Source organism: Paenibacillus sp. P3E (assembly GCF_001909045.1).
Classification (GTDB): domain Bacteria; phylum Bacillota; class Bacilli; order Paenibacillales; family Paenibacillaceae; genus Paenibacillus_AQ; species Paenibacillus_AQ helianthi.
Map to the genome: position 1 here is coordinate 1 of NZ_LVWH01000092.1, position 57,671 is coordinate 57,671.

At 51.2% G+C, this 57,671-nt stretch carries 55 protein-coding genes and 1 pseudogene (1 of these 56 running past the window's edge); 27 read left to right on the forward strand and 29 right to left on the reverse strand.

All coding sequences use genetic code 11. From position 1 onward, the window contains the following. A partial coding sequence (locus A3842_RS08915; RefSeq protein WP_218618668.1) for an S-layer homology domain-containing protein occupies positions 1–1,709 on the forward strand: 1,709 nt, incomplete at its 5' end. A 90-nt stretch (positions 1,710–1,799) separates the two neighbouring features. Here A3842_RS08915 and A3842_RS08920 read toward each other — a convergent pair. The 4 genes from A3842_RS08920 to A3842_RS08935 form a co-directional block, all read right to left on the reverse strand. Then, the gene (locus A3842_RS08920) at positions 1,800–2,708 is read right to left on the reverse strand and encodes an aldo/keto reductase (protein ID WP_074101122.1); all 909 of its coding nucleotides are present in this window, start codon (positions 2,706–2,708) and stop codon (positions 1,800–1,802) included. A 131-nt stretch (positions 2,709–2,839) separates the two neighbouring features. After that, positions 2,840–3,829, reverse strand: coding sequence for an aldo/keto reductase (locus A3842_RS08925; protein ID WP_074101123.1), 990 nt, complete (start codon positions 3,827–3,829; stop codon positions 2,840–2,842). Positions 3,830–4,153: 324 nt separating this feature from the next. Beyond that, positions 4,154–5,002 carry an AraC family transcriptional regulator gene (locus A3842_RS08930; RefSeq protein WP_074101124.1) on the reverse strand — a complete coding sequence of 283 codons (849 nt, stop codon included), beginning with the start codon at positions 5,000–5,002 and terminating at the stop codon, positions 4,154–4,156. Between the two features lie 205 nt (positions 5,003–5,207). Further along, positions 5,208–5,519 carry a (2Fe-2S) ferredoxin domain-containing protein gene (locus A3842_RS08935; RefSeq protein WP_074083158.1) on the reverse strand — a complete coding sequence of 104 codons (312 nt, stop codon included), beginning with the start codon at positions 5,517–5,519 and terminating at the stop codon, positions 5,208–5,210. 349 nt (positions 5,520–5,868) lie between these two features. Between A3842_RS08935 and A3842_RS08940 the strand changes: the two genes are divergently transcribed. Beyond that, positions 5,869–6,585 (forward strand): general stress protein, encoded by a 717-nt coding sequence (locus A3842_RS08940; RefSeq protein WP_074101125.1) that lies wholly within the window; start codon positions 5,869–5,871, stop codon positions 6,583–6,585. Between the two features lie 213 nt (positions 6,586–6,798). Here the strand turns inward: A3842_RS08940 and A3842_RS31960 are convergent, their stop codons facing one another. Next, complete coding sequence (locus tag A3842_RS31960; RefSeq protein WP_143186219.1) at positions 6,799–7,032, reverse strand: hypothetical protein; 234 nt, start codon at positions 7,030–7,032, stop codon at positions 6,799–6,801. Positions 7,033–7,207: 175 nt separating this feature from the next. On the opposite strand from A3842_RS31960, the gene A3842_RS08950 reads away from it, so the two are divergent. The 6 genes and pseudogenes from A3842_RS08950 to A3842_RS33875 form a co-directional block, all read left to right on the forward strand. Then, complete coding sequence (locus A3842_RS08950; protein WP_074101126.1) at positions 7,208–7,729, forward strand: MarR family transcriptional regulator; 522 nt, start codon at positions 7,208–7,210, stop codon at positions 7,727–7,729. After that, complete coding sequence (gene sufC, locus A3842_RS08955; RefSeq protein ID WP_074101127.1) at positions 7,710–8,489, forward strand: Fe-S cluster assembly ATPase SufC; 780 nt, start codon at positions 7,710–7,712, stop codon at positions 8,487–8,489. The genes A3842_RS08950 and sufC overlap by 20 nt, the downstream gene beginning before the upstream one ends. A gap of 23 nt (positions 8,490–8,512) precedes the next feature. Further along, a complete protein-coding gene (gene sufD, locus A3842_RS08960; protein ID WP_371915993.1) occupies positions 8,513–9,859 on the forward strand; it encodes a Fe-S cluster assembly protein SufD in 1,347 nt (448 codons plus the stop codon). 14 nt (positions 9,860–9,873) lie between these two features. Continuing rightward, positions 9,874–11,271, forward strand: a complete 1,398-nt coding sequence (gene sufB, locus A3842_RS08965; protein WP_074101128.1) for a Fe-S cluster assembly protein SufB — start codon at positions 9,874–9,876, stop codon at positions 11,269–11,271. Between the two features lie 292 nt (positions 11,272–11,563). Continuing rightward, positions 11,564–11,803, forward strand: coding sequence for a NifU family protein (locus A3842_RS08975; protein WP_074083165.1), 240 nt, complete (start codon positions 11,564–11,566; stop codon positions 11,801–11,803). A 24-nt stretch (positions 11,804–11,827) separates the two neighbouring features. Continuing rightward, positions 11,828–12,009, forward strand: a pseudogene (locus A3842_RS33875) (transposase); the annotation flags it as partial. A gap of 335 nt (positions 12,010–12,344) precedes the next feature. On the opposite strand, the gene glpX reads toward A3842_RS33875, so the two are convergent. From glpX to A3842_RS09000, 4 genes are all read right to left on the reverse strand, one after another. Next, entirely contained in the window at positions 12,345–13,340 is a 996-nt protein-coding gene (gene glpX / locus A3842_RS08980) for a class II fructose-bisphosphatase (RefSeq protein WP_074101130.1), read from the reverse strand. A gap of 54 nt (positions 13,341–13,394) precedes the next feature. Beyond that, a complete protein-coding gene (locus A3842_RS08985) occupies positions 13,395–14,207 on the reverse strand; it encodes a pyruvate, water dikinase regulatory protein (RefSeq protein WP_074083168.1) in 813 nt (270 codons plus the stop codon). A gap of 17 nt (positions 14,208–14,224) precedes the next feature. Further along, complete coding sequence (locus A3842_RS08990; RefSeq protein WP_074101131.1) at positions 14,225–14,869, reverse strand: helix-turn-helix transcriptional regulator; 645 nt, start codon at positions 14,867–14,869, stop codon at positions 14,225–14,227. Between the two features lie 651 nt (positions 14,870–15,520). Next, positions 15,521–16,480 carry a DMT family transporter gene (locus A3842_RS09000; protein WP_074101132.1) on the reverse strand — a complete coding sequence of 320 codons (960 nt, stop codon included), beginning with the start codon at positions 16,478–16,480 and terminating at the stop codon, positions 15,521–15,523. Positions 16,481–16,681: 201 nt separating this feature from the next. Here A3842_RS09000 and A3842_RS09005 point away from each other — a divergent pair, with 201 nt between their 5' ends. The 3 genes from A3842_RS09005 (at position 16,682) to A3842_RS09015 (ending at position 20,316) form a co-directional block, all read left to right on the forward strand. After that, positions 16,682–18,103 carry an aminotransferase-like domain-containing protein gene (locus A3842_RS09005; RefSeq protein ID WP_074101133.1) on the forward strand — a complete coding sequence of 474 codons (1,422 nt, stop codon included), beginning with the start codon at positions 16,682–16,684 and terminating at the stop codon, positions 18,101–18,103. 164 nt (positions 18,104–18,267) lie between these two features. Next, a complete protein-coding gene (locus A3842_RS09010) occupies positions 18,268–19,536 on the forward strand; it encodes an alkaline phosphatase (protein WP_074101134.1) in 1,269 nt (422 codons plus the stop codon). A gap of 228 nt (positions 19,537–19,764) precedes the next feature. Continuing rightward, positions 19,765–20,316 carry a hypothetical protein gene (locus tag A3842_RS09015; RefSeq protein WP_074083174.1) on the forward strand — a complete coding sequence of 184 codons (552 nt, stop codon included), beginning with the start codon at positions 19,765–19,767 and terminating at the stop codon, positions 20,314–20,316. A gap of 91 nt (positions 20,317–20,407) precedes the next feature. Here A3842_RS09015 and A3842_RS09020 read toward each other — a convergent pair whose 3' ends face one another. From A3842_RS09020 to A3842_RS09070, 10 genes are all read right to left on the reverse strand, one after another. Continuing rightward, positions 20,408–21,817, reverse strand: a complete 1,410-nt coding sequence (locus tag A3842_RS09020; RefSeq protein ID WP_074101135.1) for a nucleoside recognition domain-containing protein — start codon at positions 21,815–21,817, stop codon at positions 20,408–20,410. Then, positions 21,795–22,526, reverse strand: coding sequence for a FeoB small GTPase domain-containing protein (locus A3842_RS09025; RefSeq protein ID WP_074083176.1), 732 nt, complete (start codon positions 22,524–22,526; stop codon positions 21,795–21,797). Before A3842_RS09025 ends, A3842_RS09020 begins: the two co-directional genes overlap by 23 nt. After that, complete coding sequence (locus tag A3842_RS09030) at positions 22,523–22,777, reverse strand: FeoA family protein (protein WP_074083177.1); 255 nt, start codon at positions 22,775–22,777, stop codon at positions 22,523–22,525. Before A3842_RS09030 ends, A3842_RS09025 begins: the two co-directional genes overlap by 4 nt. 274 nt (positions 22,778–23,051) lie before the next feature. Next, entirely contained in the window at positions 23,052–23,507 is a 456-nt protein-coding gene (locus A3842_RS09035; RefSeq protein ID WP_074083178.1) for an SRPBCC domain-containing protein, read from the reverse strand. A 101-nt stretch (positions 23,508–23,608) separates the two neighbouring features. Then, positions 23,609–24,565: a helix-turn-helix transcriptional regulator gene (locus tag A3842_RS09040; RefSeq protein WP_074101136.1), complete on the reverse strand. Its 957-nt coding sequence runs from the start codon at positions 24,563–24,565 to the stop codon at positions 23,609–23,611. 151 nt (positions 24,566–24,716) lie between these two features. After that, entirely contained in the window at positions 24,717–25,814 is a 1,098-nt protein-coding gene (locus A3842_RS09045; protein ID WP_074083180.1) for a GerAB/ArcD/ProY family transporter, read from the reverse strand. A gap of 253 nt (positions 25,815–26,067) precedes the next feature. Then, on the reverse strand, positions 26,068–27,300 hold the full coding sequence (locus A3842_RS09055; RefSeq protein ID WP_074101137.1) for a Ger(x)C family spore germination protein: 1,233 nt from the start codon (positions 27,298–27,300) through the stop codon (positions 26,068–26,070). After that, positions 27,297–28,400, reverse strand: a complete 1,104-nt coding sequence (locus A3842_RS09060) for a GerAB/ArcD/ProY family transporter (RefSeq protein WP_074083183.1) — start codon at positions 28,398–28,400, stop codon at positions 27,297–27,299. Before A3842_RS09060 ends, A3842_RS09055 begins: the two co-directional genes overlap by 4 nt. After that, on the reverse strand, positions 28,397–30,019 hold the full coding sequence (locus A3842_RS09065) for a spore germination protein (protein WP_074083333.1): 1,623 nt from the start codon (positions 30,017–30,019) through the stop codon (positions 28,397–28,399). Before A3842_RS09065 ends, A3842_RS09060 begins: the two co-directional genes overlap by 4 nt. Positions 30,020–30,251: 232 nt before the next feature. Continuing rightward, complete coding sequence (locus A3842_RS09070; protein WP_074083184.1) at positions 30,252–31,406, reverse strand: phosphodiester glycosidase family protein; 1,155 nt, start codon at positions 31,404–31,406, stop codon at positions 30,252–30,254. A gap of 226 nt (positions 31,407–31,632) precedes the next feature. On the opposite strand from A3842_RS09070, the gene A3842_RS09075 reads away from it, so the two are divergent. Beyond that, a complete protein-coding gene (locus A3842_RS09075; protein WP_074101138.1) occupies positions 31,633–32,220 on the forward strand; it encodes a histidine phosphatase family protein in 588 nt (195 codons plus the stop codon). Between the two features lie 261 nt (positions 32,221–32,481). Next, positions 32,482–33,393 carry a GGDEF domain-containing protein gene (locus A3842_RS09080; protein WP_074083186.1) on the forward strand — a complete coding sequence of 304 codons (912 nt, stop codon included), beginning with the start codon at positions 32,482–32,484 and terminating at the stop codon, positions 33,391–33,393. A 31-nt stretch (positions 33,394–33,424) separates the two neighbouring features. Here A3842_RS09080 and A3842_RS09085 read toward each other — a convergent pair whose 3' ends face one another. Together A3842_RS09085 and A3842_RS09090 are read right to left on the reverse strand one after the other, a co-directional pair. Beyond that, positions 33,425–34,681 (reverse strand): SLC45 family MFS transporter, encoded by a 1,257-nt coding sequence (locus A3842_RS09085; protein ID WP_074101139.1) that lies wholly within the window; start codon positions 34,679–34,681, stop codon positions 33,425–33,427. A 2-nt stretch (positions 34,682–34,683) separates the two neighbouring features. Further along, complete coding sequence (locus tag A3842_RS09090; protein WP_074101140.1) at positions 34,684–35,421, reverse strand: glycerophosphodiester phosphodiesterase; 738 nt, start codon at positions 35,419–35,421, stop codon at positions 34,684–34,686. A 680-nt stretch (positions 35,422–36,101) separates the two neighbouring features. On the opposite strand from A3842_RS09090, the gene A3842_RS09095 reads away from it, so the two are divergent. Beyond that, positions 36,102–36,635: an NAD(+) diphosphatase gene (locus A3842_RS09095; RefSeq protein ID WP_256701618.1), complete on the forward strand. Its 534-nt coding sequence runs from the start codon at positions 36,102–36,104 to the stop codon at positions 36,633–36,635. Here the strand turns inward: A3842_RS09095 and A3842_RS09100 are convergent, their stop codons facing one another. Next, positions 36,636–37,235 carry a hypothetical protein gene (locus A3842_RS09100; protein ID WP_074101141.1) on the reverse strand — a complete coding sequence of 200 codons (600 nt, stop codon included), beginning with the start codon at positions 37,233–37,235 and terminating at the stop codon, positions 36,636–36,638. Between the two features lie 266 nt (positions 37,236–37,501). Here A3842_RS09100 and A3842_RS09105 point away from each other — a divergent pair, with 266 nt between their 5' ends. Beyond that, on the forward strand, positions 37,502–37,954 hold the full coding sequence (locus tag A3842_RS09105) for a NanQ anomerase/TabA/YiaL family protein (protein ID WP_074101142.1): 453 nt from the start codon (positions 37,502–37,504) through the stop codon (positions 37,952–37,954). Positions 37,955–38,712: 758 nt separating this feature from the next. Here the strand turns inward: A3842_RS09105 and A3842_RS09110 are convergent. From A3842_RS09110 to A3842_RS09130, 5 genes are all read right to left on the reverse strand, one after another. Then, on the reverse strand, positions 38,713–40,401 hold the full coding sequence (locus A3842_RS09110; RefSeq protein WP_074101143.1) for a glycoside hydrolase family 13 protein: 1,689 nt from the start codon (positions 40,399–40,401) through the stop codon (positions 38,713–38,715). A 42-nt stretch (positions 40,402–40,443) separates the two neighbouring features. Beyond that, positions 40,444–41,265 carry a carbohydrate ABC transporter permease gene (locus A3842_RS09115; RefSeq protein ID WP_178381873.1) on the reverse strand — a complete coding sequence of 274 codons (822 nt, stop codon included), beginning with the start codon at positions 41,263–41,265 and terminating at the stop codon, positions 40,444–40,446. Continuing rightward, entirely contained in the window at positions 41,262–42,128 is an 867-nt protein-coding gene (locus A3842_RS09120; RefSeq protein ID WP_074083193.1) for a carbohydrate ABC transporter permease, read from the reverse strand. Before A3842_RS09120 ends, A3842_RS09115 begins: the two co-directional genes overlap by 4 nt. Before the next feature lie 91 nt (positions 42,129–42,219). Continuing rightward, positions 42,220–43,482 (reverse strand): ABC transporter substrate-binding protein, encoded by a 1,263-nt coding sequence (locus tag A3842_RS09125; protein WP_143186220.1) that lies wholly within the window; start codon positions 43,480–43,482, stop codon positions 42,220–42,222. Between the two features lie 200 nt (positions 43,483–43,682). Further along, on the reverse strand, positions 43,683–44,687 hold the full coding sequence (locus tag A3842_RS09130) for a LacI family DNA-binding transcriptional regulator (protein WP_074101144.1): 1,005 nt from the start codon (positions 44,685–44,687) through the stop codon (positions 43,683–43,685). A gap of 351 nt (positions 44,688–45,038) precedes the next feature. Between A3842_RS09130 and A3842_RS09135 the strand changes: the two genes are divergently transcribed. From A3842_RS09135 to A3842_RS09150, 4 genes are all read left to right on the forward strand, one after another. Then, the gene (locus A3842_RS09135) at positions 45,039–45,986 is read left to right on the forward strand and encodes an AraC family transcriptional regulator (protein WP_074101145.1); all 948 of its coding nucleotides are present in this window, start codon (positions 45,039–45,041) and stop codon (positions 45,984–45,986) included. Between the two features lie 6 nt (positions 45,987–45,992). Next, positions 45,993–47,069 carry a Gfo/Idh/MocA family protein gene (locus tag A3842_RS09140; RefSeq protein ID WP_074083196.1) on the forward strand — a complete coding sequence of 359 codons (1,077 nt, stop codon included), beginning with the start codon at positions 45,993–45,995 and terminating at the stop codon, positions 47,067–47,069. Positions 47,070–47,173: 104 nt separating this feature from the next. Next, the gene (locus A3842_RS09145) at positions 47,174–47,905 is read left to right on the forward strand and encodes a ThuA domain-containing protein (RefSeq protein ID WP_074083197.1); all 732 of its coding nucleotides are present in this window, start codon (positions 47,174–47,176) and stop codon (positions 47,903–47,905) included. After that, entirely contained in the window at positions 47,906–48,874 is a 969-nt protein-coding gene (locus A3842_RS09150) for a sugar phosphate isomerase/epimerase family protein (protein WP_074101146.1), read from the forward strand. Positions 48,875–48,972: 98 nt separating this feature from the next. Here A3842_RS09150 and A3842_RS09155 read toward each other — a convergent pair whose 3' ends face one another. Next, positions 48,973–49,482 carry a GNAT family N-acetyltransferase gene (locus A3842_RS09155; RefSeq protein WP_074101147.1) on the reverse strand — a complete coding sequence of 170 codons (510 nt, stop codon included), beginning with the start codon at positions 49,480–49,482 and terminating at the stop codon, positions 48,973–48,975. Between the two features lie 102 nt (positions 49,483–49,584). Here A3842_RS09155 and A3842_RS09160 point away from each other — a divergent pair, with 102 nt between their 5' ends. The 3 genes from A3842_RS09160 (at position 49,585) to A3842_RS09170 (ending at position 52,467) form a co-directional block, all read left to right on the forward strand. Then, positions 49,585–50,292, forward strand: coding sequence for a copper homeostasis protein CutC (locus tag A3842_RS09160; RefSeq protein WP_074101148.1), 708 nt, complete (start codon positions 49,585–49,587; stop codon positions 50,290–50,292). A gap of 97 nt (positions 50,293–50,389) precedes the next feature. After that, positions 50,390–51,445, forward strand: coding sequence for an SPFH domain-containing protein (locus tag A3842_RS09165; protein WP_074101149.1), 1,056 nt, complete (start codon positions 50,390–50,392; stop codon positions 51,443–51,445). After that, entirely contained in the window at positions 51,442–52,467 is a 1,026-nt protein-coding gene (locus A3842_RS09170) for a diacylglycerol kinase catalytic domain-containing protein (protein ID WP_074101150.1), read from the forward strand. Before A3842_RS09165 ends, A3842_RS09170 begins: the two co-directional genes overlap by 4 nt. A 116-nt stretch (positions 52,468–52,583) precedes the next feature. Here A3842_RS09170 and A3842_RS09175 read toward each other — a convergent pair whose 3' ends face one another. Next, positions 52,584–53,054, reverse strand: coding sequence for a hypothetical protein (locus A3842_RS09175; protein WP_244169888.1), 471 nt, complete (start codon positions 53,052–53,054; stop codon positions 52,584–52,586). Between the two features lie 242 nt (positions 53,055–53,296). On the opposite strand from A3842_RS09175, the gene A3842_RS09180 reads away from it, so the two are divergent. From A3842_RS09180 to A3842_RS09200, 5 genes are all read left to right on the forward strand, one after another. Continuing rightward, positions 53,297–54,259 (forward strand): L,D-transpeptidase family protein, encoded by a 963-nt coding sequence (locus tag A3842_RS09180; protein ID WP_074101151.1) that lies wholly within the window; start codon positions 53,297–53,299, stop codon positions 54,257–54,259. A 145-nt stretch (positions 54,260–54,404) separates the two neighbouring features. Beyond that, positions 54,405–54,587, forward strand: coding sequence for a hypothetical protein (locus A3842_RS09185; protein ID WP_074101152.1), 183 nt, complete (start codon positions 54,405–54,407; stop codon positions 54,585–54,587). Positions 54,588–54,590: 3 nt separating this feature from the next. Next, positions 54,591–54,902 (forward strand): hypothetical protein, encoded by a 312-nt coding sequence (locus A3842_RS09190; RefSeq protein ID WP_083609531.1) that lies wholly within the window; start codon positions 54,591–54,593, stop codon positions 54,900–54,902. 448 nt (positions 54,903–55,350) lie between these two features. Further along, positions 55,351–57,177 carry a ribosomal protection-like ABC-F family protein gene (gene abc-f / locus A3842_RS09195; protein ID WP_074101153.1) on the forward strand — a complete coding sequence of 609 codons (1,827 nt, stop codon included), beginning with the start codon at positions 55,351–55,353 and terminating at the stop codon, positions 57,175–57,177. Between the two features lie 129 nt (positions 57,178–57,306). Next, positions 57,307–57,671, forward strand: the 5' portion of a protein-coding gene (locus A3842_RS09200) for a hypothetical protein (RefSeq protein WP_074101154.1). It continues 64 nt past the right edge of the window; 365 of the gene's 429 nt are visible here — the first part of the coding sequence; its start codon is at positions 57,307–57,309; its stop codon lies off the right edge, out of view.

Here is a 57,671-nt window from a genome sequence, read left to right on the forward strand (position 1 = left end):
ATTTTAAATTTATTTTTCCAGTTCCACTAAAAACAGACGAACAATATATTTTGAAACTGACCTCTTCAGCTTCGGGTCATGAGATCAGCTTACCCAATGTTAACTCTCAATATGGAAGTGCTTATCTTTATACCAATGCCTACAAAAATGGCGAAGCCGATGCTTTTGTCTATGAATACCGTCAGAAGGGCATCGTAACCGGCGATCCATATGCACCTGCTAAGCCTACAGGATTGAAGGCATCTGGCAACGGAAGTCTGTATGTAACCTGGGACAGCAATAAGGAAGATGATCTAGAAGGTTACCTGGTCTGGCTGGATGGCAGTCTGCTGACAGAACCTATTAAGCGAACAAACTTCACTATTAACGGTTTAACCAATGGTAAGATTTATCATATTAATGTAGCAGCTGTAGACAAAGTGGGCAATCGCTCGCTGCAAGCTTACATCTTTCCAGTGCCTCAGGCTTCTGGAGGGGGGACGTCAGGAGGTGGAAGTACACCAGGCGGAGGCGGAGGTAGTGCAGCAGGAGGAGGCGGGGCCTCAGGACCAAGCTCATCTGTCCCTGCGGTGGTAGCGGTTAAATCTCTTATCAGTGTAGTCGACCTGGCTGGAGTCACGAAGGCCTTAGACATAGCACTCAAAAGTGAGAACGGGAAGGTAACTGTACCTGTAGCCAGCGATATTAAGCAGCTCCTGCTGCCTGCAAGCTCTGAAGCAATCAACAAAGACAATGCGCTGGTTGTCTCTAAAGATAATCTGTCTATTGAAATTCCAGGTGGTGATCTGGAGAAGCTTAAGGCTTCTGTGCCAGCAGAGCAGCTAAAGGATGCGAAGATTTCCGTCTCCTTTACTCCGCTTAGCAGTGATGATATTGCCAAGGCAACAAGCGGAACTACCGGTAAATCGGCGAATACTGCAATTACCTCCGCTGGTGCGGCTTTTGATTTTGGCTTATCGCTCATAACGGCAGATGGCAAGGAAACGAAGATGTCTGAGCTCGATTTTCCGGTCACGTTGAAATTGAAGATTAACGAAGGCGTGGATACCCCGCTCTCAGGTGTTTATTATTTGGATGCACAAGGCGGACTGCAGTACACAGCAGGACAACTGGAGAGCGGCTATCTGAGTGTTCAGACCAGTCATTTCAGCAAATACGCTGTGCTGCAATACAGTAAATTGTTCAGTGACGTTTCCGCTACTCATTGGGCATCCGGTGCCATTCAAGCAATGGTGGCTCAGCAGGTGGTGACAGGGACAAGTGATCTGCACTTCTCCCCTAATCAAATGGTGACACGGGCCGAATTTGCTGCGTTTATTGCCCGCAAGCTGAATCTGAAGGCAGGCAATGCAAGCAGCTTCAGTGATGTTGGAGTGGCCAAATGGTATGCGGATGAGGTTGCTGCAGCTTCTGCGGCCGGTATCGTAACGGGAATCTCCGGTTCGGCATTTGCACCGGACAAGCTTATTTCCCGGCAGGAGATGACAGCCATGCTGATCAAATCTTATCTCTATAAAAATAATAAGTCACTGAGTACGGTAAAAGCTTCTAGTGCTTTTGCCGACTACAGCTCCATTTCAAAGTGGGCCCGGCCATATGTGGCTTATGCTCATGAGCTGGGTCTGATTCAGGGCCGGAGCGGCAATAAGTTCCAGCCTCTGCAGAATGCGACCCGGGCCGAAGCGGTTCAATTGATCTCCAAGCTGTAGAACCAGCAAATCATGTATTATGAAAAGAGGCTGTTCCTGAACTGTTATGACCTAACAGTTACAGGGACAGCCTCTTCGTCATACATGTTCTTAGCGGTGCTGCACATACCGGTTGCACTTGCTGGCAGCCTGGACAGCGGCCAGCTCTGCGGGAGAGAGCGGAGCGGCTGTGGCAGCTGCCGCATTCAGCCGCAGCTGCTCCAGGCTGCTCGCGCCCGGAATGATAGCGGCAACTGCCGGATTTGCAAGCGGATAATTCAGCGCTGTCTCGGTAAGGGTACGGGAGCCGCCGCTCTGCTTCAGTAGATGTTCATGCAGCCCTACCAGTTCCTCGCTATCGTAGCCAAGATATTCCCGTTTGGCTTTACTGGCGCCATGTTCGGTTAATATGCCGCTTGCCAGCGGTCCCCGGGCGATCACACTGATGCCCTTCTGTTCCAGCAGGGGCAGAACCTCTTCTTCAGGCCGCCGGTCCAGGATGCTGTACTGGCTCATGACACTGACAATATTGGAACGGGAGACGTATTCCTTGATCACATTCGGGCGGATGGAGGAGATGCCGTAGTAGCGTATCAGTCCCTCCTGCTTCAGCTCCTCGAAGGCTTCAATGGTCTCGTCAATCGGATCTTCGAGCGTACCACCATGCAACTGGTACAGGTCGATATAATCCGTCTGCAGTCTGTGCAGGCTCTCTTTTACTGCCGACTTTATATAAGCTTTGGAAGGGTCCCAGGTCCAGCCTTCCTGACCAGGGACTCTGCGGTTGCCGACTTTGGTAGCGAGGATAACGTCTGCCCGGCGTTGACGCAGCGCCTGCCCGATAATTTCTTCATTCCGCCCGGCATCATAGAGGTCGGCAGTATCCAGAAAGTTAACGCCTAGCTCAAGCGCCTCATGAATAATCGGAATCGCCGTGGCTTCGTCGGTCCCCAGGGACATGCAGCCGAGACCCATGACACTTACGTATAGATCGGACTTTCCTAAACGGTTCTTGTTCATTTGCTTCCCTTTCTGTGTTGTTTTTTGTGTACATTATAGCATTCCCACAGCAAAAGACGGCAATAGAGCGCCGCCGCAGCCTGCCAGCTGTGCGGTCACTATTGCCGTCTTTGTGTGTGTATGCGTTCAGCTTATCCCCGCAAAATAGCCTCGATTTGTTCCAACTCTTCCGCGCTGAGTTCAGGCGCGTTCAAGGAGGCTACGGCATCCTCGATCTGGCTCACCTTGCTTGCGCCGATCAGAGCCGAGGTCACTTTGCCGCCGCGCAGCACCCATGACAGGGCCAACTGCGACATTTTCTGTCCGCGTGCAGCAGCCAGATCGTTCAGCTGGCTGACCTTGCTGATCACCTCTGCAGTGATTTCCTTCTCTGAGAGGAACACGCTCGGTCCGGCTGCGCGGGAATCCGGTGTGATTCCTTTGAGGTAGCGGTCGGTAAGGATACCTTTTTGCAGCGGAGAGAAGGCGATGGTGCCGATGCCTTCCTCAGCCAGCACATCCTGCAGCCCCTCTTCAATCCAGCGCGACATCATGGAGTAATTCGGCTGGTGGATCAGGCAAGGCGTGCCGAGACGGCGGAGAATCTGAGCCGCTTCCCGCGCTTCGTCAGCCTTGTAATTGGAGATACCGACATACAGCGCTTTACCTTGACGCACAAGCAGATCCAGCGCCGCCATTGTTTCTTCCAGTGGTGTATTCGGGTCCGGGCGGTGATGGTAGAAAATATCCACATAATCCAGTCCCATCCGTTTCAAGCTCTGATCGAGACTGGAGACAAGATATTTCTTCGAGCCCCATTCGCCATAAGGGCCTGGCCACATATAATAGCCTGCTTTGCTGGAGATGATCATCTCGTCGCGGTAGACGGCGAAATCTTTGCGCAGAATCTGCCCGAATGTCTCTTCAGCCGATCCGGCAGGCGGACCGTAGTTATTAGCGAGGTCGAAGTGGGTAATGCCTAGATCGAAGGCCCGTCTGATCATGGCCCGGCCGTTCTCGAACACATCGTTGCCGCCAAAATTATGCCACAGCCCGAGTGAGATCGCCGGGAGAAGCAGGCCGCTGCGGCCGGTACGGTTGTACTTCATATTTGCATAACGTTCAGGACTAGCATTGTACATTTTTTTACCTCCTAAAAGTTTTGTAAGCGTTACTTCCTGCATTTACTTCGAACAAACTAGGATCGTAAGCATAAGCTTAAGTTTTGTAAGCCAAAGCATCATCGTGTTACTCCGTACAAAACTAACTTCTTAAGCATTCGCTTAAGACTTGTAAGCGTAATCATCGTGTGATAGAGGAGAGGCGGCTTGCCCTCATTTTTGCCGAAATAAAACCATTGGAATCACCAAGAATAATCACACGTAAGCATTTGTTTCAGCCGATCCCGGTCACGCTCTTATTGTAGCGGATGCACGGAGACAAACGTATGTCAGCAAGGAAGAAGTTTATAGAACAATGTCATTATCGGCATGACGGATGCGGTACTCCTTGGGCGAGCAGCCCTTTACCTTCTTGAACATACGCGAAAAAAGCAGCGGGTCCTGGTAGCCGACAGACCGCGAGATTTCACCAATCGTACAATTTGTATCCGTTAAAAGCTCACACGCTTTGGCAATACGGAAATTGAGCAGGTACTGTTGCGGCGGCAGGCCGACGGTCTTTTTGAATAACGCGGATAAATATTTGCGGTCCAGCTTCAGGGAGGAGGACATCATCTCCACGGTAACATTTTCACAGTAATGGGCATGCAGATAGTGGAGACATTGCTCAACGTAAATACTCTTTTGGCGTGGAACCGGGAAAATGTCCGCCGCCGCAGGAACCGTGCGCAGCAGCAGGCCAAAGAACTCATACATGATCGCCTTGAGCGGCAGATCGAGACTGCCTGTGTGGTCAGCCGCAGCACTAAGCCGGTCATAGAGTACGGGCATCAGTGATTCATCCATCGGAAAGATGGGGTGTTCGGGCGTGAGAGAGGTTTTGGATAGCAGATATCCAATCTCTTCTCCCGTAAAAGCAACCCATGAATACATCCAGGGATGATCCGTGTCCGCCGCATAACGGGTGACAATATGAGGATAAGTCAGGAAGGCTTGTCCAGGCTGCAAAATGTGGGTTTCTTCTCCTACAGTGACTTTGCCGGTTCCTTTGTGAATGAAATGGATTTTGTACAGGTCGCGCACGCCGGGGCCAACGCTATGTCCGGGAGCACACTGCTCACGTCCCCAATAATGAAGATGCAGATCGGAATTGCCCCGGAAGGGGCGCTCTGAATTATATTTGAATATGGCCATGCTTCAGCCTCTTTTCGGTATGGGATGGCTCCGGGATGGATATACACTTCATTATACAATAGATCGTTCGTGGCAGATCAACCGCAAAAAGTCCCAGACCCCAGGCTGAGGGCGGGACTTCCAGGATTTAGAATGGGGAGGCATAGCGGGGCACAGCTTGCTGTACCGGATGACGGAAAAACAGCCAGCCCGGTGTCAACCGGAATCAGGCTTCCATTTTGAGCATTACCAGTTCTTCGACCGGCTCGCCGTTCACGAGATGCTCCTCTACAATACGCGCCACATCATCCGTAGTCACATTGTAATACCAGATGCCGTCGGGATAGACGATAACAAAAGGCCCGTTGCCGCAAAGGCCGAGACAGCTGGTTTTGTTGATTTTGACGGTTTTGTTAATCCCTTTTTCCACGAGCTGTTCCTTGAATTCCTGCATGACCTCTTCCACATCCTGATTATTACAGTGCTCGCTGCAGCAGAAGAGCAGGTGCTTCTTCAGCACCTTGAGTCGCATATTCATCCTACGCCTCCTTGGTTGTGTGAAAATAGTTGACCCTATCTTACGAGGAGTATAGACCCTTTTGCATCATCTGTAATCGGGTAACGGTCAAAGTTCCCAAAGGCTTAACAAATGCCCTGAAACCAGGATATTCACGTTAGATTATCTAACCCGAATTCTATAAATTTGATGAAAATGTGTCTAGTTTTCTATTTCCCGAATGTTTTCCTGTTTCATAAATTGTTTTGTGGATTTAGCATGAAAAGGGATATTCTACAGTTTCGGCCCCGGTTGTTTGGTTAAGTAAGAGGTGTGAAACAAGCTGCATCATCAATGGACACCCAAAACATGCTATCAGGAGGGAATCGTTATGAATAAGAAAATTGTAGGTGTATTTTATACCGAACATGAGGCTTCGCAGGCTATCGAGGAGTTAAAAGGCCGCGGATTTATGACAGAGGATATCTCAGTGATTGCACGGAACAAACAGGATGTCGAAACTATCAATAATGAAACGGGTACCAAAGCGCCTGAGGGAATGGCTTCAGGGGCGGCAACCGGCGGTGTGCTGGGAGGTGTGACCGGACTTCTGGCAGGTATCGGAGCACTAGCGATTCCAGGGATTGGCCCTATTCTTGCGGCGGGACCCATTGCGGCTACGCTGGCCGGAGCTGCGGTGGGAGCGGGAACTGGCGGACTTGTCGGCGGACTGATTGGACTCGGCATACCGGAGGATGAAGCACAGAGCTACGACAACTATGTGGACGAGGGCCGGATTCTTGTCATGGTGGATGCGGACAGCGCCCGGGCCAATGATGTATATTCCGTGCTCCGCAATCATAACTCCGCCAATTCCGACCGTTATGTAGATGAAGCGATTCCTGAAAGTGAGGCTGCAGCCAGCGCCCGTCATTCAGTCAGTGACACCGTAGATGCCGCATTCAACGGCTCCGGTCTGGAAGGACGCAAGGATACTGGGCTGGACACGATGAATTCAGAGCGAAACAGAGAAGAGGAAGAACGCAGGCAGCGCCAGCTCCGCCAAGATGAGCTGAATGCTTCCAACAGGCAGAATACGAACCGGTAAAGTGTAAGTTAACAGGTATAGTGGTGTATGACTTAACATATTTTCCATACAAGAAGGGTATCTCAGGTCCAGCCGGACCATGGGATACCCTTCTTGTATGGAGTGAATCAACGGATTGTGATGGGACCAGAATACTAAACCAGATCTCAATTTCGTTTAGCCATGAACAGTGTTTAGGCGTATACACAAACCGAATGTGGTGGCTAGAATCTGCTAAAAATCGTGCACGGCTGGTTTGGGTGGCCAGAATGCCATGCTTTCCCTTTTGACCGGGAGGTTCGTCCAGATGACCACAATCTGGCCGGTTGCTTCTTCCTCTTCACAGGCAATCGCAACGATTTGCACGACTTGTTGCTTCGTTACACCGGAGCGAAACGGATAAATCCCGGATAATGGAGATGAGACCCCATTGGTCGGAACGCAGAATGAAGCCGATGAGAATGACAACGAACCAATGAAAAGCGTCTCCAGAATTGCGTCACACTAAACATAATTGATATTGATAATCATTATCAGTTATGTTAATATAGTTTTGTTCACATGTGAACAAAAAAGAATTGCAATCTATTGCTGACACTGCACCTTGGTCTGCAACTACTACAAGAGAGGGGAGACTGCAAAATTGGAGTTTCAAAATCATTTTAAAGGTCATCTTTACGAGCAATATATAAGAATGCTGCATCTGAACGAGTTGTATACCGAACAAGAATTTAATTCGTTTCGGCAACAGGCCAGAAAGTACCAGATTGACATGCTCTCCAACAATATTACTAGTGTACACGTTATTGATTGCATTGGTGATTATGAACCGATCAATCATACCGGGATTGTGGAGAAGATGGGGTTGTCCAAAGCTGGCATTACTAAAATTAGTTCAAAGCTGCTGGAAATGGGCTTCATTATGAGAAGTCAACTGAACAACAATCGTAAGGAGATTTACTTTAGCTTAACGGATAAGGGAAGACACGTTTATCATTTGCATAAGGAGCTGCACAAAGAAAAAGAAGAAAGATTTTACCAATTCATGGAATCCTATTCAGAGGTTGAACTGCAGACTATTGGAAAATTTATGAGTGATTTGGTGGCGCGTGCCGAAGAATACTCCGAAGGGAAGTTTACGATAAATGACGACATTAAAGATTGAGGAATTAAGATCCAAGATTGAAGGGAAAGAAATTTTAAAAGGGCTCACACTGGAGATTCAGGGCGGAGAGATTCATGCGATTATGGGGCCTAACGGGACGGGGAAAAGTACGTTGGCTTCTGCGTTAATGGGCCATCCAAAATATGAGGTTACCGGCGGCAAGGTGACATTGGACGATGAAGACCTTCTGGAGATGGAGGTGGATGAGCGTGCCCGGGCAGGCTTGTTCCTCGCTATGCAATACCCAAGTGAAATTGCCGGCGTAACGAACTCGGACTTTCTCAGAAGTGCCATCAATGCGCGGCGTGAAGAAGGCCAGGAGATATCATTAATCCGTTTCATCCGTGAATTGGAGAGCAAAATGAAGGGGCTAGAGATGAACCCGGAATTCGCGCATCGTTATTTGAATGAGGGATTTTCGGGCGGTGAAAAAAAGCGGAATGAGATTTTGCAAATGATGATGCTTGAACCCAAGTTTGTGATTTTGGATGAAGTAGATTCCGGGCTTGATATTGATGCACTGCGTATTGTAGCCAATGGTGTAAATGAGCTGCGCAGTCCAGACAGAGGATTTATCATCATTACCCATTATCAGCGCCTGCTGAACTATATTACCCCGGATTTTGTGCATGTCATGATGCAAGGCCGGATTGTCAAATCTGGCGGCCCGGAGCTTGCCCACCGTTTAGAGGCAGAAGGGTACGATTGGGTAAAAGAGGAGCTTGGGATTACGGATGAGACGGTAGGCGGGGAAGTTTGAAAGCTGAAGAGGAGGAAAAGCAAGTGGGTATACAAGCAAAAATTTCAATGAATGCGAACGCTTTATGCGCTTGGTCAAGTGCTAAGGATGAACCTCGTTGGTTGCTTGAACACCGGATTCGGGCACTCGAGCTGGCAGGGACGCTGGAGCTGCCTAAAGTGGAGAAAATCAAGCTTGAAAAATGGGATATCTACGAAAGTGGTGATTACAAAGCTGAGAATGCGTGGTCAGGTTTGGAAGATGCGCCGGAGGTTGTTCGAGGTTTGGTTGCCTCTCCGGTGGAAGGCGGACTCATCGTTCAGATCAATTCGGATGTAGTGTACACAGAATTGTCGGCTGATTTAGCCGCCCAGGGAGTAATTTTAACGGACCTGCATACTGCGGCAAAAGAGCATGAGGAGTTGGTTCAACGTTATCTCTTTCAGGCTGTGAAGCCGGAAGAACACAGATTGTCTGCTGTGCACAGTGCCTTATGGAGTGGTGGCGTTTTTCTATATGTCCCAGACGGTATAGAGGTTGAAGCTCCCATTCAAGCGATCTTTTATAGCGATACGAGCGGGGCGCTTTTTGCTCCTCACATCTTGATTGTGACTGGGAACAACAGCAAGATCAGCTATGTGGATCATTGTATATCGAGAAGAGATGATATCAAGGTTTTGCATAATGGTGTGGTAGAGGTGTTTGCAGGGGCAGGCTCCAAGGTGCAGGTCGCTTCTGTTCATCAGCTTGCTGCAGCAACAACGGACTTCACCCAGCGGCGTGCGGTTGTTCTTGCGGATGGCGGTGTAGAATGGATTGTCGGCGAGATGAATGATGGCTATACCGCCAGTGATACCAAGACATTACTTCAGGGCAACGGGTCCATCTCTGATGCTAAGGTGATTGCGGTAGGATCTGGGGACCAGAAATTGAGTTGTACTACGCAAGCCCAGCATTTTGGCAGAAGCTCGGTGAGCCAAATGATCACACGCGCAGTAATGCGTGAAGAAGCTACGGCCATTATCAACGGGATTACAAAAATTGAAAAAGGTGCAACCCATTGTGATGGTCAGCAAACAGAACGTGTACTGATGTTAAGTCCAAATGCGCGCGGTGATGCCAATCCGATCCTGCTGATCGATGAGGATGATGTAACCGCCGGTCATGCTGCATCCGTGGGGCAAGTAAATGCGGAACAAATCTATTATCTGATGTCGCGCGGGATCTCAAGGAGTGAAGCCGAATATCTTGTTATTTTCGGATTCCTCGCTCCTGTCATTTCGGAGATTCCGCTGGTGGGAGTGCGTAGCCGCCTGCAGGATGTAGTGGAGAAAAAGCTTGGCAGATCGCAGGGAATCAGAGCCAATCAAAGTGAGGCTTATGAAGGTTAAAAGGAGCGGTAACAATGGCTAAAAAAGCGCCGGATATGGGCGAATATAAATATGGGTTTCGCGATGAGCACCAGTCTATTTTTCAATCCGGAAAAGGTCTGACTGAAGAGATTGTCCGGGAAATTTCCCGGATCAAGGAAGAGCCGGAGTGGATGCTCGATTTTCGGCTGAAAGCTTTGAAGCAATTCTACAAAATGCCGATGCCCAAGTGGGGAGCGGATCTGTCCGGACTAAATCTTGATAACATCCAATATTACGTTCGCCCTTCTGAGAAACAGGGAAAGACCTGGGAGGAGGTTCCCTCCGAGATTAAAGCAACCTTTGACAAGCTGGGGATTCCTGAAGCGGAGCAAAAGTTTCTGGCGGGCGTATCCGCTCAATACGAGTCGGAAGTAGTCTATCACAGTATGCGGAAGGAACTGGAGGATCAGGGCGTTGTTTTCCTTGATACAGATACTGCTTTAAAGCAATATCCTGAAGTGTTCAAGCAACATTTTGGAACGATCATCCCGCCCTCCGACAACAAATTTGCTGCGCTTAACAGCGCGGTTTGGTCAGGCGGCAGCTTTGTATACATCCCGAGAGGTGTGCAGTGCGAGGTTCCGATCCAAGGATACTTCCGGATTAATTCTGAAAATATGGGACAATTCGAGCGGACATTAATTATTGCCGAAGAGGGCAGCTTTATCCACTATGTGGAAGGATGCACAGCACCTATTTATAGTACCAGCTCTCTGCATAGCGGAGTGATTGAAATTATTTGCCGCAAAGATTCCCGTGTCCGTTACACGACCATCCAGAATTGGGCTCCTAATATCTACAACCTGGTAACCCAAAGGGCTGTGGCAGAGGAAAATGCCACAATGGAATGGGTGGACGGCAACATCGGCTCCAAGGTAACCATGAAGTACCCGGCTGTAATCTTGAAAGGAAGGGGAGCCAAGGGGTCCATTCTGTCTATTGCCGTAGCCGGTAAAGATCAGCATCAAGACGCTGGCGCGAAGGTAATTCATCTTGCTCCCGAGACAACATCTACGATTATATCCAAATCCATCAGCAAGCAGGGCGGCAAAGTAAACTACAGGGGATTGTCGAGCTTCAGCCGCAACTCTGCAGGGTCCAAGTCCAATATTAAGTGTGATACGTTGATTTTGGATAACCAGTCAACCTCAGATACGATTCCGTACAATGAAGTTAAAAACGATCAGATTACTTTGGAGCATGAGGCAACAGTATCCAAAGTGTCCGAGGAACAATTGTTTTACTTAATGAGCCGCGGGCTTACAGAACAAGATGCCACACAAATGATTGTAATGGGCTTTATTGAGCCGTTTACCAAAGAATTGCCGATGGAATATGCCGTTGAAATGAATCGCCTGATTCAATTTGAAATGGAAGGAAGCATCGGTTGATTCATTAAGGAAGTACGAGGTGTTAGTAATGAAGAAAAAGAATTCGGACAATACAGAACTAGCTCAAATTACCCGAGAGATACGGAAACTTCAATTCTACTTCAATATGCTGTCAGGATTGAGCGCAAGTTGTGGTGTGATGATACCTTTAGATTCTGTGTATACGGCTATAAGGGAACTTTCGGATCAAGAGGCCATTCTTAGGCAAAAAGCAAAGGATCATTCAGACAGACTATCTAGGTGAAAAAGGCTTAAATTGACTGTTGAGAAAACAATGAGAGGAGCTGGAATAATGGAGGAGAATGGAATTTTATTCGATGAAGTATCGGAAGTGCTTCTCAAACTACGTCCTTTCTTACTGCGTGACGGTGGAGATGCTGAACTCGTCGAGGTTGAGAACGGTATAGCCAAATTAAGATTTTTGGGAGCTTGCAACGGTTGCCCAAGTGCTACGATTACGCTAAAGGTTGCTATTGAGCGCGCAATTCTTGAGGAGATCGATGAGATTAAAGAAGTTGTACAAGTTTTTTAAACTTCTTTTAACAGAGACGAATTAACAGTGCAGAGGGAGGTCATCAATCTCGTCATAGGGATTAACCAGCTCGGCCATCGGGAGACACTCGGATTTTACGTGGAAGGCATGAGAGTTCAAACGGTTGGCTTGAGGTCCTAGAAGACCTGTATCACCGTGGAGCGACGGAGGTATGGTTAGGCATCTTTGATGCTCCTCCTCCGCTGCTGCCCCGATTTTTGGGGTTTTTCACTGTATGCTCAGAGGGTCTAATTATCTCTACCTCTGAGCATAAATCCCCGTAATGAATCCCCTTTATACCATCCTCCAGACAGGCTAGTACATCACAGCTGAAACAAACCATCATTTAGGCACAGAGGTGCTTCCCTTCCGGGTCGTCCCCATCGACGACGCCACAATCTGGCCGGTCGCCACGTCAAAGCCGGGAATGAGGCTAAGTGTGCACCCCTTTATAAGAGGTTTCTTCTTACTATCTCATACACATTTTAGGAGCTAGTGAATTGCTGGGATTTTTCAGCTACGCTATACTAGTCGACATCAATTAGATGAGAGCCGCATTTTGCCGGCTGGTGGCCACCTGCGGAATATCCTTGCCAGGCAGGAAGTGTATGCTGCGGATATAACGGATGGTGCGGCTCTGCGCCCGCATAATGACGGAATGGGTCTCGGCACGCTCCTTGCCGATGAAGCGGACTCCGTTAAGGAATTCGCCGGAGGTTACACCGGTCGCCGCGAAGATGACATCTCCCGTACCAACCATATCCTCCATCGAGAGCACGCGTGTCGGGTTCTCAATACCCATTAAGAGGCAGCGCTGCAGCTCGAAGGGACCGTCCGGCAGCAGCTTGCCTTGCAGCTCCCCGCCGAGGCATTTCAGTGCGGCAGCAGCCAGCACGCCTTCCGGTGCTCCGCCGGAGCCCATGTACAGATCGACATCGCTGTCCGGCAGTGCTGCCGCGATAGCTCCAGCGACATCGCCGTGGCCGATCAGCTTGACGCGCACGCCCAGCCCGCGCAGGGTGGCGATCAGCTTCTCGTGCCGCTTGCGGTCAAGGACCATTACCGTCAGCTCGGAGAGCGCTTTGCCGGTGATGAGGCTGGCCTTGTGCAATGTAACTTCGGCCGGATCTTCCAGGCTGAGCCTGCCGGCGAGCTCGGGACCGCAGGCCAGCTTCTCCATATAGATGTCAGGCGCATGCAGCAGGCTGCCCCGGTCGGCGATGGCAATCACGGATTGGGCATTGTGAAGCCCGCAGGCTACTACCTCCGTGCCTTCCAGAGGATCTACGGCTACATCAACAGAGGGACCGGTACGGTTCCCGACCTGCTCGCCGATATAGAGCATCGGAGCTTCGTCCATCTCACCCTCCCCAATGACCACAGTCCCATCAATGGAGACGGAATCAAACATGGAACGGATGGCGGTTGTAGCCGCATCATCCGCAGCATTTTTATCGCCTCTTCCGATCCAGCGGGCTGAGGATAAAGCGCCCAGTTCAGTTACCCGTACAATTTCCAGTGCCAATTCGCGTTCCATATGATTTCCCTCCAGTATAATATTTGTATTGGTTCAGGCCTGAATCAGCAAAGCTTACGGAGAATCGGTAATATAACCCATAATAATACCTGCTGTTTCTTCAATCGCCTTGTTTGTAATATCAATAACAGGACAGCCCAGCTTGCCGAACAGCAAGGCAGCGTATTCCATCTCTTCAGTAATGCGCTCCAGGCTGGCATATTGCGAGCCTGCCGGAAGTCCAAGCTGCTTCAGACGTTCGGAGCGGATCTTCAGCATATACTCGGGCTTCATCGTAAGCCCGATGAGCCGGTTCGGCGGCAGGCTCATCAGCTGCTGCGGCGGACCGATTTCGGGAACGATCGGGTAGTTCACGACCTTTTTGCCCCGGTGAGCAAGAAAGATACTGAGCGGGGTTTTGGAGGTGCGTGACATGCCCAGCAGTACAATATCCGCCTTTAGCATCGCGCCAAGATCGCGCCCGTCGTCACAGGCCACGGTGAATTCAATCGCCTCGATCCGGCGGAAGTAATCCTCGTCGAGCTGGTGAAGCAGCCCGGGCCGGGCCTGGGGCGCATCATCAAAGGTATCAATGAAGGCTTGCATCATCGGGCCCATGATATCTACAATCCGCAGGTCGAGGCGCACCGCTTCTTCACGGATCATCTCCCGCAGCTCCGGTTGGACCAGCGTGTAGGCGACAAAGCCCTGAAGCTGAGCGGTCTCCTCCATCAGCTTCCTGAGCTCGTCTTCATGTCTTACGTTGCCGTATCTTCTGATCGTGACACGCTGATTCTGGAATTGGTGGATAACAGCCTGCACGACAGCCTCCGCTGTATCCCCAATAGAATCTGAGCATATCGTTATGAAATGTGAGGATGGCTCCATGCTTTTGATTCCCCCCGTTATCCTTTGGCTTCTAGATCGAGGAGTAGTTTGACAATAGAAGTTTTCGTCAGCCGTCCGACAACGTCGAGTTTCGGGCCGCTTTCTTCCACAATACCGGGGATGACCACCGGCAAACTGTCCACCTCGTGAAAAATCATTTTTTGTGCGGCATCAAGCACCGTATCCTCGGGAGAAACGGTCACGACCTTGGGCTGGCGGGTCATTACCATGCTTACGGGCATGGACACTGCTCCGGGATTGCCCAGCGTAACCTTCAAGAAATCCTTGCGCGAGGCCACCCCGGTCAGCTTGCCGTCCCCGTCGCAGATAATCAGCGTGCCGACATCCTGCAGAAACAGTGTGACTACAGCATCCTGAATCGTTGTCGTCTCGCGGATAATAATCGGGATGCTCTGAATATCTTTGACCTTGGTTTCTTTCAGCAAATAGCTGCCGCTGAGGCGCTGCGAGGTTTTTTTGCCGGGAAAATAACCTACCTTGGGTTTCGCGTCAATGTACTCCAGCATGACAAGCACGGACAAATCCGAGCGGATCGTCGGCTTGCTGAGGTTGAGATGCTCCGCAATTTGCTCGGCGGTGATAGGTGCTCTTTTTTTGACGATTTCAATAATTTGCAGTTGACGGGATGTCAGTTCGATCACAGGTTCCCTCCACTTTCCGGATACATTCAGGTGTTCCTTAACAGAAAAGGAGCACCAATAATCGATTCCCCCTTCCATTCTTACGTCCTATTAGAGTATTAAGCCCTTAACTTGCTTATATAATACGCAATAATGATCATTAATGCAATATATAATACGTCATATATATTTTCGGCAGAAGATATTCTAGAGATATAGAACGTGAACTTCAGTATTTCGGGCTCTTCCTTGAAGAGTACATTGTTGTTCAAGGCGATTTCGCAAGGGTTGTTATCCATGCTCAAGTTAGCCATGTGTGTTGGCACTATTGGAAGTTAAGTTAGGGGAGCATGTGTGTGTGTTGAGTTAGGGGAACATGTGCGTATGTTGGGTTAGGCTAGTATGTGCGTGTATTGGATTAGCGGAGCATGTGCAAGCGTTGAGTTCATGAGAGATATGAGTACTGGTTAGTCCCTCCATATCTCTCGTTTATTCAGCTACCGTTCCAATGCAGATGGACTAAATGTTGCGGACTCAGAAACGTCATTGTCCGCGCCATCCCCTGCCTGTCCCGGCAGGCGTACCGTTCTCCGTCGTGTGCCCCGACTCCCGCTCAGTAACGCACCCGGCCCACCTGGCACAGCGGCTTACGCCACCCTGGGCCGGCCGCTCTTACAGAATCCGCTTCCGCGGATAAGCCTCTCCTGCCACTGGCTGCACCAGCGGGGTGCTGCGCTTCGGCTTGAACAGCAGTTGCTTAAGCGCACCTGCATTTACGAGCACAGTGCCGGCGATGATGGTGAATACGCCGATGAGGGTGATCCAGGTTACCGATTCTCCGTAGAAGAGGAAGCCTACACCGACCGCGATCGGCGGGGAGATATACAGCCAGGTGGACGGAAAGACAGGATTGGTTTTCGCCACCAGCCAGTAGAACAGCGTATGGCCGACCATGGAGCCGATTACGGTTAGGTAGAGCAGAGAACCGGCTGTATGGAAGGACAGCAGCACCTCAGGATGTACTTTTTCCGTGAACAGGGACAGGAGGAACAGCAGCGCGCCGCCGTACATCATCTGCGCTGCATTCAGGGCAACGGGCGATTCGCCGGAGAAGGTGCTGGTTACTTTTTTGGAATAGATGGCTCCCGCCGCGTAGCAGATTTCTCCGATCAGCACCACAGCGCAACCGGTGACCCACAGGGGAGAAACCTCAATGGCAAGGCTGGGCAGCACAAGCAGCAGTACGCCAGCGAAGCCGATAATGCAGCCGATCAGCGAATAGGAAGGCGCTTTTTGCCGGAGAACAGCGGTCTGCATCAGCAGAATCATCATCGGACCGGTTGCGGACAGCACAGCGGCAAGCCCTGAGGAGACATATTGCTCGGCCCAGTACAGTGCGGAAAAGGTTCCGAAGGTTAGTGCAGCGCCGGTGAACAACATCTCTTTGCGCAGGAGCAGGGCCAAGCTGGCTTTGCCTTTCCAGGCCATAAAGAGGAAGAGTACAGCACCTGCAACGAAAAAACGCAAACCCGCCGAGAAGAACGGAGGTGTACCGGCGTCCACGCCGATTTTTATAGCCAGGAAGGTCGTGCCGAAGATCAGACAGACGAGCGAGTAAGCAAGCATAATCATGTTTCAGTTCCCCTTTGTGATGGCAGTGTGGCAGTTGGCTCAAGTGTTCGATTCATCATACCGGAAACTGGACAGAACAGATTGCAGACAATAGAACAGATAGGAGGCGGAATATTGTACAATAAGGCCAAGAGAAGTTAACTACAGGTGGTTATGGACTTAGCTATTGACAGAGTCATCTGGTAAAGGAGCGGCAGACTGATGAAAAAGGCGGCAGGAGCAGAGCAGAACTCCCCATTGTTTCGCCAGGTGTATCAATACATGTACAACCGGATGGAACGCGGAGAATGGAAGGCGCATGACAAGCTGCCGTCGATCCGGCTGCTGGCTGAGGAGCTGAAGGTTCACAGGCTTACGGTATTCAAGGCCTACAGAGAGCTGACGGAAGACGGCAAGGTGTATGTAAAAGACAAATCCGGCTATTATATGTCACCGGTCAGCAGTTTGGCGGAAGAAGCGGCAGAGGGTGCGGCGGTATCCGCCTATATGCTTGTGAACCCGATGTCCGATATTCAGCGGATACCGGTCAGCTACCAGTTCTCACAGGCGCTGATTGATCCTGGACTGCTGCCCAACCTGTTCCTGTCCGAATACGTCAAAAAAGTGTTCGATCTCTATCCGAAGGTCATGGGAACGTACTCTTCAGTCCAGGGAGACGAGGAACTACGGGATATGCTTAGCCGCCATTTCCGGGAGAAGCACAAGCTGCAGTTGTCACCGGGTGAACTGCTGGTAACTTCGGGTGCTCAGCAGGCGATTAATCTGATCGCGGGCGTTGTGCTGGGGCCGATGGATGCGGTGCTGGTGGAACGGCCGACGTATAGCGCGGCGATGGATATTTTCCGGCGTCTGGGAGCCCGGCTGGTACCGGTGGAGATTACTCCAGAGGGTTATGATCTACAGCAGGTCGAGGAACTGATGCGCAGGCACCGGCCAAGGATGTTCTATATGAATCCGACACATCACAATCCCACCGGTTATACGGTTCCGGCGCCGCAGCGCAAGCTACTGGTTGAGCTGGCGGAGCGCTACCGCTGTCTGCTCGTGGAGGATGATCCGTTCCGCGACATGTATTTCACGGAGGAGCCGCCGCCGCCGTTTTTTGCGTATGATACGGAAGGCTGGGTAATCTACATCAGCAGCTTCAGCAAATATGTCGCCCCAGGCTTGCGGATCTGCGCAGTTGGCTGCCGGTACCCGTTCATGGAACAGCTGATTACCGCCAAATCGCTGGCGGACAACGGCACGCCGATTTTGAATCAGAAAATCTTTCTGCACTACTACACCTCGCCGCGCCTGCAGCAGCATCTCGGGAAGCTGCGGATCGCACTCCAGGTGCATAAGGAGATTGTGGAGGAGGAGCTTGCCGCTACCGGATGGGAATGGACAACCCCGCAGGGCGGGCTTAATCTTTGGGTGAAGCTGCCGGAGTCTATTTCCGTGCCTGAGCTGTTTGAGCGTTCTATGGAGCAGTCCATCTCCTTTGTCCCCGGTGAAATTCTTGATCCGCTGGGAGAGATGAAGTCCTGGCTGCGGCTGAGCTACTCCTTTGCCAGCGGAGGTGTGCTGCGCGAAGGTATACGTCGTCTGGCAGCGCTTGCGCTTGGGCAGCAAAAGAGGTGACTACGTGCTCATGAATGAGTATCCGGGTTCTGCAGGAGAATGAAGAAATTTTACAAAAAATGCATAGTTCTTGTGTTGTTTTACATTAATCGGGCGTTCGTGAAATATCCCCTTAATATAATTGCTCTAGTATGAGGTAGTAATTAACCTTAAGGAGGGTATATATGAATTCTCAGAAAAAGAATAGATTCAAGACTGCATTAACTGTAACTGCAGCAGGGGCGCTTTTGGCTACGAGTGTAGTGGCTGCACAGTCTGCCAAACCGGCAGAGGCGGCTTCCGCAAAAACGAAGAATGTCATTCTTTTTGTCGGCGACGGCATGGGGACAGCAGCGCGTAATGCGATCCGGCTGGCGACCGTAGGCGAAAATGGCAAATTGGCCATGGATGATATGCCCTACGCAGGGCTGGTACATACGAGCTCTACCGTACCGGTTACAGATTCAGCTGCATCCGCTACAGCATATGCCAGCGGGGTGAAGACATATAATGGCGCCATCGGCATGGATGCCAACAAAAAATCGGTTAAAACCATTGCAGAATACGCCAAAGATGCCGGTATGTCCACAGGTGTAGTAACCACCAGCCAAATTACGGATGCTACGGGCGCAGCGTTTGGCGCTCACGTGGAAGACCGCTCGAAACAAAGCGACATTGCACTGCAGCTCTTGACTAAGAGCAAAGTGGATGTTCTGCTCGGCGGCGGTGAGGATTTCTGGTACCCGGCTGGCGAAGCAGGCAAGTTCCCGGATGCTCCGGCTGAAGATCCTTCGGAGAAGAGCAAAGGAAGCCAGGGCAATCTAGTCACCAAAGCGAAACAGCTGGGTTACAACTATATATCGACCAAAGAAGGCTTGAAGCAGGCCAAAAACGGCAAGCTGCTGGGACTGTTCGCCAACGAGGAGATGTTTCAGCAGAATGAGGAAGGCAAAGGGGATATCTACAACCCTGTAGTCTCCCTGCCGGAAATGACCCAGAAAGCGATTGACACCCTGTCCGCGAACAAAAAAGGCTTTTTCCTGATGGTAGAGGAAGAAGGTACGGATGAATTTGCCCACAGAAACAATGCCAAGATGACGATTAAATCCGGCCAGGCTCTGGATGCATCTGTGCAGGTGGCCAAGAATTTTGCCAAAAAGAATCCAGACACGCTGGTGCTGGTGCTGGCTGACCATGAAACCGGAGGACTTTCCATCGAAGCGGTCGATGCAGAGGATGAAACAGGAGACGGTATCTCCAAAGAAGACGGTCCGTTCGCTATCGCCAATTCCAAGCAAAGCTTTGTAGTGGACTGGACAACCTCCGGCCATACGGCGGTGGATATTCCGGTTACAGCAATGGGGAAAAACGCCCAGCTCTTTACGGGAGTTTTTGAGAACACAGCCGTGTTCGAGAAGATGATGCAAGCCTATGGTTTTAAAGCGAAGAAATAGAACGTCAGAGGGAGCTAGTGCCTTTGTAATAGATAAGCTGGCCGGATTTTCGGCTGGCTTTTTCTATATATAAAGATTGTTATGTTTGAGCTAAGAAACCTATCCGCTGCGTTTGGATTTGGTTCCATGTATTTACATTTTTCTAGTAACATTTGTAACTGACGGAATTGCTAGAAATTGATAAATATAGATTGTAAGCGTTTTAATCATAGGACTGGGGGAATGGTTGTGAAAAAGGTAACAAAATTATTGCTGGTAGCCGGTATCTCCTTGGCTGTTGTAGGCGTAGGGAACAGTGGCGCTCTGAACAATGTCTCTTCTGCTGCAAGCGCACCTCTTAAGGTTGGCCGGGTAGAAGCTGCCGCTCATGGCACGAAATGCTTCACTGTGGCAGTTGCCGTAGTCCAAAATGGTGTGATCGTAGCCGCTTCACTGGACGATTATCAATTCCTGGGCTCCGATGTGGCAACGGGAGTGCCTAACTCGGACAAGGACTTCGGACAGAACTACAAAGATCCAGCAATGGTCCTGGCTTCCAAGAAAGCCAATGCCAAATATTATAGCGAACATATGAAAGAAGAAGCCAAATCTACGGTTTCTTATGACAAGAACATGGCTGCCATTGAGAAATATGCAACGGGCAAAACAATCAAGTCGCTGGAAGCTACACTGGCTGCAAAGAGCAAAGAGCAAATGGTTGACGCTGTAAGCGGAGCTACTCTTGTAGATACCCAAGGCTACCTGAAAGCTATTGTAGCTGCTGCTAAGGCTGCCAAGTAAGCCATTGATTTAATCATTTCAGGCACCAACTCCTTCACGGTTTCGGCTGTGAAGGAGTTTTTTGCGTTGTTTACTTCTATAGTTTTCTGCATCACACCCAGCCGAACAACCGGGCAGCCTGGGCAACGGCGAAGGTTACCGCAATAGCGATTCCGAGCGGGATGACCGCAGAGAGCACAGCCCATTTCATACTGCGGGTTTCTTTATAAATATTGATTAGCGTGGTGCCGCATGGATAGTGAAGCAGAGAGAACAGCATCATATTAAGCGCGGTCAGCCAAGTCCAGCCATGGCTCAGGAAAATATCCTTGATGCCGCTGAGGCCATCGATATCGACCATCGCGCCTGAGGACATATATCCCATAAGCAGGATCGGCAGCACGATTTCATTGGCTGGAAGTCCAAGGATGAACGCCATAATAATGAAGCCATCCAGACCCAGCAAATTCGCAAAAGGATCAAAAAAAGTAGCCATGTGGTTAAGTACACTGTCTCCTCCGACCATCAGATTGCCCAGAATCCAGGTGACGATTCCCGCCGGTGCAGCGACGACGATTGCCCGGGTTAGCACGTTCAGGGATTTTTCTTTGGAGGAGATCAATATGGTTTTCCAAATTTGCGGACGGCGGTATGGTGGAAGCTCCAGTGTGTAGTGAGTGGGTACTCCGCGCAGCGCAGTCTTTGACATGACCCAGGAGACGCTCAAGGTAACAGTGATTCCAACCAGGACAATGCCCATTAACACCAGTGCAGTTGATAATGTGTGCAGTGCGCCTGCTGCAGCACCTCCGACCATGAACAGAGAAGAGAGCAGAATCAGTGTCGGCCAGCGTCCGTTGCAGGGCACGAAGTTATTGGTCAGGATAGCCAGCATCCGTTCCCGGGGGGACTCGATAATGCGGGTGGAGAGAATGGCAGCAGCATTGCAGCCAAAGCCCATCGACATGGTCAGGGCTTGTTTGCCGTGGCCGCCGGATTTTTTGAACAGCCGGTCCATATTGAATGCCACGCGCGGAAGATAGCCGAAATTCTCCAGCAGGGCAAACACCGGGAAGAAAATCATCATGGGCGGCAGCATGACACTGATCACCCAGGAGGTTCCGCGGTATAGTCCAAGCACGAGAACGCCATGCAGCCAGGCCGGTGCGTTCAACGCCTCAAAACCTGCCGTCAGATAGCCTTCAATCCAGCCGAAAAAGGAAGCGAGCCATCCTGAAGGATAGTTGGCACCTGCAATTGTAATCCAGAACACGAGGCCGAGGGCGGCGAGCATAATAGGGAAACCCCAGATTTTGGAGGTGACGATCTGATCCAGCTTATAGGTGCTGGCGAGTTTCTGCTGGTCCTTGTAGGTCACAGAGTCACGGCAAATACCGGCCGACACCCCGTAGATTCCACTGACAATTTCGTCGCGGATGGCCCCTTTGTCAGCCAGCTTCTTCGCGAAGGGCAGCAGGGAATCCATGGCGTCCGTTCCCTTAATGACATGCGGTGACTCCATGACCCACAACCTCCTTTGCTGCAGAAATATTTGTGCGCCCCATATGGGCCTTAAGCGAAGTGATCAGGCTGTCATCACCGTCTAACAGCCGGAGGGCAATCCAGCGCGCCGGATATCTTGTGCCAATGGCCTGTTCGACCATGGGGATCAGCTCAGCGATGCCCTGTTCAATTTCGTCACTATAGCTGATGCGAAGCGGCTGTGCCGTAAAAGCGCCAGTGGCGACACGCTCGATCTGATCCAGAAGAGCATCAATGCCGATTTTGCTCCTGGCGGAGATGGCCACAACCGGAACCCCAAGCTGCTTCGAGATCGCCTTCACATTGATGACGATACCCAGTCTGCGGGCTTCATCGATCAGGTTGATGCAGATCACGGCCCGCCCGGTAATCTCCAGCACCTGCAGCGCGAGGTTGAGATTGCGTTCAAGCGAAGTGGCGTCCAGAACTACGAGCGTTACATCCGGTTCCTCGAAAATGATGTAATCCCTGGCCGCCTCTTCGTCGGCGGAATTGGAGTACAGCGAATAGGTGCCCGGAAGATCGACTGCGCGGTAAGTGTGGTTTTTGTGGGTGAATTCGCCTTCGGCCGTAATGACGGTTTTGCCCGCCCAGTTGCCGGTGTGCTGACGCAGTCCGGTCAGAAGATTGAAAAGCGTGCTTTTTCCCGTATTGGGGTTACCCGCAAAAGCTACAGTAAACGGATTCATTCGCCTCCACCTCCAATCAAAGTTCCGTAGATTAATTCACTTTCTTCGCGCCGCAGCGCAATCGTTGTATTACTCAAGCGGAATGCCGTAGGGTCGCCCAGAGGGCTGCGCCGCAGCACTTCTACCGTGTTGCCGACGACAAATCCGAGATCCAGCAGCCTTCTCCGCAGCACCCCCTGCACTTCGATGCCGCTAATCACGAGTTTGCTGCCATTCACCGCTTTAGACAATGGAATAAGTGCTCCAGCCATAAATTCCCCTTCCTTCATATAGAAATTAGTACATATTGTGCACTAGGGATAGATTCTTGTAGTGTGTCACAATAGTAGTATACGTAAATAAATTTGTCCCTGCAACAAAAAAGTTTCCCTAGGGAAAAATAAATAACGCATAATTCCATTTCTTTTGATTCAGCCGCCGAAACGGGAAACAGCCGAATCTAAGGTAGAAAACCTTAATTCGGCTGCCGGGGTGAAGTTGTCCATATGCACCGTTCGGAAAGTGAGAGGTTAGTTCGGGATGCTACTAAAAGCTGCCAAAATCCAGAGTGTGGCCGGTCTCGGCCAGGGTTTTGATATTGCTCAGAATATGCCACCACGCGCTGTCGCTGGCTGCATAAGAAGGGTCGTCCGGATGCCATTCATCGTGAATTAATGTCAGCCGGGTGCAGCCGCCTACCGCTTCCAGCTGCCAGGAGATACGGGATTCGTAGTTTTCCCGGTCCTTGAGATAGGAGGGGCCAACCTTGTGAGTAAAGCTTAAGGTCTTCTCCGGGACGTATTCCAGCACCGTTCCGTATACATGTACTGTCTCGTCACCCCCGTCTCCGGGACCCACGTATTCCAGCAGTTCTCCTGGCTTGAAGCTGGAGCGGATTACGCTGCCGTAATAGATTTGCTTGACCTGCCCCGGCGAAACCAGTGTGTCCCACACCTGAGCCGGGGTGCCGGCAATATAAAATTCATATTTCAATTCGTTCATTTCAATTGTTCCTCCTTGAAAGGATATTCTTAAACCCTGGTCCTGTCTCCACTATACATAAGGATCACTGACAGATATGGTCAGTGATCCTAAGAAAGACATTATGCAGAATAATATGCCGCAAGATCCGCGGTCACCGCGGCGAGCTTCTGCTTCAGAGCTGCAGGCTCAAGGATAGTCAGCGCTTTACCATAAGGCAGCAGAAAGTAAGGAGCGTAGCTGTACAGGGTGACTTCATCCAGCAGGAATTTCGCTGTATCTGCACTGCGCTGCTCCAGCGTATGACCGAACAGCCAATGGCTGCAAAGATCATTTAGTACCCCTTCTGCGGCTGTTATGACAACTGCAGTCAGTTTTGCCGGATCGTTATATCCGGGCAGAAGGCTCTGAAGCAGGAACTCACGCGCCGAGAAGCTGGCGGGGCGGAGAAAGGTTTCCCCCGTCCTCCGCAGGCCCGTGATCCGGTCTACCCGGAAGCTGCGGATTTCCTGACGCTTATGGCAGAAGCCGGTCAGGTACCATTGGCCTTTCCACAGCACCAGTCCGTAGGGATCAATACTGCGGGAGGAAGGGGGAGACCCGTTGCCCTTGCGGTAATCCATCTCCAGCATCAGCCTGTCCGCTGTACAAATCTCAAGCTCTTCCAGCAGCTGCGCAAGCGGAGCTGCCGGTGAATGGAGTGTCTCCAGACCGCTCTCGTGGCGCTCCATGTGCGACAGCTGTTCGGCATTGCTGTAACGCTTAAGCTTGGCAATCGCTCCATCCAGCGCCTGCTCATAAGGATATCCGCTTCCCCGTGCGAAGGATGAGGCCTGGACAAGCGCCCGCCGTTCCCCGGCGTCGAAGAACAGCGGAGCTGAGCTGAAGTGCTCCGGGAGACTATAACCGCCTCCCGGACCGGCATCTGCGATTACGGGGACACCGCTGGCGCAGAGGGCGTCAATATAACGGTAGACCGAGCGGACACTCAGCTCCAGCTCTTCGGCCAGCTCTGCAGCAGTTCTCTTGCGCTGCTGCAGCATCCATAGAATGGACAACATGTAATCGGCTTTGGACATGAGTCCGGAACCTCCTTGTACATTGGCTTATTCATTATAGCCAGTGTACCTGTAGAACAGCCCGCCGTCCAACTGGCACAATGACCTACCGGATAATGATCTGATACAGGACCGGACGAATCACTACCAGTGTCTGCACTGCTGCGACATTCTAAGATGAAGAACGCGCAAATCTGCTGCGCAGCAGGATGGAAAGGGCCAGCAGCAGAGGGATTGCCACCTGGAACACTGGATCGATCCTCAGACTTGGTCCCAGGCCGATAGCAATGTGCTGCGTGTAGTCCCTCTCCAGGAAAGAAGCGCCATAAATAACCGCGCCTACGGGGAATACCCACCATTTAGCCGGTTTTCCGGTCAGCTCCGCTACTGCCTTCACAGAACAGAAGAAGAACAGCATCATCTTGATCAGCAGGCCAACGAAGAGCTGGACGGTAACCAGAATATCGAGGCGTTCGATGAATTTCAGACTGGACAAGGTGCGTACCGATTTTAAAAAGGGAAGCTGGCTGATTCCTGCGACCGTGGGCCCGAGGACAGCTACATTCAGTGCGTTCATGAAAATCAGGAATATACTGATCAGGAGATAGGCCACCACAGTGTTTTTTACGGGAACCCCCGGCTTGTCCCATAAGGACCATAGCATCAGGAATACAATCATCTGCCCGAAGGGGAAGGAGACAATGTCCGGCAGTGCGGCGTCAGCAATCGGCTTAAATCCGTTCTCGAAGACCGGGCCTAGACGGTTGAAATCCAGGGAACCCATGATCCCGAACAACAGAACAAGCAAGGCATAGAAGAACAGCACCATCGGCAGCAGGACCTCCGGCAGGCGGAAGACAACCTCGGCCCCTTTCCAAATAGCGTAAATGGAAATCCCGACAAAAATCAGCATCGTAATGGACATCGGTGATCTTGGCAGCATGGTAAGCGCCGTCAGTTCCCCCAGGTCACGGACATTGCGCATCGACTGGTAAGCGAAATACAGGCTGTAAATTCCGCCAATCACAGAACCTGCGTAACGTCCGAAATGGATCTTAAGCATGCCGATAAGGTCTGTGCCCAGCGAACTTTGCTGAATCCACATCAGAAGCATAAGCAGAATAAAGCCGGCCATCGAGCCGGTACACATAGCGAGCCAGGAGTCCTGCTTGGCCTTGCCGCCAAGCAGAAACAGTGGCGTGCTGCCGATCTCAAACAGCATGATCATGAACGAGATTTGCAGGGCAGACACCTGTTCCTTTTTTTGCATGACGGAATCAACCTCCTAACCATTTGATCATTGCTCTGCCCGCCGGCTGAAAGAAAGCTATATACAGGCTAGACACACTTAGATGCGGAGTTCTGGTAAAGCCGCTAATATTAACATAGGCACAGTAAATCAATATACAGCCGTACCACAGCCTATTCAGCTTACGCCTCTTTCCCTTCAGCATGGTGCATCCCCGCCAGAACACGAGGACATAGAGCCCCAGAATTACAGCTATATTCATAGATATGCTCCTTTATTTCTCGTGAACAGATTCGAAGGATTTATTGCTGAGCCCTGTCCGCTCAATTTTCATCGAAACATGGGGCCGGATTTCAATCTCCTGGAACGTGCTGTCCCAGTTCTTGGCCTTCTTGATCTGCTTGAAGCGTTTGCGGTCACTTCGGTGTATTCTGACCGCGAAGCCTGTAACATCGGCCCCCAGCGTTCTGATCTCCTTCCAGGAATTGTTCACCAGCTCCAGCACCTGCTGTTCAATAGAATGTTCCATTTCTGTAATCGAAGTTCGATCGTTCAAATCCATAACGCTGCCAACTTCGGATAATACACCGCTCCCTTTGATATCTATATCTATCACGTAATGGTCCTGCTCCCACTTGGGATGGACGATGGTTTTGGATTTTTGGAGGATATAAGAGGCATCCGGCTTGTCGCCGGATTTGGGCTTCGAAGAGAAGGCTATGGTCGCTGTCTTAATCTTGTCTGTCATGAAGGACAAGCCGAATGCTTGCTTTTGACTTAACCAGCCCATCAGCTGATCTCCCTTCAGCACACCCAGCCTCCCCAGGGCCAGCCGGGTCTTGAGATCAGTACGTCCGGTTTCTGTCGTTTCGTCCATAATCTCCGTCCCGGTAAGCAGGATCTCCGGAAGGACAGCGCTGCCTGATTCGGAGGATAAGGCCATTGCCAGTTCGAACATCTGTACGCCTGGGTAATAGGAGATCAGCCGGGATTCCTGTTCGATCATCAGCTGGACGCCAGCCCCCTGGTTTTTGGACAACTGCATGAGCTGATCCAGAATATTGCCGGCTTCTCCCTTGGTAATAAATACATAGACGGTTTCCCGGGCATCCTGCTTGCGCAGGAACATATCAATTAATTGGTTAATACCATGTCTGGCGACACTTTCTCCCAGCACGGTAATCCGTGAATGGGAGAAGAACATTTCACGTGTGCTTGTCAGGTTGGTTTTTTCAATCGCTTCCATAATCGTCCTACCCTTGACTGTAAAAGTCACAAACGGAGGCGAGCTGGTGCTTCCGCCTGTACTGCCCCCCATACCGCTGGATCCTGACGAGGGGTTGATGACCTGGTAGGTGGCCTTCCACTGGTTATTCTCCCAGTCATATGCAGACCCGGATGTAATGCCAAGCTCACTCAGTTCCCGGGCATCCCAGCAGCCGGTCAGCAGAGTGGATAAGAGGGGAAGGCACAGGAGGGGAATGAGAATTTTTTTGTGAATATTCAAGTTTCCCATCCTTTCTGTTTAGGTTTGCCCTTCTTGAACCGGTCCAGTCCAATCGCCCCCAAAGGAACGAGTACATTGAAGAGGAAGAAGACGAGAAATCGTCCTTCCTTGTTATAGAGGTTTAATTTCTCTGTGCTCTGCCAGGTATACAGACACTCGAGCAGGATGAGCAGACCCAGGGCACCGATGAACGGCCGGCTGCTGCCTACCCTGAAGGTTTGCTTAAAGCACTCTACGGTAGCAAACAGGAAGATTGAAAACTTCAGGTAAATGGACATCACCCAGTAGGAAATAAAAAGAATATCGAGCTTCTCGATAAATCTTCCGAGATGTACAATACTGGCTGCTGTGAATCCGGGATAAGTACTGAGTTTGATAAAATCAGGGCCAAAGACCATGAGCGTTGTAATCAAAGAAAACATCATGATTAAGGCAACAACAATCAGGCCACTCCAGCCTATGATCCGGGCCCGCTTCGGATCTTTCAGATATGGTGCAAGGAACAGCAGCACCGCAACCTCGGACATCCATGTGGTTGGAGTAATACTGGCGAGCGTCAGCTCGGCCAGAGAATGATCAAACATGGGTAACAACTGGTGCACATTCATTTCATTGGACAGTCCGAACAGATACAGCGGCACGAAAAATACAAAGAGCAATATCACAAGACTGTTTACCCGTGCAATGGCCTCCAGTCCTTGTCTTACCATATAGATAGTAATGAGCAGGATCAGTGTGCACAATATCGAAATTGGCGTATTGACCAGCACGTTGTCCTTCAGGAAATTGACGAATTCACGCAGTATGGTCGAGGTATTATCCAGGTAAAACTGCAGCATCAAGAGGCCAAGGACCGTACCGATAACAGGCGAGCTTTTCTCGCCGACCCATGTGAGAAATGGAGCGCCGTTGATGCGGCTGACGGTACTGCCGACCAGGGCTGCGATAAGGAGACCGAAGAAAGTGGACAGCAAAATGGCCAGCGGCGCATCCTGTTCCGCATAGTTACTGATGATCACAGGCAGTACGACGGTGGCTGTTGGCAGAATTGTATTGACAATCAGCATGGCTGCCTGAGTAGTGCCGACTTTTCCATTCATGCGGGGTCCTCCCCTTGTGGTTTGGGCTGCCCGGACTCTTGGCTATTCTTGCCTTCCGCCGGCTTAGGCTTCTGATCCGGGCCTTGTCTGCGTGTTTCCTTGCCAAGGTTGGTCTTGGGGCGCATCGTCATGCTCCAGAGAGGAACACGGATTAAGATATCCTTAAGATAACGAGGAACCATCGGTGCAACTGGTGACAGGTACGGCACACCAAACGAGCGTAATCCGGCCATGTGAATCAGCAGTACCATCAGAAAGGACATGATGCCAAAGAGTCCCAGTGTCGCGGCGATAAACATCATCACAAAACGGATGAGCCGGATGGAGTTAGCGATGGCCAGTGAAGGAATCACAAAGTTGGAGATCGCCGTAAAAGAAACCACAATAACCATAGCGGCGGAGACGAGTCCGGCCTGAACGGCAGCCTGCCCCAGCACCAGTGCGCCGACAATGGATATCGCCGGGCCGATGGTGCGCGGCATGCGTACCCCGGCTTCGCGCAGCACATCGAAGGTCAGCTCCATAAGCAGCGCCTCCGCCAGCGCCGGCAGCGGGACCCCTTCCCGCTGGGCGGCGAGGCTGACCAGCAGGGTGGTCGGAAGCATTTCCTGATGAAAGGTGGTAACGGCAATATAGAGCGCCGGCAGCAGCATGGATACAAAAAAAGCCCCATAGCGGATCAGCCGCAGAAAGGAAGAAATATCATAACGCTGATAGTAGTCCTCACTGGACTGGAAAAAGTTGAAAAACGTAGATGGTGCAAGAAGTGCAAAAGGTGTGCCGTCAATGATGATTCCGATTTGCCCTTCCAGAATGCCTCCGGCCATCGCGTCCGGACGCTCCGTGTTCTGGATGGTCGGAAAGGGTGTCAGGCCGCCGTCCTGGATGAACTCTTCAATATAGTTGCTCTCCAGAATGCTGTCTGTATGGATTGCATTCAGGCGGCGGCGGACTTCTTTCAGCACCTGCTCACTTGCGATGCCATCCAGATAGACCAGAGCTACTCCGGTCTGGGTGCGCTGGCCGATTTTATACTCTTCGATACGCAGATCAGAGGTTTTGAGTCTGCGCCGCAGCATGGAGGTGCCTGTCCGCAGGCTTTCGGTGAAGCCCTCCTTGGGACCACGGATGACGCCCTGCGAGGTCGGCTCATTGACGCTGCGTTTCTCCCAGCCCGAAGTATCGGCGGCCAGTGCCATCTGGAGTCCATCGAACAGAATTAGAGTATAGCCATCGAAGAGCATGGACAGGAGCGCTTCCAGCGTTTTACCTTCTTTGACGCCCCCAATGGGCAGGATTTGATCCTTGATCATCCTGAAGGCATCTGTGGCGGTGATGGATTCGCTCTTTAGTGTGACCGTTTCCAGCAAGGGCTGAAGCACAGTCTGATTGACCACGTCGGCGTTAACCAGGCCGTCAATATATACAAAAGCCAGCGCTAGTGAGCTTAAAGACTCGTTGGTGAATCTGCGGAAGACGACATCCGAGCTTTGGCCGATCCGCTTGCCAAGCTCCTGCAAGTTCACCTCGAGTGAAGGATCAAGAGGAAGCGGGGCAGGCACGGAGTTCTCTGAGGGAACACTGGCATTCTTGCGGGCCGGCTTCTGTTTGTTTGCCATCATAACACCTCGGTTCTGCTGGAATCTGGATTCTTTGGCGTTATTATCCCCGGTCTTCAATTCCTTATTCTGCCTGCATGAGAGAATGGTCTCTAAGGCTTGCATACAACAAAAGCTCCGTCCATAGCCGAAATGGCTGTGAACGGAGCTTTTGTCTGAAGATATTGGCAAAGCCGGTTGCCTGGAGGTTTGTGGGATGAAAAGAACTACGAATCCGGATTACCGGCAGTCATTATCTGGTTTTGACCACCAGCGCATTGCTGATCAGCCGTCCTGGGGTAGTCAAATATTTGCCGCCATAATATAGGCCGCTGGAGGCGCCGCCATCCAGATTCATCGCCTGGTATGCCCCAGCCTGCTTCATGATATGGGCCAGCTGGGGGATGGTTGCCCCGCCGGAGGTCAGCAGAATCAGCTTATGGTCTTTGGTCAGTCCCAGTGCGCTGCGGGAGCCGCCGCCCGTTAATATTTTTGGATCCCGGAAGCCTTCCCCGGCCACATTCAGGGCCACTTTGCCATCTATAAGCAACCTTGGACCGGCCTGGATCGCACCTGTAACAGCTCCAGAATTAAAGTGATCCATGAATTCGCTGCCCGGGATCAGCTCTGCCAGAAGGTTGTTGTCATAAGCGAATACGGTCCGCTTGTCTGCCGGGCTGTTCTTGAGCATTTTCCCGCCGCTGATAATATATCCATAAGGAACTTTGTAGGCCCCGTCTGTATAGGCATTAAAATACGTGCCGTTAATAGCGGCAACTGCTCCGCTGCGCTTGGCAATGCTGCCTAGCGCTTCTGTTCTGCCTATGGTGTTGCCCGCAAGGACAACATCGAGTTTGAGAGCAGGATGCAGCAGGGACACGGTTACCATTTGTACGGTAAAGGATCTGCCGCCTACCTTGTAAGTGTGTTTAGAACTTACGACTGCCGGAGAGCCTGCTGAAATCAGCGCGCCGGATAATACAGGCAGCGTGGCAGTGTCATCGCCTGCAGCTAATGTAAGGGAAGCGGCGGTTTTGCTCCACGCCAGCTGAATACCCAGGGTTTGGCTGATGAGGGACAAAGGCACATAGGTTGTCCCATTACTGCTGAAAGGCCGCTCACTCAGCGTAACGGACTTGCCATTAACAGAGGCTGCTGTCTGGCCGGATGCCAGAACTACGGAGTTCCCGTCTCTAGAAACGGTAATTTGCTTCCCGGTTTGGCCGCCGACTCCTGCCTGAATACCGGCAAAACCGTTCAGGAACCGCAGCGGGATGTAGGAGTGGTTATCCTTGTCGACATAGATGGTGGTTTTGGGCGCCGCAGCAGCGGCAGCGCTGGCGGGTACAGAGGTTAGTGCAGAGAGCATGAAGATGAGAGCGAGCGATAGAACGGACAACTTTTTCATTGTAAACAGTAATCTCCTTTTGAATTATAGGGTACGGATGCTGGAATGTGGTAAACAGACCCATAATATCATATATCCGGGTAGCGGTTCCGTCAATTATTTCCACTCGCTATATTCAATGTTACCTACCATATTCTGGGGGAGCAAATATGCATCTGCCGGAGCGATGGTTTATAATCTACAGATGGCATTCGACCATTCATATTGAATAAAGGCGGTAAGCATAATGACAACTATTGGCTTGATTCGGCATGGCAGCACACTGTGGAATAAAGAAGGCCGGATTCAGGGTCATACCGATAATCCGCTCGATGAGGAAGGGCTCCGCCAGGCAGCGGCCATAGCTGAGCGTCTTCGCGGAGAAGAGTGGGATTACCTCTATTCAAGCGACCTGCTCAGAGCGGTGCAGACAGCAGAGGTGATCTCGGAGCGGCTCGGTATTCCGGTCACAGGGCTGGTCCCGGGCATTCGGGAGATGAACGGCGGTCTGATTGAGGGCACTACAGAGGACGAACGAGTGGAGCGGTGGGGCAGCGAATGGAAGAGCATCGATATGGAGCTGGAGAGCGACGAGTCCGGCCAGGAGAGAGGCAGCAGGGCCATCGAAGACATTGCGGCACGGCATCCCGGCAACAAGATCCTCGTGGTCAGCCACGGTGCTATTTTGCGCAGCACGCTGAGAAGACTGGTTCCCGGACTTGATGTAACCGTACTGCTAAAGAACACCTCGATCACTCATGTCGTCAAGGACGGCAACGGTTGGACTTGTGCGTTGTACAACTGTGTTTCGCATATTGATGCTGAGCGGTCATAGTAGTTGATCCTGCGGGGGCACCCGTCCTGTCGATCCGTCCTGTCGGGGACGGATTTTTTAATGCGCCAGTCTGCAGCACAGGCTTCCAAATGATCCCATGCAGGAAGAAGTTCTTCCTGCCGATAATAAATATATCATGCATATCGCCTGCTTTATTTCAGAATGATTCATGGTGGTGTTCCGTTCATCTTCAGTGTATTATTGTACTGTAAAGCTTCAAAGTGCGAAATTATTCACATGCAAAAGGAGTGCAATTGGACCATGGAAGCCCGAAATTATATGCTGGCCGTATCCTCGGTGCTCATAGCAGCATTGTCTGTCTATAGCATGTTCTATCTGTCCCGGAAATTCAGCGGCAGAAATCAAAAAAACCGCGCAGTCCGCGCGGTCTTAATAATCTTTATTGCGGGTGCCGGAATGAGCGCCATGCACCTGCTGGGCTTGAAGTCCCTCCAGGGCGCTGGATTCGCTTCCGGTAAAGACGGATTCGTTCTTCCGCTTACACTGTATGTTCTGACGCTGACGGGAATGCTCTACCTGTTCTCCCGGCTGCGTATGCTGCTTGCTGAGCGGGAACAGCTGAAGGAACTGGCTTACCGCGATTCATTGACCAGTCTCCTGAACAAGAACGGCATGGATCACTTCTGGGATCATTGCAAACCTAATGAACAGCTCGCGGTACTGTTTCTGGATCTCAACCGTTTCAAATCCATCAACGATACGCTGGGGCATCATGTGGGCGATTTACTGCTTCAGGCGGTCGGTACCACACTGAGCCAATTCTCAAGCAAAGGCAAACGGCATATTTTCCGCATCGGCGGGGATGAATTTGTGATTATCGCCAAGCGCTGCGGCCGCAAAGAAGCGGAGCAGCTGGCGTTACGGATTCTGGAGAAGACGACCCGGAATTATAGACTGGAGAAACATGAGCTGTTTGTTTCAGCCAGCATCGGCATCACCATGAGCCATGGGAAGATCGACCGCCAGAAGCTGCTAAAAGAGGCCGATTCGGCCATGTATAATGCCAAGCAGCTCGGGAGTGGCCGCTACTCCGTGTATAAGGAAGAGAATACCAACCCTGCCAAACCGGCTGGCCAATCGGTGAGCCTGCTCCACAGCGGTGTAACCAGTCCCAATGGGCTTGATCATAAGCGAAGCTCCATGCGGGCGTAAGCTGGTGTTACCTGCCGGGTTTGTTTTCTGATTACGCTTGATTAGAGCGAACAGCGTTCACTGCTTTTACACGCCCCTTCATCATCAGCAGGCACACCAGGGCGAATGCCATACTAACGGTGGCAGCATAGAACAAGATGGAGTAATCCGTAAGATCAATCAGCAGCCCCAGCAGGGGCGGAGATGTAATGGCGGCGAGTGATGAGACCAAATAGTAGATTCCCGTCCGCGTGCCGATACTCTCTTCGTCTCCTGTAGCGACCACATAGGGATAGGAATTGATATTGATACAAGCCCAGAACATCCCGCCCAGCAGCAGCAGACCACGCAGCAGTAGCACATTTTCCGCAAACCCCACGAGAGCAAATACCGCCATCAGTCCGCATACACCCAGAATAATGATGTTTTTCTTCCCGAACCGTCCGCCCAGCCAGCCGCTGGGAATCGCAAAGATCACAAAAGCAAGCGAAAAGAACGTGAGCGAGAACGAAGCGGTTTGCTCACTAAGCCCCAGATGATGTTTGCCATACAAGGTAAACAAAGTCTCGACCCCCTGATAAGCCACGAACCAGAAAAAAATCGCCGCCAGCAGCCAGAACGTTGTCCGGTCCAGCTGTTTGGTGAGGGAGATGCGTGCTGGCCTGTCCATAGGGCCGCTTCTGCCTGTCACTTGGGAATTACGCTCAGCGCCTGGAATGGCCGCGGCATTCACTGCGGGTCCAATGACCCCATCCCGATCCTCCCGAATAAACCTCGACACGATGTACAGACACATCAGCGTGATCAGACTGGCCACCACAAATGGCAGCACAGGGCTTACATCATAGAGAAAGGACCCTGCGCCAAAAGCCAGAATGGACCCTACTCCGCCCATGAAGTTGATCAGCCCGTTGGCCTTGGTGCGCTGAGGCTCCGGCGTAATATCCGGCATCAGCGCGACGGTCGGCGAACGATACAGGCTCATGGCCAGATTCATCATCATCATGAACAGCAGGAGAGTGAACAGTCCGGTGTGGAACGGAATCAGCATGGTCAGCACGGCAGCCAGCGGCATGCCGATCATCAAATAGGGCATTCTCCGCCCGAAACGGGACGTCGTCCGGTCACTGCGGTTACCGATCCACGGCTGCAGAAACAGCGCAAAATAGTTATCGATGGTCATCATGAAGCTGATCAGGGCGACGCTATGCACATATTTCTCCAGGAAAAAAGGGACAAACGCGTTGTATAAGCTCCATGTGATGCTGATGCTGAAGAAACCGAAGCCAAGCAGCCAGACTTTTTTCACGGTCACACTCCCTTGGACGCCATCAGTCCTGCGAGGACATCGGGAACATCGGTAATAATCCCCGCGACACCGGCATCGATCAGATACTTCATCCGCTCCGGATCATTTACAGTCCATGGATGATAGACAATTCCATGCTCCGACGCCTCCGCAACAAACTCAGGCAGTACAGCAAAGTGATAGGCATGCAGCGCATCCGCCTGCAGGGAAGCCGCATAATCCCAAGGCCGGTATAAGCCTTCTCCATACAAAATACCCGTGCGGATATCGGGTGCCAGCGACTTGCAGTACGCAAGAGAATAGTGGTTGAAGCTGGACAGCACCACGCGCTCACTCATGCCGTATTCCCGCACGGCGGCAATGACCTTTTCCTCCATGCCGGGGTAGAGGAACATGCCGTTTTTCAGCTCAATATTGAGGATTGTGTCACGTCCATGCACCAAATCCAGCAGCTCTTCAAGAGCGGGAATACGTTCCCCTGCGAATGCAGCTCCAAACCATGAACCAGCGTCTGCCTCCAGTACTTCACTCAAAGTTTTATCCTTCACCAATCCGCTGCGGTTCGTAGTACGGCTTAGATCCTCGTCATGAATGAGGACCAGGCCTCCGTCCAAGGTCATCTGTACATCGGTTTCGATGCCGGTTGCACCCAGCTCCAGTCCTTTGCGGAAAGCCGCCATCGTATTCTCCGGGCAGACCGCGGATGCACCACGGTGTGCAAAATTAATCGTCTTGTTCATGTCGTTCAGTTCCTCCGTCTCATTAGTGTTGGTATACTTCTGCCGCTGCAGGTGCGGGCTTCCTTATTTCATATTCCACATTACAGCATGAAACCCTGTCCCCGGGTAGCGAAAGGGCGCTGATTTGGAAATTTTAACATTGGGATGACGTTAATGGAACAGAAACAAGTAGTAAGGCTGAATTAATGAAGCTGATTTTTTGGAAAATATCATGAGAATGGAGCACTTGAACCATGCCCGAGTATCATCAGCATGCCTGCTGCCCGCGTTGTTACGGGTCAAAGGACATTTTTTGCATGGTGTGTTCTATTGGAATGGCTTAAAATAAACTTTATGTTCTATAAGCCGGAAGGGGCGGTCTCAGGATGGACAGAGAAAGATTCCACAATGAGCAGTCTGACCCGTTGTCCTAAGGAATGAAGTGGAAAAAGGTACACTAATTCAGCAATATAGGTGTGAAAATCAGAAATAGGTGGAAAGAGTGAACCTAAATCAAGAATAAACGGTGGATTTGGGCAGTTTTCATCAATGTAAGTGGATACATGCCACTTGAGGGTTCTGGATAGCTGGTTGCTAAGGGTTAAAGTGGAGAAATTCCACCTGGTTCCGCCTGTAATCATTATTCTGTGTGACGAATCTTAAGTTCGATTATGTAATCATAATAATCATAGAAAGAAGAGATGGCTGTGAAATATTGTGTGGAATGCGGAACAGAGCTGGGGATGAAGGAATGCAACGGGGAGGGAGAGGTTCCTTTTTGCGAGGCTTGCGGGGTGTTTCGGTTCCCGCTCTTTAGTACAGCAATGAGTACGGCAGTTCTAAACCGGGGGCTGGACAAAATACTGCTGATTCAGCAGTATAACCGTCCCGTCTTCATCCTGCTGGCAGGTTATGTGAACAAAGGCGAGAACGCGGAAGAAACGCTGATCCGTGAGGTGAAAGAGGAGGCAGGGCTGGACATCATCGCATATGAATATATGCGCAGCGAATATTTTGCCCCTTCCAGTACATTGATGCTCAATTTCATTAGTATTGCGGATACGGAGGATTTGAGCGGAATGAGCGCGGAGCTGGACCACGCCCAGTGGTTCCCGCTGGAGGAGGCCGCCGATGCCATATTGAAGGGCAGCCTCGCGGAGCGTTTTTTGCTGAATATCTTGGATAAGCTAACCAAGGGCCGGACCCTGGAGAGCTTCACACCGGCAGCCCGGTAGTCAAGCCGACACAATGCCGCGGAGCATTTCATGAACCTGTTGAGCCTCAGAGAAGGCTTGGGAGTATGCGGAATCGGATTTTTTGGCCGGGGACGGTCCCGGAAGGAACGGAATGGAAAGCACCGGAGTATCCGCGCTGTCGAGATAGATTTTTAGAGTGAGTTCACTGATTTCTTCGGCAGTTTCAGCACCAGGAGTGGTTTCGATTGTGCTTGAATGGGCGACTATGCCCGGAGTCCGTCTGACCGCACTGGTCGTAATGCGGCTGGTTTTGCTGACTTTGGCGAGTGTTAGTGCATTTTCTACAATTTCCGATCCCAGAATATGCTCGTACAGGAACATCGCTGGTACTGTGCCTTCCGGGCTGAAGGGATCATAGATGCCGACCGCCATGTGTTTACCTTCTTCATCCAGAGCGATGATATGGGATTTATCCGGGGTGATATATTGCTCGGGAAATTTGTAGTTGAAGGATGCTAAGCCATAGGCCGACATGTTCCGGGTGGACGACGGGTGAGATCGTTTGATTTGCAGCACTGCTGCTGTGAGCAGCAATGAAATACCCAATACGGCGAACATGTACATCAGGAAATAGAGCATTAGGCCGCCTCCTAAAAGTTTTGTGAGCGTTACTCCTGTGAATCCTCTTCGTGTAAAACTTCTTTGGAAGCGTATGCCAAGTTTTGTGAGCGTTACTCCTGTGAATTCTCTTCGTGCAAAACTTACTTCGGAAGCGTATGTCTCCAATAGTAATAGATATGCTCAAGGGCCGTGAACAAATACATAGACTGTGCTTCTGCGGATACTATATTATTTTTCTATTCCGCAAGGTGGAACAAACTAGAGATTACAGGGGGATATCGGCGATGATTGTGGATACATTGGGACATTTGCTGGAGAATGAGGCGGCTTACGGAGAGAAGATTCAGAGAGGGCTGAAGTTCCTGCGCGATACCAACTTTGCCGGACAGGCGGCTGGACGCCATGATGTGGACGATGAAATGTTTTATTTCATTAATGAATATGAAACCAAGGATGCCGGGGAGTGCTTCTGGGAAGCGCACAGAGTGAACCTGGACCTGCATTATATTCTGGAAGGCACGGAGCGGATCGGCTACGCCGCTATCGAACACCTTGAGGTGCGTGACGATTACAGCGCAGAAAAGGATGCGATTTTCTTCACAGGTGAAGTGAAATCCACAGTAACCGCAGGACCGGGAGCGCTAGTGGTCTGCTATCCGCAGGACGGGCATATGACGGGGATTGAGGCGGGGGAACGCGAAGCGGTGCGGAAAGTGGTTTTGAAGATTAAGCTTTGATTGCTGGTACTGCACGTATAATTATTAATAGCACAATCTGAGGAGCCGGTAGGCCGATGTCATTAAGATAAGCTCAAAGATAAGACTCGCCATAAAATGGAATCCAAAACGGCATGGGGAAAGCCCTGTGCCGTTTGTTTTTTGTGCAAACAAGGAAAAAAGCTTACAACAAACAAAGCGATAAAATATCCGCTTATGTTTTTTCGAATCAGTGCTTCGACATCGGGTGGGGGTTCATCGTCCCGTGAGCGCAGGAAATGTCTACAAACATGAACGGCAACCGTGAAGTTGACTTGGTAAGGGTGGCGTTTATCCGTTTGGGAAATGACTACGTGCGAGGTAGTCATTTCAGCGAAATTGTACAGAATCATTTTTGCGAATATCTCTTGGGTGAGAAATCAGGAGGTGCATAACCGTTTCAAAGGGCAGCTTTTCTTTCGGGTAAAATCGTTTTCTGGGTTTTTAACAAAAGGTGCGGGTTCGGTTGACATTTCTCGTATGAGGGATGTCAGCGTTTCTTTTAGCGCATTCGCGTACTCATTCATTGGCGTAAACTCCTCGTTGTTTCAAGGGGCTTCGCCACACATTTTTATTTGCTTTTCAAGTCTTATTCTTCTTTTTTGTGCAAAAAAAGAGCGGGCTATCTTTTCGATAACCTGCTCTTTTTCATGATTTTTGGCTCTACGCTTTAACTTAATGACATTGAGCAGGAGGCTCTTTCTTTTTTGAACGGAATTAGAACCATACGTGCAAAAGCACTATCTCAGCCTATACACCCGGGCCTCGTAAGGGCGCAGCGTTAGAGAACGGATATCCTCCTCCGGCTGTACTCCGTAATTGGCGATAACCAGTGTCTTCTCCTCAAAGATCACACAGGCAGGAAGCTCGAAGGCGGCAGGCCGGCCGAAGAAGTTCAGCATGACGAGCAGCCGCTCTTCTCCAAGTGTCCGGAGATAGGCATATACCTGCTCATGCTCCTCGGCCAGGATCGCATAATCCCCGTACACAAATATGTCATGGCTTTTCCGCAGCTCAATCAGCTTTTTATAGTAGTGGAAAATCGAATCGGGGTCAGCCAGAGCCTGCTCGGCGTTAATTTCCGTATAGTTTGGATTCACGGCCAGCCAAGGTGTGCCGGTGGTGAATCCGGCCTGCGGTTCCGCGCTCCACTGCATCGGGGTACGCCCATTGTCGCGGCCTTTGACATAAATGGAGTTCATAATTTCTTCCTCCGCATGCCCCGCAGCCCGGTATTCCTTATACATATTCAGGATTTCAATATCCTTATAGTCGCTGATAGAGTCGAATTTGACGTTGGTCATGCCGATTTCTTCGCCCTGGTAGATGTAAGGCGTGCCTTGGAGTGTGTGCAGCAGCGTAGCCAGCATTTTGGCCGACTCCTTCGGATAGTGCTTATCATCTCCGAAGCGGGACAGCATGCGCGGCTGGTCATGATTGTTCAGGTAAAGGCTGTTCCAGCCCTTGCCATGCAGCGCGGTTTGCCATTTGGAGAAGATAGACTTGATGTCCGCCAGCTTCCATGGCTGCACATCCCATTTGCCACCCGGCCCGGAATCAACCTCCATCAGTTCGAAGTGGAACAGCATATGAAGCTCATTCCGGTCTTCGCCGACATACAGCGCCGCTTCCTCGGGGGTGACGCCGATGGCTTCGCCGACAGTCATGATGTCGTATTTGGACAGGACCTCCCGGTTCATTTCCTGGATGTATTCATGCACGCGCGGACCGTTTACGAAATATTCACCGCCAAAGTGATAGGTCCGTTCGCCGTCCTCCTGGTCTTTCAACACATTGGGAAGCTCTGGAACCTTGGAGATCAGGTTGATGACGTCCATACGGAACCCGTCGATGCCTTTATCGAGCCACCAGGTCATCATATTGTAGATTTCCTGCCGCAGCTTCGGATTGTCCCAATTCAGGTCTGGCTGCTTCCGGGAGAACAGGTGCAGGAAATATTCGCCGGTCTGCGCATCATATTCCCAGGCCGGGCCGCTGAAGAAGGAGCCCCAATTGTTAGGCTCATGCCCGTCCTTGCCCGCGCGCCAGACGTAATAGTCCCGGTAAGGGCTGTCCGGGGATTGGCGTGATTCAGCGAACCAGGCATGCTCATCCGAGGAATGGTTGACCACCAGATCCATAATCAGCTTCATACCGCGGGCATGAAGCCCGGCAAGCAGCTCCTCCCAGTCAGCGAGTGTGCCGAATTCATTCATAATACTCTGATAATTGCTGATATCATAGCCGTTATCGTCATTGGGTGACTGGTATACCGGACACAGCCAGACCACGTTGATGCCTAGTAGCTCCAAATAATCAAGCCGGGATATTATCCCTTGAAGATCACCGATGCCGTCTCCATTGCTGTCTTGAAAGCTGCGGGGGTAGATTTGGTAGACTACACTTTCTTTCCACCATTGCTTATTCATGGTTCTGCACTCCTGTCTCTATATGAACTGCGGTACGTAAATTTACTTAATGGAGCCTTGGGTAAGGCCGCCGATAATCCATTTCTGTGCGAATAGATAAATAACTATCATAGGGGATAAAGCCAGCAGATACGAGGCGAAAGCCAGGTTGAAATCGGTGCTGAATTGGCCCTGGAAGACATACTGCACAAGCGGCAGCGTATAGGAATCCTGGTTACCCAAGAGAATCAGCGGCAGCATGAAGTCATTCCAGGTGGATAGGCAGGCCAAGATGCCGATGGTCGCATTGACAGGAGCCAGCAGCGGGAAAATAATCCGCCAGAAGGTTCCCCAGGTCGAGGCCCCGTCCACTGTAGCCGCTTCCTCCAGCTCATACGGAATGGAGCGGATATAACCGACATACACAAAGACATTAAAAGCAAGGCCATAGACGATGTACAAAATAATCAGCCCGGGAATATTGTTCATATGCAGGTCGGTAGTGACTTTGACCACCGGCAGCATAATGATCTGAAACGGAATGAACATAGCGCTGATGAAATAGAAGTAGAGCGTTTTGAAGAAGCGCTTATTCATATTTCGGGCAATGGCGTAGGCGACCATAGAATTCGTGAGCAGAATAAATACAACCGCTGTCACAGTAATTTTGGCACTGTTGCCCAGGGCGTTGAAAAAATTCGTCGCCTTGATGGCGTTCGCGAAATTCTCGAAATGCAGCCCGGTTGGCAGGGAGAAGATGGAGCGGGCCATTTCCTCGGGATTTTTGAGTGCGATGGCGACCGTCATGTACAGCGGAAAGAGGATCAGCAGGGAACACAGCGCGATAATTACCGTAACCGGCCAATTCGTCGATTTTTTGATCATAGGTCCATCTCCCGTTTCTGCAGGAATTTAAGCTGAAGGGCGGAGATGACGACGATGACGATAAAATAAATCACGGCGTTCGCCGACTGGTATGCGAATTCTCCGCCCTGGAAGCCGCCGGTGTAAATCAAAAGGGCGATGGATTGCGTAGAACGGCCGGGACCCCCGCCTGTCAGGGCGATGATCTGGTCGAAAACCATCAATCCGCCTTTCATCGCCAGCACCATATTGATCGTGAAAAAGGAAGCAAGCAGCGGAAAGGTAATGCTCCAGAATTCCCGCCAGCGGCTGGCGCCGTCCAGATTGGAAGCTTCATAAAGATCGTGGGGAATCGTCTGCAATCCGGCCAGATACAGAATGGTGTTATAAGCGATGCCCTGCCAGACCGCAACAATGACGATTCCAATCCAGGCCCAATCGGAGTTGCCGAGAATGTTCTGCGAGAGAAAATCACTTCCCAGCTTCTGGCCCCACACCGGAAACACATTGGAGAACAGGTAGTTGAAGATAAAGCCGACAATCAGCACGCTGAGGATATTGGGAAGGAAATATACGCCGCGGAAAAAGTTTTTGGCCTTTATCTTGGCATTCAGTCCCAGTGCGATCAGCAGGCTGATAATATTGATGAGAACAGTTGTAGCGATGGCGTATTTGAAGGTGAAAAGATAAGAGTTCAGTACATTCTCGTCTTTGAAAATATTAATGAAATTCTTGAACCCCACATAATCAAAGCTGTTGCTGAAACCATCCCAGTTCGTGAACGCATAATAAATGCCCTGCAGCGCCGGAAACGTATGAAAGGCGAAGAACAGCAGCAGTGCTGGTATAGTCATCAGGTAAAAAGCGACTTGCCGTTTGGCCATCAGTTAATCCTCCTTAGAAAAAAGCGCAGAAGCAGGGGCTTGCCGCCCCTGTTCTCCTGATGCTTGTAGTTCATGCTATGGATTGGCAATCTTATTTCCGGTTAGCTACCTTATCCCATTCTGTATCGAGCTGCTTCAGGTATGCGTCGATGTCTTTTTTGTTAAGGAAGCTTTGAATAATCGTATCGACCTTCATCGCCCCAGGGATGTAATGGTCGGCAAAATCGGCCAGCTTGCCGGAGGTGAATGCTTCCTTGAAGCCGTCCATGGCAGGGTCATCCTGAGTCACACCCTTCACCGCCGGGAATGCTTTTTGCTCGGTGATGTATGCCGTTACGTTCTGCGGCTGAAGGAGGAATTCGACGAATTTCTTCGCTTCTTCCTTATGCTTGCTGTCCTTGGAGATCGTCAGCAGGGTATCCACACCGGAAATGACCTTGTTTTTTGTTGGATCATTGGTGGCCGGGAATGGGAATACGCCCAACTCAAGAGATGGATTAGCCTTCATGATTTCAGGGATTGCCCATACCCCTTGCAGATACATCGCAGATTCACCCTTGGCGAACGCCGTATTGCCGTCATTGTAGCCCTTGCCGAAAATGTCCTTCTGGGCAAATTCTGTCAGCTTCAGCTGCTTCTCGGCGATTTCCCGGAAGCTGTCCGTGAAGGTCACGCTGCCTTCGGTGCGCTTCTTGAAGTAATCAGTGCCGAGAATGCTTGGCTCCAGGGAGTTGAAGGGGGTAAGTGAGGTCCAGGAATCCTTCAGCGTCAGGTAGAAGGCATTCTTGCCGCTGTCTTTGAACTTCTGGGCTGCAGCGATGAATTCATCCCAAGTCGTTGGCACGGCAACGCCAGCTTCCTTGAACATCGCTTTGTTATAGATGACACCGCTGGCATTGGCAGAGAACGGAATACCGTTCAGTTCGCTTGACCCCGTAAGGTCATTGAGCATTTTGACATAAGCGGGCTGGATAGAGGAGACCAGCGGATCACCGGTAAAGTCCTCGAACAGTCCGCTGGCGGAGAGGGTCTTGTAAGTGTCGGTGGCGCCAAGGCCGATGACATCGGGAAGATCCTGTTTAGCGGCGCGGGTCTTCAGCACCGTTTCGGCATCCGGCGGGTTGATCTGCGAGACAACGATGTTAGGGTTCGCGGCGTTAAATTGGGCGACCAGCTTGTCGAAGGTGGCTTTGGCTTCCGTCTTGTTCTGGAAGAACTCAATCTTGACCTTGTCACCGGAAGCGGCGTTCCCTCCATCAGCGGTAGCAGCGTTGCTTCCGCTATTATTGCCGCAGGCGCTGAGCAGTGACATAGCCAGCAGGCTTACTGTTACGGGTTTCATTGTTTTTTTCATGGATGGAATCCCCCTGAGTACTAAATTTAGCAGTCTACTGCCATTGGAGTAAACGTTTACTCTACGTCCCAACCAAACTATCCCAAGATTAACTACCTGTGATTACTGGATTTTCCAGTTGTGAATACGGGTACTTCTCGGAAAAATAGTCAACAATCGGGACCTTTAGGGTAAACGTTTACGTTTTATTGATAAAAGACTTAGGTAAGTGTTCTTACCGTTTGTCTTTCCACAATCGAATGAGCAATGATCTTGTTTGTGGCAATGTCCCCGGTTTCGATCATCCGGATCAGCTTCTCGGAGGCGATCTTTCCCATTTCGTACAGCGGCTGCCGGACTGTCGTTAGCGGAGGTGTAACCATCTGCGCCAGTTTGAGATCATCATATCCCATGATCGAGATATCCTCGGGAACGTTCAGACCGTGTTTCAGGGCTGCGGAGAGAGCGCCAATGGCCATCTCATCACTGGCTGCAAAGACTGCGGTAGCCTCTCCCGCTTTGCGTAATATGGCTTCCATTGCCCTGCCACCGCTCTCGAATGAAAAGTCTCCATACACAAGACGGCTGCTGTCAAAAGTAATTCCGCTCGCTTCCAGCGCTTTGCGGTAGCCCTGTACTCTGGGAGTCCCGGCGATGGGATCGCTTTTGGTTCCGCTGATCATGGCGATTTTACGGTGGCCTTTGGAGATCAGATATTGAATCGCGTCATAGACCGCCTGGTAATCATCAACCTTCACATAGGGCACCTTGGCAAAATCCGTCTTCGAGGAGACAAGAACAACCGGTATCTTCATGCTCTCCAGCACCTCATAGTACTCTTTATTCAGCACCTCACTGGAAAAAATAATGCCATCTACCTGTTTTTCGCGCAGCAGCTGCAAATACTTCATTGTCCGCTTGCCATCATTATCTGTGTTGCAGACGACTACACTGTAATTGCTGTCATGGGCGAATTCGTCAATCCCGTGGAGCAGATCTGAAGAGAAGGCGCTGGAAACATTAGGAAACATCACACCGATAGTCTGTGTCCGCTTGTTGATGAGACCGCGGGCGATAGCATTGGGCTGGTACCCAAGCTCTTTGATCGCCTGATTCACCTTCTGCTTTGTTTTGTCCGAGTAGCCAGTCAGGTTATTCAGCACACGGGACACTGTGGCAATGGATACATTTGCTTTCTGGGCGACATCTTTGATCGTAGGATTCATAAGGCAGTTCCTCAGTTTTCTGTTTCATTCGGATTTAAGGTATAACGTAAACGCTTACGATTACCTGAAATATAAAGGCAAGATATATTTTTGTCAACGGGAAGATTCTACAAAAAATTTAAAGCCCTCTGGCAGACCCCGGAATCTTTATAGAGAATAGAACAGCGATTGACAAAGAAATAAGAGGAGTCTACGATAAAGTAAACGTTTACTCTAATGTCAGTAAATCATGAATTTTCTTTGGAGGACGATATAAATAATGAACCCTATCCAACTATATAACTATAGATGGTATAAGTATAGATATCATATGTTACCTTCAGTGGATCATACGGACAAGGAGCCGCACGCATGAGTATATATCTGGAACTTCCGGATGTGGATAAGCATTTTCCCTTTCGCAGTCTGATTTGTGGAGGGGATGAACTCTGTTATCCGCATTGGCATAAGGAAATCGAAATCATCTATGTTACTAAAGGAAGACTAAATCTGGGAATTAATGATACCCCAATCCGTATGGAACAGGGTGAAATTCAGTTCATTAACGGCGGGGACGTACATTATTTTCTCGCTTCGCCCGAAAGTGAGCGGGTGGTGATCCAGTTCGACCTGAATTTGTTTCAGGAAGTTGCTGCCCTGGGAGGCAGCGGCTATTCCCTGCGGGATTTGTTTACGGAGATGGAGCACTCAAGCCAGTCATGGCCGGAGGGGGCGGCTGCCCGGATCATTCCCCTGATTGAGAGCATCTACGAGGAAGATACCCAGCGGCGGGAGGGCTATGCCTATATGATCAAAGCGAGGATGTTCGAGCTGTTGACCGTTATTTTGCGGGAGATTCCGAAAAGCAGAGTCAAGCGGGAGCCTAAGTTCTCCGAGGATACGCTGACACAGTCCCGGGAAACGATGGAGCGCCTGGAGCGGATTTTTGCCTATGTGGAGCAGCATTATCAAAAGGCGATTTCCCTGAACGAGGTGGCCCGTTACATGGGCTTCAGCCCGTATTATTTCACCAAGCTGTTCAAGCGTAATACAGGGATGACCTTTGTTGCTTTCCTGAATGAATACCGGCTGAACAAAGCGAAGTGGATTCTGTTAAACGAGGACTTGCCCATGTCTGCTGTGGCCGAAGCCGCGGGGTTTGGAAGCGTGAAGACCTTTCATCATTTTTTTAAGGATGCAACCGGAATATCTCCGTTGAAATACCATAAGACAATATTCAGGAATAATTCAGCAAGAATGCAGGAAGAAAGCGCCGGGGCGGATTTGTATGATAGAGATATCAAAACCAGTGGAGGTTAGGCCTGAATGACATTGAAAATAGGAATTATCGGCTGCGGCGGAATCGCGAACGGCAAACATATGCCCGCATTGCAAAAAGTGGAGGGAGCCATGATGGTAGCCTTCTGCGATATCGTGCCTGAACGAGCCGAGAAGGCAAAAGCGGAGTTCGGTAATGAAAGCGCTGCGGTCTACACCGATTATAAAGAGCTGCTTAAGGATGCAAGTATAAATGTGATTCATGTGTGCACACCGAACATTTCCCATGCGGAAATTTCCATCGCTGCCATGGAAGCCGGCAAACATGTGATGTGCGAGAAGCCTATGGCCAAGACAACTGCGGAAGCGCAGGCGATGATTGATGCTTCTAAGCGGACTGGCCAAAAGCTGACGATCGGGTACCAGAACCGCTTTAGACCGGATTCGGCTTACCTGCATACCGTATGTGAGAATAACGGACTTGGAGAAATCTATTATGCCAAAGCCAAGGCGATCCGCCGGCGCGCGGTGCCGACTTGGGGAGTATTTCTGGATGAGGAGGCGCAAGGCGGCGGACCGCTGATCGACATCGGGACCCATGCCCTCGACCTTACCCTGTGGATGATGGACAATTACAAGCCTAAATATGCCGTGGGCAATGCTTATCACAAGCTGTCCGGCCGTAAGAACGCCGCGAATGCCTGGGGGCCATGGGACCCGGAGAAATTCACTGTTGAAGACTCTGCTATCGGGTTCATTACCATGGAGAACGGAGCGACCATTGTTCTTGAAGCCAGTTGGGCGCTGAATACCCTGGATGTGGGCGAAGCCAAAACCGTGCTCTGCGGTACAGAAGGCGGAGCCGATATGGAGAAGGGGCTGCGGATCAACGGAGAAGAATACGGCAAAACATATGAGAAGCATATTGGCCTGGATGCGGCCGGTGTGGATTTCTACGACGGCGCTGGGGATGATCCTGCAGTGGCTGAAGCCAAGCAGTGGATCGACAGCATTGTGAATGACACGGAGCCGGTCGTGAAGCCGGAGCAGGCGCTGGTGGTTACCCGCATTTTGGAGGCCATTTACAAATCGTCGGAGACGGGAATGCCCGTATTTTTTGACTAAATAGATTGAACCTGAAACATAATGAGGGAAAAGTCTCCTAATGCAAACATAACGGGAAAATCCCGAATACTATCAACGACATGAGAGCCAGGAGTGTGTTCATAGTGACCAGAGTAACCGTATGGAATGAATATCGTCATGAACGTGAGGAAGAGCGCATCCGGCAGGTCTACCCGCAGGGCATTCATGCCCAGTTAGCTTCCTTCCTCAGCGGAGCCGGACTGGATACAGCGACGGCAACGCTGGATGAGCCGGAGCACGGCTTGACAGAGGAAGTGCTGAATAACACCGATGTGCTGGTATGGTGGGGGCATGTGGCCCATCAGGAAGTGAGCGATGAGGTCGTGAACCGTGTTCATCAGCGTGTGCTTCAGGGAATGGGACTGGTAGTGCTGCATTCAGGGCATATGTCCAAAATCTTCATGAAGCTGATGGGAACTAGCTGTGATCTGAAATGGCGCGAAGCCGGGGAAAAGGAACGCCTGTGGGTCATGGACCCGAGCCATCCGATTGCCGAAGGTATAGGTGAGTATATTGATCTGGAGCAGGAAGAGATGTATGGAGCGCACTTTGATGTTCCGGCACCGGAGTCGCTGATTTTTGTCGGCTGGTTCGAAGGCGGGAACGTATTTCCGAGCGGATCGACGTACCGGCGCGGCAACGGGAAGATTTTTTATTTTCAGCCCGGACATGAATCGTATCCGACCTATTACAACAAAGAGATTCAACAGGTCATTATCAACGGCGTGAACTGGTGTGCGCCAACCAAGCGCGGCTATCCTGTGTACGGACATTCCGAGGCGCTGGAGCCAATCAAAGAAAAGGTGGGAATCTAGATGAAATTAGGAGTATTTGATCCCGTATTTGGAAGTCTGAGCCTGGATGAGATGCTGGATAAAATCGCTGCCACCGGCCTGAATGCCGTCGAGATCGGTTCCGGGGGCAATCCCGGCAATCCGCATTGTCCTACGGATGAGCTGCTGGCGAGCGAAGCGGCCCGTAAGGCCTATTTGGAAAAGTTCACGAAACGCGGCATTATGATCAGCGCCTTCAGCTGCCATAACAACCCGATCTCACCGGATAAAGAAGAAGCGCGCCAAGGCGATGAAATCCTGCGCAAGTCGATCAAGCTCGCTTCACTGATGGGCGTTGCCGTGGTTAATACCTTCTCGGGCACAGCCGGGGACAGCGACGAGGCCAAAGCACCGAACTGGCCGGTCACCCCTTGGCCTACGGTGTACAGCGATATTCTAACCTGGCAATGGGAGCACAAGCTAATTCCTTACTGGAAAGAGATCGCCCAGCTTGCGGAAGAACATGGTGTAAAGATTGGCATCGAGCTGCACGGCGGCTTCCTGTGCCATACTCCGTATACGATTCTCAAGCTGAGAGAAGCAACGGGACCGGCGATTGGTGCGAATCTGGACCCGAGTCATTTGTGGTGGCAGGGCATTGAGCCAGTGGGTGCGATCAAAATTCTCGGCAAGGCCGGAGCGATTCACCATTTCCATGCCAAGGACACATACCTGGATCAGGACAATATTAATATGTATGGTCTGACAGATATGCAGCCTTACGGCGATGTGCAGACCCGGGCATGGACCTTCCGTTCAGTCGGCTGTGGGCACAGCCTGTCCGAATGGTCCGATATCATGAGCGCGCTGCGCACCTATGGCTATGATTATGTGGTAAGCATTGAGCATGAAGATCCGCTGATGTCTGTGGATGAAGGCTTTCACCGCGCAGTGACCAACCTGCAGTCCATCCTGATCCGCGAGCAGCCGCTCGATATGTGGTGGGCGTAGGGGAATAAGAGCTGTATAAGTAAAATGTTCAAAAGCCATCACCGGCCTGCTTATTGTGCAGGCAGTGATGGCTTTTTCTTCGCTTGCCCACCCTTGCCCTACTGATGCTTATAATAAATCACCGTGGCGGACATTTTCCCATCGCCGGAAATTACATAATCCGGGATTTTGCCTGCTTCCACAAATCCGCGTGATTGGTAGAGCAGGTTGGAAGGATCACCCTCGCGTGTGTCCAGCACCAACAATGTTCGGCCATTTGCCGCAGCTGCCTGCTCTGCGGAATCCATCAGCAGGCGGGCAATGCCTTTGCGGCGGTGCTCCGGATGCACCATCAGCTTGGCGATCTCCGCCCGGTGCGGGGCGTTCGGCTTGATGACTGGGTGCAGCTGCACCGTGCCAACAATACTTTCACCCTCCATCGCGACCCAGAGCATAATGCCAGGGGCCAGGACTCCCTGCCAATAGGTTCCTGCCTCCTCTGCCCCAAGCGGAGGCAGGAATCCGATAGAAGCACCATTTTCTACGACATCTATAATCAGTTTGTTCAGTTGCTGCAGGATCTCCGGTTGTAGCTCCTCAAGCTGTGCGATGGTAATTTCATGGTTCATCCGTTGTTCATTCCCTCCGCCTAAAAAATATCGTATGAAATTCATTATAACGATAAGATGGAAGTATTCAATTTTAACTGCTGCAGGGAGAGGAGATATAACATGCTACTGGAAGTTATTGCAACGACGGTGAGTGATGCGGTTATAGCTGAAAGGAATGGGGCGGACCGGATAGAGCTGATTACCGGCATCCGGGAGGGCGGGCTGACTCCAAGTCTGGGATTGATTGAAGGTGTGCGGGAAGCCGTCAATCTCCCGGTAAGGGTGATGGTGCGCCCGCATGCACGTTCTTTCCGGTATGATGAGCCCGATGCGCACACGATGCTGCGGGATATCCGTCACATTGCAGCTACAGGCGGATTATCCCTTGTCATGGGAATGCTCCGTCCTGACCGGACAGTTGACGAAGAACTGCTTAAGCGGCTGCTGCAGGCTGCGGACGGGATGGAAGTTACGTTTCACCGGGCTTTTGACGAGGCAGAGAATCAGCTTGCAGCATTGGAGATATTGTCGCGCTACCCTCAGATTACGGATATTCTGACTTCCGGAGGACGGAATACGGCGCCCGAGGGGAAAGAGCGGATTGCAGTTCTTGAGCAGCTATCCTCTGCTTCTTCCGTCTCCATCCTTGCGGGCAGTGGCTTAACCGCCGATGGCCTCAGTGAGTTCATCACACAGACAGGAGTAAGCCGGGTGCATTTTGGCTCTGCAGTAAGGGAAGACGGAGATCCGCTGAAGCCGGTAGACCCGGTGCGGGTTCAGTCGGTACGCAGGATTCTGAATTCACTGAAGGGAGACCGGCCGCTATAATCGTGATATTAACAACTTGATAATATCAACTACCTGTGCTAAAATGTTGTTAATAACAAAATGTTAATAACATAAAAGTTAACAGGAGGTAATCCCTATGTTCGGATTCAGATTCGTGAAATTCCAGCCCAGTGACTATGTGCTTAAGGTGAAGAACGGCAAGGTAGTGCGTGAGGGAGTGGGGCTTTCTTTTCATTATTATGCGCCTACGACCTCGGTTGTTGTGGTTCCGGTATCCTCGATTGATGTTCCGTTCATGTTCGAGGAAATTACGAATGATTACCAGACAGTGACCGTACAGGGGCAGCTGACCTACCGGATTGTCGACTACCGCAAGACTACACAGATTCTTAATTACACCTACAATTTGCGTAAAAATACGTATCTCTCCGACGATCCGGGCAAACTGGCGCAGCGCGTGATTAATATCGCCAAGGTGCTGACGAAGAAGCAGCTGGAGCAGCTGCCGCTGCGCGAAGCGATTAAGTCCAGTGAACGTCTGGCAAAGACCATTACCCAGGAGACCGGACGAAATGAGGAGATTGAGAAGCTGGGCATTGAGCTGATGGGTCTGTCGATTCTGGCCATTGTCCCGAATAAGGAAACACTGCGTGCCCTGGAAGCACAAGCCCGGGAAGAGATTCTACGGAGTGCGGACAATGCGCTCTATGAGCGCCGCAATGCTTCCATTGAGCAGGAGCGCCGCGTGAAGGAGAATGAACTGAATACGGAAATTGCTGTCGAGACGAAGAAAAAACAGATCCGTGAAACCCAGCTGGACGCCGAGCGGTCGGTGAAGCAGAAGCAGAATGCGATGATGGAGGAGCAGCTCAGCTTCGATACTGCGCTTGAAGAGAAGAAGCAGGAGCTGATCGGGCTGACCGTAGCCAACCAGCGGGCCGAAGCAGATGCCAAAGCCTATGAACTGTCGGCGGTGATGAATTCACTGCAGGGGGTAGCGCCTGGTGTACTGCAGGCCCTGACCAATGTAGGGATGAAGCCCGATAAATTGATTGCAATCGCCTTCCAAGAGCTAGCGGAGAATGCTGGCAAGATTGGGCAGCTGAACATTTCGCCGGATCTGCTTCAGGGACTGATGGGCGGTTCGGCTGGAAACGGCGGGAATGCTGCAAGAGGAGGCGGGGGACGATGAGCGAGACCCGAAGCTCGGAGAACAAAATTATCCTGATCAAGCGAAAAACCTGGCTCGAAGAACTGGTGGTCCGCTACAATACGATTCAGCAGGCGCAGTTCTATATTGAACGCTTGGGAGCGGATTTCAGCGATTATATCAGCGAGGACTTTCATTACCGCAAGGCGGTGGAGACCGCAGTGATCGAGCTGGGCGCGGTGGGCCGGGTGCAGCTGCTGGAACGCCAGCATGTACCGAACTTCATTTTTGGGGAGCAAGATACCGTAGTGGTGCTGGGGCAGGATGGACTTGTGGCCAACACGCTAAAATACCTTCACGAGCAGCCGCTGATCGGGGTCAATCCCGATCCGCAGCGCTGGGACGGCGTGCTGCTGCCGTTCACCGTCAAGGATCTCCGGCATTTGGTGCCGGAGGTGTTCCGGGGGCAGCGGCAGGTGCGTGAGGTCACGCTTGCCAAAGCGCAGCTCAACGACGGACAGAGCCTGTACGGCGTCAATGATCTGTTCATTGGCCGCAAGACCCATGTGTCCGCCCGCTATCAGCTGGAGCTGAACGGTGTCACCGAGCAGCAGTCCTCCAGCGGGATTATCGTCTCCACCGGCATGGGCTCCACCGGCTGGCTCAAAAGCGTGCTCGCCGGAGCGGCAGGGATTGTTCACAGTGCGGCGCAGCTGCAAAAGGCAAGCGGAGCACGCACAGCCCCGGCTGCAGGAAGAGGCGGACATCCGGCAGGACAGCCGGTAACCGGAGCGGATGAGGTATACACCGCGGTGGCAGAGCGGCTGCCTTGGGATTACCCGAACCTGTACTTTACGGTTCGGGAGCCTTTTCCCAGCCGAACGACTTCCGCTGACCTGGTCTTCGGAGAGATCGGCAGCCAGGCCCCGCTGAAGATTACCTCACAGATGCCGGAGGACGGGGTCATCTTCAGCGATGGGGTCGAAAATGACTTTCTGGCGTTCAACTCCGGCGTGGAAGCGACGATTACGCTCGCCGAGAAGCGGGGACGGCTGGTGGTATGAATGCAACATTCAGCAGTAACGGGTTCGGTCTGCTTGCCAGCCGGACAACAGAAAGGGTTCCCCGTCAGCCACAGAGAGGCTGCTGAGGAACCCTTTTGAAATTGAAGTGCTGTTGATTACTGGAAGCTGCGGCCCTGATTCATGGATGAACCAAAGGATTGATTTGGAGACATTGGCGAATGCATTTGCTGCGAATTGAAGGAAGGCATCATTGGGATATGTGGCACCTGTGATGGCTGTTGGTTCATGGAAGAATGGAAGACCGGGCTATAAGATGGGTTGAATCCTTGAGCCCCTGTGCCGATTCCAGTGCTGAAGCTGGAAATCTGGGAGTTCTGTTCCATCTGTCTAACCAGTTGGGATACATGCTGCAGCTGTTGTACAGCCGTTTGGTGACCCTGCAGGGCCTGCTGAATCATTTGACTGGCTTTACGTTCACGGTCTGCCAATTCTTCCAGCTTGGCAGCATTTTGCTGTTCCTGTTGAAGAAGCTGTTGATAGTTTTGGCTGGCTTGTTGTGTTTGGGAGACCAGCTGCTGAATAATTTGCTCACATTGGTTGATCTGGCTGGAAATGTTGGAATTCAAAATATTTTGCCTCCTTGGCATTTCAGTTTGGTCATGCGTTCTTATTATCTCTGAGAAAAGTACTGAATATTCATGTGCTTGATTTGCTTGAGCGGACAGCTACAATTCCCTCAATTACTCCTTCGCTGCCGGAAGGACGGGCTCAAAAGAAAGGTACAGGCTGCATAGCAACTTTTGTGGCCTCCTTTCGTCTATCTAGAAAACAGTATCCATAATCACCCATAACCTGGAGGAGGGGCAGCATGAATCTGCATGGTTTATTTGCTAGACCAAAGGCTTTTTGGAAATTTAAGAATTTAGATGCTTCACGTTACAAATTATCCTTCTATTTCTCACTGAAACGGAGTATTACATTACCGCTTGTATTTGTGCTTCTGTTAACATTAAGCTTCCCGGGAGCGTCAACGGCATCGGCTGCATCGTCCTCAGAGCTGATTGTTGTGAACAAAAAGACGAATACGCTAGGTTATTTCAGTGGCGGCAAGCTGGTCCGGACGTTTCCGGTTGCCACAGGCAAAAGCAAAAGCCTCACTCCAGAGGGCAGCTTCAAAATTGTCGTCAAGATCAAAAACAGGCCTTATTATAAGGAGCACATTCCCGGAGGAGATCCGGCGAATCCGCTTGGGGACCGCTGGCTGGGACTCGAAGTGAACGGCACAAAGGGAACAACGTACGCCATTCATGGCAATAATAACGAATCGTCCATCGGCAAATATGTCAGTGCCGGGTGCATCCGTATGCATAATGAAGACATCCACTGGCTGTTTCCGCAAATTGCCAAGAATACAAAAGTGGTGATCATTTCATCATCACTCAGCCTGGACAGCATTGCTGCCAATAACGGCTATTCCCTCGGGGTTACCGCCTTTGCAGGAACCTTCATCATTAATGGTAAACCGCTGAAGCTTAAGGATGACCTTATCCTGGAGAATTCGCGTGTTTTTGTTCCGTTGAGAGAAACAGTGGCCTTGCTGGGAGGTACGCTGAAGCCGCAAGCTGGAACCGGTGCGCTGGAGATCACCATAGGAAAACGTACGGTGACACATAAACCGCTGACCACACAAGCCGTGGTACAGGGCCAAACCCTATCTATGATAGCGTCCAAAAATGTGAATAACCGTCTCTATCTGCCGCTTGGCAGCCTGACAGAGTTGTTCGGTCTTTCGTTCAAGTGGAGCAAGCAGGAAGCCACAGTCACCTTCTAGGACGGATCAGCTTCATAGTATCCCCGGACCGCAGCGGGCAGAGGCCTGCTGTGTTTTTTTGTAACCCATTCTATGTACAGCAGCTTCGAACGGGCAGGAGTTTCAGGATATATATTGAAGTTATAGAGAGAAGAACCTGTATGAGATGCTGTTTGAATGGAACAGGAAATATGAACGGGTGGATATGCCCAGAATGATGGAACGGACCGAAGAATATGTCCACAAGCGGATAATTGTCCAAAATAATCAGGAGATCCTGCGCTGGAGCAGCTCTAATATCCATTTGGCTGAAGCCGCAGGAGGAGTTCCTACTCAAGTGGAGAGGTGATGTATGATGAGCAAGCTGGCAACCTTTGTACTGGAAATATTGCGGATGTGTCTTTTGCTGTTACTGACTCTTGGGTTACTGGGTGGCTTGGAATATGGCCTATTTAAGCTGTTGTACGGCTGGACGATCTACCCCGGGAGCGCTGCGGCGGGGAATCTCATTTTGTTTTTTGTGCTCTACCGCAATTATTGGCAGTTCAAAGGCTGGTTCAAATCAGACAAAAATCAGAGGCTGGGACGCAATCTGACGTTTAGCCTAACTAGTCTCTCACTGCTGCTGATCCTGCTGCCGTTTGCTGTCCCGCTAATGATGTAATAACGGAATGGGAAACTTTAAGTATAAAGGTTCTTGACCTTGTTTATGCTTGAGGAGTTGCATATGATCTAAGTAGTATTACATTTCGGACAATTACGGAGGTTCACCGAAGCGATGAATAACTAACACGTTTCCTTCTCAAAAGACCATGAACTAGGGATGTGCTTATGCACAAGCCACGGGACACCCTTTGGAATAAAGCAGGTAAGGACGGCGCAGCCGTTGCTGCTTGGGGTGTACGGTCAGGGGATACGTGTGTCGATCGGGGACCTTACGATGCTTGTTACAGATGAACGCAGCTGATAAATATACGGTTCACCTTGCGATAAAACAAGGGGGCAATATATCTGCAGCGTTGTTTCATGGCATCCTCCTCCTTCATACATGCTCTGCCGCAGGCCGCTGGCTGCGGTTTTTTTGTATTTTTTACGGAAGCGGAGGAATGGATATGACCATAATCAAGGTTAAACATATACGTAAAGAATGGAACGGGATTCCCCTGTTCGCAGATGTCTCTTTTGAAATTGCCGAGAGAGAACGTGTGCTGCTCTTCGGACGCAACGGGATCGGCAAGACGACGCTGCTGCAGGGTCTCCTCGGACGTTACACCTTCGAGGAGGGCAACGTCTATCACGGTCTGCCCCCGGAGGAGCGGGGAGTATTGGATCAACAGCTGGAGATTGGGCCAGATGTCAGCGCGCTGGAGTATGTTCTGTCCGGTTCGCCGGAAGTGGATGACCTTAAGCGCAGGCTGGAGCAGATGGGCCGTGTGCTCCAAGAGACTGGTGGCAGCGATGAAGCGCTTGTGGCCGAATACGGTGAAGTATATGAACGTTATCTGCAATTGGACGGGTATGGCTGGGAGGCCAAGGCAGAACAATGCCTTAGCCAGCTGATGCTGAATCATGAGGTGTGGACCCTGCCATACCGCCAGCTCAGCGGGGGGCAGAAGACCAGAGTTCAACTAGCCGCGCTGCTGGCCCGTCAGCCGAAGCTGCTGATCCTGGATGAGCCGACGAACCATCTGGATGAGGAGACCATGGTCTGGCTGGAGGAGTGGGTACGGAATTATCCGGGGACGGTATTCTACGTTTCCCATGACCGCAGATTCATTGACCGGACGGCAACGGCAGTGCTGGAGCTGAGCCCGCAGGGCTGCCGGCGATATCCGGGAGGATATACGAAGTACCGGGAGCAGAAGGAGATAGAGTCACGAACGCTGGCGGTGCAGTACAGAAAGCAGGAGCTGGAGAGGGAAAAGCTGCTGGCGAGCATCCGCCGTTATGCAGAATGGTTCCAGCAGGCCCACCTTGCCGCCGGCCAGAACGATTTCCGGCGCGCCCAAGCGAAGAAGAACGTCTCCCGGCTCCATGCCAAGGAAGCGAGTCTGGAACGCCTGGAGCAGAACCGGGTGGAACTGCCGCGTGCCGTATCCCAGCTGAGCATGAAGCTGGAAGGTGAAGTTTTCCGGGGGGATTCGCTGCTTGAGATGAGCGGTATTCATTATGCTTACGGCGGCGTTCCTGCGCTGCTGGAAAATTTCAATCTAACTTTACGGCGCGGGGACCGTCTTGCTGTTCTTGGACCGAACGGTGCCGGCAAATCCACGCTGCTGAAGCTGATTGCTGGTCTGCTGGAGCCTGACGGTGGCGAATTGCGTATGCATCCCCGCACGCGGGTGGGTTATTTTGCCCAGGAACTGGATGATCTGCCCCTGTCATCCACCCTACTGGACAGCTTGCTGGAGCTTCCCGGCATGACGCAGACGGAGGCGCGGACCATTCTGGGCTGCTTCTTGTTCCCCCGGGAGGATGTATTTAAGCGGATCGGTGATCTAAGCCTTGGTGAGAAATGCCGTGTTGCCTTCCTGCGGCTGTATTTTGGCCGTGCCAATCTGCTTGTGCTGGATGAGCCGACCAACTATTTGGATATCGATACCCGGGAGCGGGTGGAAGAAGCACTGGCTTCTTATCCCGGCGGGCTGGTTATCGTCTCGCATGACCGGTATTTGCATGCTAAAGTGGCCAACCGGCTGCTTGTACTGGAGCGTGGAGGGAACCCCCGTCAGTTCACGGGTACCTATGAGGAATATTCGTCCAAGGACCGGAGCCGGGTGCTTACACCGGAAGAGCAATCACAAGAAGGAGAACTGCAGCTGATGAAGCTGCGCCTGGCCCAACTGATGCACAGTGAAACCAGGGAGACGGTGGAAGAGGACCGCGAGCTGATGACCGAGATTGTGCAGCTGCGGCGGACCATCCATGAGCGGCAATAACTGCCCGTTCCACCCTGTGGTGACGAGATAGCAGAAAAACCAAAAAAATACAGGTGCGGTGAAGGGTTATGGCATATTTTGGCGAAATGTATAAATCATACAGCTAAAATATGAGGGAGGCACTCTCAAATGCGTAATAAGGGAATCAGAATCATGGTACTGCTGCTGCTCCTGTTCAATATGGCCATACCGGTACAGTCCACTTCGGCGGCATCCAAAAGCATCAAGGTTAAAGTAACCTTAGTCAGTGCGGAACTGACTGAAAACAATCATGTGGGTAATGAGTGGTATACCACGGCATATATTAACGATAAAGAGATCAGTGAGGGCTCATCCGTGGTTCTGGACCTGAAATCGACAGAAAGTGTTCAACTGAAGGCGTATGCGGAAGAGCAGGATAAAATTCCGGAATCCGCCACGGCTACCGCTTCTGTCAAAGCCTCAGCAATAACCAAAACCATCAGCAAAGCCATAGAGGTGACCGTTGTCGAAAA

Bases quoted from the DNA above. Each gene is read 5' to 3' on its own strand.
- A3842_RS08920 (WP_074101122.1), bottom strand. From the start codon at position 2,708: ATGAACAAGAACCGTTTAGGAAAGTCCGATCTATACGTAAGTGTCATG.
- A3842_RS08925 (WP_074101123.1), bottom strand. From the start codon at position 3,829: ATGTACAATGCTAGTCCTGAACGTTATGCAAATATGAAGTACAACCGT.
- A3842_RS08930 (WP_074101124.1), bottom strand. From the start codon at position 5,002: ATGGCCATATTCAAATATAATTCAGAGCGCCCCTTCCGGGGCAATTCC.
- A3842_RS08935 (WP_074083158.1), bottom strand. From the start codon at position 5,519: ATGAATATGCGACTCAAGGTGCTGAAGAAGCACCTGCTCTTCTGCTGC.
- A3842_RS08940 (WP_074101125.1), top strand. From the start codon at position 5,869: ATGAATAAGAAAATTGTAGGTGTATTTTATACCGAACATGAGGCTTCG.
- sufC (WP_074101127.1), top strand. From the start codon at position 7,710: ATGACGACATTAAAGATTGAGGAATTAAGATCCAAGATTGAAGGGAAA.
- sufB (WP_074101128.1), top strand. From the start codon at position 9,874: ATGGCTAAAAAAGCGCCGGATATGGGCGAATATAAATATGGGTTTCGC.
- A3842_RS08975 (WP_074083165.1), top strand. From the start codon at position 11,564: ATGGAGGAGAATGGAATTTTATTCGATGAAGTATCGGAAGTGCTTCTC.
- glpX (WP_074101130.1), bottom strand. From the start codon at position 13,340: ATGGAACGCGAATTGGCACTGGAAATTGTACGGGTAACTGAACTGGGC.
- A3842_RS08985 (WP_074083168.1), bottom strand. From the start codon at position 14,207: ATGGAGCCATCCTCACATTTCATAACGATATGCTCAGATTCTATTGGG.
- A3842_RS09000 (WP_074101132.1), bottom strand. From the start codon at position 16,480: ATGATTATGCTTGCTTACTCGCTCGTCTGTCTGATCTTCGGCACGACC.
- A3842_RS09005 (WP_074101133.1), top strand. From the start codon at position 16,682: ATGAAAAAGGCGGCAGGAGCAGAGCAGAACTCCCCATTGTTTCGCCAG.
- A3842_RS09010 (WP_074101134.1), top strand. From the start codon at position 18,268: ATGAATTCTCAGAAAAAGAATAGATTCAAGACTGCATTAACTGTAACT.
- A3842_RS09020 (WP_074101135.1), bottom strand. From the start codon at position 21,817: ATGGAGTCACCGCATGTCATTAAGGGAACGGACGCCATGGATTCCCTG.
- A3842_RS09025 (WP_074083176.1), bottom strand. From the start codon at position 22,526: ATGAATCCGTTTACTGTAGCTTTTGCGGGTAACCCCAATACGGGAAAA.
- A3842_RS09030 (WP_074083177.1), bottom strand. From the start codon at position 22,777: ATGGCTGGAGCACTTATTCCATTGTCTAAAGCGGTGAATGGCAGCAAA.
- A3842_RS09035 (WP_074083178.1), bottom strand. From the start codon at position 23,507: ATGAACGAATTGAAATATGAATTTTATATTGCCGGCACCCCGGCTCAG.
- A3842_RS09040 (WP_074101136.1), bottom strand. From the start codon at position 24,565: ATGTCCAAAGCCGATTACATGTTGTCCATTCTATGGATGCTGCAGCAG.
- A3842_RS09045 (WP_074083180.1), bottom strand. From the start codon at position 25,814: ATGCAAAAAAAGGAACAGGTGTCTGCCCTGCAAATCTCGTTCATGATC.
- A3842_RS09060 (WP_074083183.1), bottom strand. From the start codon at position 28,400: ATGAATGGAAAAGTCGGCACTACTCAGGCAGCCATGCTGATTGTCAAT.
- A3842_RS09065 (WP_074083333.1), bottom strand. From the start codon at position 30,019: ATGGCAAACAAACAGAAGCCGGCCCGCAAGAATGCCAGTGTTCCCTCA.
- A3842_RS09070 (WP_074083184.1), bottom strand. From the start codon at position 31,406: ATGAAAAAGTTGTCCGTTCTATCGCTCGCTCTCATCTTCATGCTCTCT.
- A3842_RS09075 (WP_074101138.1), top strand. From the start codon at position 31,633: ATGACAACTATTGGCTTGATTCGGCATGGCAGCACACTGTGGAATAAA.
- A3842_RS09080 (WP_074083186.1), top strand. From the start codon at position 32,482: ATGGAAGCCCGAAATTATATGCTGGCCGTATCCTCGGTGCTCATAGCA.
- A3842_RS09090 (WP_074101140.1), bottom strand. From the start codon at position 35,421: ATGAACAAGACGATTAATTTTGCACACCGTGGTGCATCCGCGGTCTGC.
- A3842_RS09095 (WP_256701618.1), top strand. From the start codon at position 36,102: ATGGCTGTGAAATATTGTGTGGAATGCGGAACAGAGCTGGGGATGAAG.
- A3842_RS09100 (WP_074101141.1), bottom strand. From the start codon at position 37,235: ATGCTCTATTTCCTGATGTACATGTTCGCCGTATTGGGTATTTCATTG.
- A3842_RS09105 (WP_074101142.1), top strand. From the start codon at position 37,502: ATGATTGTGGATACATTGGGACATTTGCTGGAGAATGAGGCGGCTTAC.
- A3842_RS09110 (WP_074101143.1), bottom strand. From the start codon at position 40,401: ATGAATAAGCAATGGTGGAAAGAAAGTGTAGTCTACCAAATCTACCCC.
- A3842_RS09115 (WP_178381873.1), bottom strand. From the start codon at position 41,265: ATGATCAAAAAATCGACGAATTGGCCGGTTACGGTAATTATCGCGCTG.
- A3842_RS09120 (WP_074083193.1), bottom strand. From the start codon at position 42,128: ATGGCCAAACGGCAAGTCGCTTTTTACCTGATGACTATACCAGCACTG.
- A3842_RS09125 (WP_143186220.1), bottom strand. From the start codon at position 43,482: ATGAAAAAAACAATGAAACCCGTAACAGTAAGCCTGCTGGCTATGTCA.
- A3842_RS09130 (WP_074101144.1), bottom strand. From the start codon at position 44,687: ATGAATCCTACGATCAAAGATGTCGCCCAGAAAGCAAATGTATCCATT.
- A3842_RS09135 (WP_074101145.1), top strand. From the start codon at position 45,039: ATGAGTATATATCTGGAACTTCCGGATGTGGATAAGCATTTTCCCTTT.
- A3842_RS09140 (WP_074083196.1), top strand. From the start codon at position 45,993: ATGACATTGAAAATAGGAATTATCGGCTGCGGCGGAATCGCGAACGGC.
- A3842_RS09150 (WP_074101146.1), top strand. From the start codon at position 47,906: ATGAAATTAGGAGTATTTGATCCCGTATTTGGAAGTCTGAGCCTGGAT.
- A3842_RS09155 (WP_074101147.1), bottom strand. From the start codon at position 49,482: ATGAACCATGAAATTACCATCGCACAGCTTGAGGAGCTACAACCGGAG.
- A3842_RS09160 (WP_074101148.1), top strand. From the start codon at position 49,585: ATGCTACTGGAAGTTATTGCAACGACGGTGAGTGATGCGGTTATAGCT.
- A3842_RS09165 (WP_074101149.1), top strand. From the start codon at position 50,390: ATGTTCGGATTCAGATTCGTGAAATTCCAGCCCAGTGACTATGTGCTT.
- A3842_RS09170 (WP_074101150.1), top strand. From the start codon at position 51,442: ATGAGCGAGACCCGAAGCTCGGAGAACAAAATTATCCTGATCAAGCGA.
- A3842_RS09180 (WP_074101151.1), top strand. From the start codon at position 53,297: ATGAATCTGCATGGTTTATTTGCTAGACCAAAGGCTTTTTGGAAATTT.
- A3842_RS09185 (WP_074101152.1), top strand. From the start codon at position 54,405: ATGCTGTTTGAATGGAACAGGAAATATGAACGGGTGGATATGCCCAGA.
- A3842_RS09190 (WP_083609531.1), top strand. From the start codon at position 54,591: ATGATGAGCAAGCTGGCAACCTTTGTACTGGAAATATTGCGGATGTGT.
- abc-f (WP_074101153.1), top strand. From the start codon at position 55,351: ATGACCATAATCAAGGTTAAACATATACGTAAAGAATGGAACGGGATT.